General features: G+C 65.0%; 50 protein-coding genes (1 of these 50 running past the window's edge). 21 read left to right on the top strand and 29 right to left on the bottom strand.

Annotated features, from left to right (window positions below; translation table 11 throughout):
- Positions 1–327, bottom strand: the start of a protein-coding gene (yegQ, locus tag B8115_RS13620) for a tRNA 5-hydroxyuridine modification protein YegQ (RefSeq protein WP_010628366.1). The gene continues 1,089 nt to the left of window position 1, outside the view; 327 of the gene's 1,416 nt are visible here — the first part of the coding sequence; the start codon lies at positions 325–327; its stop codon lies off the left edge, out of view.
- Positions 328–662: 335 nt separating this feature from the next.
- On the opposite strand from yegQ, the gene queC reads away from it, so the two are divergent.
- Genes queC through B8115_RS13600 form a run of 4 tightly spaced genes read left to right on the top strand, consistent with a single transcriptional unit; the run spans position 663 to position 3,152 of the window.
- On the top strand, positions 663–1,373 hold the full coding sequence (gene queC, locus B8115_RS13615; RefSeq protein ID WP_010628365.1) for a 7-cyano-7-deazaguanine synthase QueC: 711 nt from the start codon (positions 663–665) through the stop codon (positions 1,371–1,373).
- Entirely contained in the window at positions 1,373–2,017 is a 645-nt protein-coding gene (queE, locus tag B8115_RS13610) for a 7-carboxy-7-deazaguanine synthase (RefSeq protein ID WP_010628364.1), read from the top strand. Before queC ends, queE begins: the two co-directional genes overlap by 1 nt.
- Positions 2,017–2,862 (top strand): 6-carboxytetrahydropterin synthase, encoded by an 846-nt coding sequence (locus tag B8115_RS13605; protein ID WP_010628363.1) that lies wholly within the window; start codon positions 2,017–2,019, stop codon positions 2,860–2,862. Before queE ends, B8115_RS13605 begins: the two co-directional genes overlap by 1 nt.
- Positions 2,859–3,152 carry a YkgJ family cysteine cluster protein gene (locus B8115_RS13600; protein ID WP_051004637.1) on the top strand — a complete coding sequence of 98 codons (294 nt, stop codon included), beginning with the start codon at positions 2,859–2,861 and terminating at the stop codon, positions 3,150–3,152. Before B8115_RS13605 ends, B8115_RS13600 begins: the two co-directional genes overlap by 4 nt.
- Here B8115_RS13600 and B8115_RS13595 read toward each other — a convergent pair.
- From B8115_RS13595 to B8115_RS13585, 3 genes are read right to left on the bottom strand one after another with little or no spacing between them, the layout of a single operon-like run.
- Positions 3,149–7,084, bottom strand: a complete 3,936-nt coding sequence (locus tag B8115_RS13595) for an AAA family ATPase (RefSeq protein WP_010628361.1) — start codon at positions 7,082–7,084, stop codon at positions 3,149–3,151. The genes B8115_RS13600 and B8115_RS13595 overlap by 4 nt on opposite strands.
- A gap of 30 nt (positions 7,085–7,114) precedes the next feature.
- Complete coding sequence (locus B8115_RS13590) at positions 7,115–7,747, bottom strand: tRNA-(ms[2]io[6]A)-hydroxylase (protein ID WP_010628360.1); 633 nt, start codon at positions 7,745–7,747, stop codon at positions 7,115–7,117.
- 3 nt (positions 7,748–7,750) lie between these two features.
- Positions 7,751–8,230, bottom strand: a complete 480-nt coding sequence (locus B8115_RS13585) for a DUF1289 domain-containing protein (protein ID WP_051004636.1) — start codon at positions 8,228–8,230, stop codon at positions 7,751–7,753.
- A gap of 251 nt (positions 8,231–8,481) precedes the next feature.
- Here B8115_RS13585 and acnB point away from each other — a divergent pair, with 251 nt between their 5' ends.
- From acnB to B8115_RS13565, 4 genes are all read left to right on the top strand, one after another.
- On the top strand, positions 8,482–11,085 hold the full coding sequence (acnB, locus tag B8115_RS13580; RefSeq protein WP_010628358.1) for a bifunctional aconitate hydratase 2/2-methylisocitrate dehydratase: 2,604 nt from the start codon (positions 8,482–8,484) through the stop codon (positions 11,083–11,085).
- 304 nt (positions 11,086–11,389) lie between these two features.
- Positions 11,390–12,001: a porin family protein gene (locus tag B8115_RS13575; protein ID WP_010628357.1), complete on the top strand. Its 612-nt coding sequence runs from the start codon at positions 11,390–11,392 to the stop codon at positions 11,999–12,001.
- 121 nt (positions 12,002–12,122) lie between these two features.
- A complete protein-coding gene (gene rraA / locus B8115_RS13570) occupies positions 12,123–12,611 on the top strand; it encodes a ribonuclease E activity regulator RraA (protein WP_010628356.1) in 489 nt (162 codons plus the stop codon).
- 88 nt (positions 12,612–12,699) lie between these two features.
- Positions 12,700–14,571, top strand: coding sequence for a glycerophosphodiester phosphodiesterase family protein (locus B8115_RS13565; RefSeq protein WP_010628355.1), 1,872 nt, complete (start codon positions 12,700–12,702; stop codon positions 14,569–14,571).
- A gap of 31 nt (positions 14,572–14,602) precedes the next feature.
- Here the strand turns inward: B8115_RS13565 and ggt are convergent, their stop codons facing one another.
- Together ggt and ppsA are read right to left on the bottom strand one after the other, a co-directional pair.
- On the bottom strand, positions 14,603–16,429 hold the full coding sequence (gene ggt, locus B8115_RS13560; protein ID WP_010628354.1) for a gamma-glutamyltransferase: 1,827 nt from the start codon (positions 16,427–16,429) through the stop codon (positions 14,603–14,605).
- Between the two features lie 107 nt (positions 16,430–16,536).
- A complete protein-coding gene (gene ppsA, locus B8115_RS13555; protein ID WP_010628353.1) occupies positions 16,537–18,909 on the bottom strand; it encodes a phosphoenolpyruvate synthase in 2,373 nt (790 codons plus the stop codon).
- Between the two features lie 259 nt (positions 18,910–19,168).
- On the opposite strand from ppsA, the gene B8115_RS13550 reads away from it, so the two are divergent.
- Complete coding sequence (locus B8115_RS13550; RefSeq protein ID WP_010628352.1) at positions 19,169–20,002, top strand: pyruvate, water dikinase regulatory protein; 834 nt, start codon at positions 19,169–19,171, stop codon at positions 20,000–20,002.
- A 13-nt stretch (positions 20,003–20,015) separates the two neighbouring features.
- On the top strand, positions 20,016–20,798 hold the full coding sequence (locus B8115_RS13545; protein WP_010628351.1) for a DUF3750 domain-containing protein: 783 nt from the start codon (positions 20,016–20,018) through the stop codon (positions 20,796–20,798).
- Between the two features lie 26 nt (positions 20,799–20,824).
- Here B8115_RS13545 and B8115_RS13540 read toward each other — a convergent pair whose 3' ends face one another.
- The 6 genes from B8115_RS13540 to B8115_RS13515 form a co-directional block, all read right to left on the bottom strand.
- Complete coding sequence (locus tag B8115_RS13540) at positions 20,825–22,030, bottom strand: CaiB/BaiF CoA-transferase family protein (protein ID WP_010628350.1); 1,206 nt, start codon at positions 22,028–22,030, stop codon at positions 20,825–20,827.
- Between the two features lie 22 nt (positions 22,031–22,052).
- Positions 22,053–23,234: an acyl-CoA dehydrogenase gene (locus tag B8115_RS13535; RefSeq protein WP_010628349.1), complete on the bottom strand. Its 1,182-nt coding sequence runs from the start codon at positions 23,232–23,234 to the stop codon at positions 22,053–22,055.
- Positions 23,235–23,319: 85 nt separating this feature from the next.
- Entirely contained in the window at positions 23,320–24,732 is a 1,413-nt protein-coding gene (locus B8115_RS13530) for an MATE family efflux transporter (RefSeq protein ID WP_141638594.1), read from the bottom strand.
- A gap of 86 nt (positions 24,733–24,818) precedes the next feature.
- Complete coding sequence (gene mmsB, locus B8115_RS13525; RefSeq protein ID WP_010628347.1) at positions 24,819–25,715, bottom strand: 3-hydroxyisobutyrate dehydrogenase; 897 nt, start codon at positions 25,713–25,715, stop codon at positions 24,819–24,821.
- Positions 25,716–25,781: 66 nt separating this feature from the next.
- Positions 25,782–26,936 carry an enoyl-CoA hydratase/isomerase family protein gene (locus B8115_RS13520; RefSeq protein ID WP_010628346.1) on the bottom strand — a complete coding sequence of 385 codons (1,155 nt, stop codon included), beginning with the start codon at positions 26,934–26,936 and terminating at the stop codon, positions 25,782–25,784.
- Between the two features lie 16 nt (positions 26,937–26,952).
- Positions 26,953–28,122, bottom strand: a complete 1,170-nt coding sequence (locus tag B8115_RS13515; RefSeq protein WP_010628345.1) for an acyl-CoA dehydrogenase family protein — start codon at positions 28,120–28,122, stop codon at positions 26,953–26,955.
- 220 nt (positions 28,123–28,342) lie between these two features.
- Here B8115_RS13515 and B8115_RS13510 point away from each other — a divergent pair, with 220 nt between their 5' ends.
- Both B8115_RS13510 and B8115_RS13505 read left to right on the top strand, forming a co-directional pair.
- The gene (locus tag B8115_RS13510; protein ID WP_010628344.1) at positions 28,343–28,783 is read left to right on the top strand and encodes a MerR family DNA-binding transcriptional regulator; all 441 of its coding nucleotides are present in this window, start codon (positions 28,343–28,345) and stop codon (positions 28,781–28,783) included.
- 113 nt (positions 28,784–28,896) lie between these two features.
- On the top strand, positions 28,897–30,600 hold the full coding sequence (locus tag B8115_RS13505) for an AMP-binding protein (protein WP_010628343.1): 1,704 nt from the start codon (positions 28,897–28,899) through the stop codon (positions 30,598–30,600).
- Positions 30,601–30,680: 80 nt separating this feature from the next.
- Here B8115_RS13505 and gcvA read toward each other — a convergent pair whose 3' ends face one another.
- Positions 30,681–31,568: a transcriptional regulator GcvA gene (gcvA, locus tag B8115_RS13500; RefSeq protein WP_010628342.1), complete on the bottom strand. Its 888-nt coding sequence runs from the start codon at positions 31,566–31,568 to the stop codon at positions 30,681–30,683.
- A 120-nt stretch (positions 31,569–31,688) separates the two neighbouring features.
- Here gcvA and B8115_RS13495 point away from each other — a divergent pair, with 120 nt between their 5' ends.
- The 3 genes from B8115_RS13495 (at position 31,689) to nhaC (ending at position 36,145) form a co-directional block, all read left to right on the top strand.
- Positions 31,689–33,182, top strand: coding sequence for an aldehyde dehydrogenase family protein (locus tag B8115_RS13495; RefSeq protein WP_010628341.1), 1,494 nt, complete (start codon positions 31,689–31,691; stop codon positions 33,180–33,182).
- A 74-nt stretch (positions 33,183–33,256) separates the two neighbouring features.
- On the top strand, positions 33,257–34,537 hold the full coding sequence (locus B8115_RS13490; RefSeq protein WP_010628340.1) for an FAD-binding oxidoreductase: 1,281 nt from the start codon (positions 33,257–33,259) through the stop codon (positions 34,535–34,537).
- A gap of 84 nt (positions 34,538–34,621) precedes the next feature.
- Positions 34,622–36,145 (top strand): Na+/H+ antiporter NhaC, encoded by a 1,524-nt coding sequence (nhaC, locus tag B8115_RS13485; protein ID WP_010628339.1) that lies wholly within the window; start codon positions 34,622–34,624, stop codon positions 36,143–36,145.
- 70 nt (positions 36,146–36,215) lie between these two features.
- Here nhaC and B8115_RS13480 read toward each other — a convergent pair whose 3' ends face one another.
- Positions 36,216–37,145: a LysR family transcriptional regulator gene (locus B8115_RS13480; protein ID WP_010628338.1), complete on the bottom strand. Its 930-nt coding sequence runs from the start codon at positions 37,143–37,145 to the stop codon at positions 36,216–36,218.
- Between the two features lie 170 nt (positions 37,146–37,315).
- On the opposite strand from B8115_RS13480, the gene B8115_RS13475 reads away from it, so the two are divergent.
- Together B8115_RS13475 and B8115_RS13470 are read left to right on the top strand one after the other, a co-directional pair.
- The gene (locus tag B8115_RS13475; protein ID WP_010628337.1) at positions 37,316–38,656 is read left to right on the top strand and encodes an aspartate aminotransferase family protein; all 1,341 of its coding nucleotides are present in this window, start codon (positions 37,316–37,318) and stop codon (positions 38,654–38,656) included.
- A gap of 11 nt (positions 38,657–38,667) precedes the next feature.
- A complete protein-coding gene (locus tag B8115_RS13470) occupies positions 38,668–40,158 on the top strand; it encodes a CoA-acylating methylmalonate-semialdehyde dehydrogenase (protein WP_010628336.1) in 1,491 nt (496 codons plus the stop codon).
- Between the two features lie 98 nt (positions 40,159–40,256).
- On the opposite strand, the gene B8115_RS13465 is transcribed toward B8115_RS13470, so the two are convergent.
- From B8115_RS13465 to B8115_RS13440, 6 genes are all read right to left on the bottom strand, one after another.
- Positions 40,257–41,615 (bottom strand): VOC family protein, encoded by a 1,359-nt coding sequence (locus tag B8115_RS13465; RefSeq protein ID WP_010628335.1) that lies wholly within the window; start codon positions 41,613–41,615, stop codon positions 40,257–40,259.
- A 1-nt stretch (position 41,616) separates the two neighbouring features.
- Complete coding sequence (locus B8115_RS13460) at positions 41,617–42,894, bottom strand: aspartate aminotransferase family protein (protein WP_010628334.1); 1,278 nt, start codon at positions 42,892–42,894, stop codon at positions 41,617–41,619.
- 199 nt (positions 42,895–43,093) lie between these two features.
- On the bottom strand, positions 43,094–43,672 hold the full coding sequence (locus tag B8115_RS13455; protein ID WP_010628333.1) for a hypoxanthine-guanine phosphoribosyltransferase: 579 nt from the start codon (positions 43,670–43,672) through the stop codon (positions 43,094–43,096).
- Positions 43,673–43,713: 41 nt separating this feature from the next.
- Positions 43,714–44,727: a beta-N-acetylhexosaminidase gene (nagZ, locus tag B8115_RS13450; RefSeq protein ID WP_010628332.1), complete on the bottom strand. Its 1,014-nt coding sequence runs from the start codon at positions 44,725–44,727 to the stop codon at positions 43,714–43,716.
- A 101-nt stretch (positions 44,728–44,828) separates the two neighbouring features.
- On the bottom strand, positions 44,829–45,347 hold the full coding sequence (locus B8115_RS13445; protein WP_010628331.1) for a L,D-transpeptidase: 519 nt from the start codon (positions 45,345–45,347) through the stop codon (positions 44,829–44,831).
- Position 45,348: 1 nt separating this feature from the next.
- The gene (locus B8115_RS13440; protein WP_010628330.1) at positions 45,349–46,017 is read right to left on the bottom strand and encodes a TetR/AcrR family transcriptional regulator; all 669 of its coding nucleotides are present in this window, start codon (positions 46,015–46,017) and stop codon (positions 45,349–45,351) included.
- Positions 46,018–46,214: 197 nt separating this feature from the next.
- On the opposite strand from B8115_RS13440, the gene lexA reads away from it, so the two are divergent.
- Together lexA and dinB are read left to right on the top strand one after the other, a co-directional pair.
- The gene (gene lexA, locus B8115_RS13435; RefSeq protein ID WP_010628329.1) at positions 46,215–46,862 is read left to right on the top strand and encodes a transcriptional repressor LexA; all 648 of its coding nucleotides are present in this window, start codon (positions 46,215–46,217) and stop codon (positions 46,860–46,862) included.
- A gap of 139 nt (positions 46,863–47,001) precedes the next feature.
- Positions 47,002–48,051, top strand: a complete 1,050-nt coding sequence (gene dinB, locus B8115_RS13430; RefSeq protein ID WP_010628328.1) for a DNA polymerase IV — start codon at positions 47,002–47,004, stop codon at positions 48,049–48,051.
- 36 nt (positions 48,052–48,087) lie between these two features.
- Here dinB and B8115_RS13425 read toward each other — a convergent pair whose 3' ends face one another.
- Positions 48,088–48,759, bottom strand: coding sequence for an energy-coupling factor ABC transporter permease (locus B8115_RS13425; protein ID WP_010628327.1), 672 nt, complete (start codon positions 48,757–48,759; stop codon positions 48,088–48,090).
- A gap of 18 nt (positions 48,760–48,777) precedes the next feature.
- Positions 48,778–49,632: a formyltetrahydrofolate deformylase gene (purU, locus tag B8115_RS13420; protein ID WP_026038114.1), complete on the bottom strand. Its 855-nt coding sequence runs from the start codon at positions 49,630–49,632 to the stop codon at positions 48,778–48,780.
- 242 nt (positions 49,633–49,874) lie between these two features.
- Between purU and B8115_RS13415 the strand changes: the two genes are divergently transcribed.
- Complete coding sequence (locus B8115_RS13415) at positions 49,875–51,458, top strand: ribonuclease J (RefSeq protein ID WP_010628325.1); 1,584 nt, start codon at positions 49,875–49,877, stop codon at positions 51,456–51,458.
- A 116-nt stretch (positions 51,459–51,574) separates the two neighbouring features.
- Here B8115_RS13415 and B8115_RS13410 read toward each other — a convergent pair whose 3' ends face one another.
- The 6 genes from B8115_RS13410 to mobA form a co-directional block, all read right to left on the bottom strand.
- Positions 51,575–51,865 (bottom strand): H-NS family nucleoid-associated regulatory protein, encoded by a 291-nt coding sequence (locus tag B8115_RS13410; protein ID WP_010628324.1) that lies wholly within the window; start codon positions 51,863–51,865, stop codon positions 51,575–51,577.
- 153 nt (positions 51,866–52,018) lie between these two features.
- Positions 52,019–53,032, bottom strand: coding sequence for a GTP 3',8-cyclase MoaA (gene moaA, locus B8115_RS13405; protein WP_035591109.1), 1,014 nt, complete (start codon positions 53,030–53,032; stop codon positions 52,019–52,021).
- Complete coding sequence (moaE, locus tag B8115_RS13400; RefSeq protein ID WP_010628322.1) at positions 53,016–53,483, bottom strand: molybdopterin synthase catalytic subunit MoaE; 468 nt, start codon at positions 53,481–53,483, stop codon at positions 53,016–53,018. Before moaE ends, moaA begins: the two co-directional genes overlap by 17 nt.
- 4 nt (positions 53,484–53,487) lie before the next feature.
- Entirely contained in the window at positions 53,488–54,297 is an 810-nt protein-coding gene (moaC, locus tag B8115_RS13395; RefSeq protein WP_010628321.1) for a cyclic pyranopterin monophosphate synthase MoaC, read from the bottom strand.
- Between the two features lie 53 nt (positions 54,298–54,350).
- Positions 54,351–54,932: a molybdopterin-guanine dinucleotide biosynthesis protein B gene (gene mobB / locus B8115_RS13390; protein ID WP_010628320.1), complete on the bottom strand. Its 582-nt coding sequence runs from the start codon at positions 54,930–54,932 to the stop codon at positions 54,351–54,353.
- 5 nt (positions 54,933–54,937) lie between these two features.
- The gene (mobA, locus tag B8115_RS13385; protein ID WP_010628319.1) at positions 54,938–55,561 is read right to left on the bottom strand and encodes a molybdenum cofactor guanylyltransferase MobA; all 624 of its coding nucleotides are present in this window, start codon (positions 55,559–55,561) and stop codon (positions 54,938–54,940) included.
- Between the two features lie 139 nt (positions 55,562–55,700).
- Between mobA and B8115_RS13380 the strand changes: the two genes are divergently transcribed.
- Positions 55,701–56,282, top strand: a complete 582-nt coding sequence (locus tag B8115_RS13380) for a cupin domain-containing protein (protein WP_010628318.1) — start codon at positions 55,701–55,703, stop codon at positions 56,280–56,282.
- Between the two features lie 3 nt (positions 56,283–56,285).
- On the opposite strand, the gene B8115_RS13375 is transcribed toward B8115_RS13380, so the two are convergent.
- Positions 56,286–57,527 carry a uracil-xanthine permease family protein gene (locus tag B8115_RS13375; protein ID WP_010628317.1) on the bottom strand — a complete coding sequence of 414 codons (1,242 nt, stop codon included), beginning with the start codon at positions 57,525–57,527 and terminating at the stop codon, positions 56,286–56,288.
- Positions 57,528–57,671: the final 144 nt, after the last annotated feature.

Here is a 57,671-nt window from a genome sequence, read left to right as displayed (position 1 = left end):
CGGCCAGCGCTCGCGGATCATCATGATCAGGCCCGGGTCGGACATGATCAGAGCATCGGGGCCGGCTTCGATCACCGGCTCCATGTCGCGCAGATAGGTCTTGAGCTTGCTGTTGTGCGGCGCGATGTTGGAGGCCACGTAGAACTGCTTGCCCCGATCGTGGGCGTAGGCGATGCCCTTGTGCAGGTTCTCGACCTTGAAATCGTTGTTACGCACGCGCAGCGAATAGCGCGGCTGGCCGGCATAAACGGCATCGGCGCCATAGGCGAAGGCGTAGCGCATGTTCTTGAACGTCCCCGCCGGGGAGAGCAGTTCGGGAGCTTTCATGTGAGGTCACCGTTTTCAGGACGATGGCGAGTCACTGCCTGAAAACTGGCTGCGCTCGGCCATACGGCGTTAAAAATCGACTCAAGGTACTCATTTACGTTCCGTAAACTCCGTCCTTTCGTCGATGTTTGCCTTGTCTGGCCTTCGCTCGCCGACTTTTCAGACAGCGCCTGGGCGCTGATATGGGGCCGCATTATAACAGCCGGGCACCACGCCAGCACCACCAAGCCACGTGCACTTGTTTTTCCGGTCAAGTAGAATAACGCGCGCCGGACCGGATCCCGGTGCCCTGCCGCAGGCGGGGAGCGACAAATTCTCCGATACAGAGCCTTACCATGACCCAAGCGACCCCACGCTCCACCGTCGTGATCTACTCCGGCGGCATGGACTCCTATACCGTACTTCACCGTGCCCTGCGCGAAGGCCTGAACGTCACGGCCCTCTCCTTCGACTATGGCCAGCGCCACGCCCGTGAGCTGGAGGTGGCGGCACGCGTCTGTGCCGAGCTTGGCGTACCGCATCAGGTGGTCGACATTCGCGCCATTCACGGCCTGATCGACAACTCGGCGTTGACCGATGCCAGCCGCGACATGCCCGAGGGCGACTACGGCGAGGAGAATCTCGCCGCCACGGTGGTGCCCAACCGCAACATGATCCTGCTCTCGCTGGCCATCGCCAAGGCGGTCAACGTCGGCGCCGAGCGTGTCGACTACGGCGCCCACGGTGGCGATCACGTGCTCTATCCCGACTGCCGGCCCGAGTTCGTCGAGGCCATGAACGCGGTGGCCGGTATCGCCAATTTCTCGCCGGTCGAGATTCATGCGCCCTACCTGCGTGCGAGCAAGGCGGAGATCCTGGCCGAGGGCCTGGCCATGGGCCTCGATTACGCCAAGACCTGGACCTGCTACCGTGGCGAAGCCCTGGCCTGCGGGCTCTGCGGCAGCTGCCGCGAACGCCTGGCGGCCTTTGTCGCCAATGGCCAGACGGACCCGCTCGAGTATGCTGTCGATGCGCCACGACCCGACCTTGCCAGGGGAGGCGTCTAATGTATCACGTCAAGGAGGCGTTCTACTCGCTGCAGGGAGAAGGTGCGCGGGCCGGACGCGCGAGCGTGTTCTGTCGCTTCAGCGGCTGCAATCTGTGGTCGGGGCGCGAGCAGGACCGGTCGAGCGCGGCATGCAGTTTCTGCGATACCGACTTCGTCGGCACCGATGGCCAGAACGGCGGACGCTTCGCCAGCGCCGAAGCTCTGGCCAACCACCTGACGGCACTGTGGCCCGAGGCAGGCGGTGTGGCGACCCCCTATGTGGTCTTTACCGGCGGCGAGCCGCTGCTGCAGCTCGATGCGGCCTTGATCGCCGCCATGCATGCCCACGGCTTCGAGGTCGCGGTCGAGACCAACGGCACCCTGCCCGCCCCGGCAGGCATCGACTGGCTATGCGTGAGCCCCAAGGGCGCCACGCCCCTGGCGCTGACGGCGGGTGACGAACTCAAGCTGGTCTACCCCCAGCAGGCGGCGCCGCCCGAACGCTTCGCCGAACTCGCTTTCCGATACCACTTCCTGCAGCCCATGGACACCACGGCGTTGTCTGCCAACGACGAGCATATGAGCGCCACCGTGGCCTACTGCCTGGCCCACCCGCTGTGGCGACTATCGCTACAGACACACAAGATCACGGGGATCGACTGATGACGCTGTTCGTCAACCGCCTGACTCAACTCGACTCCTCGCTGTGGTGCCCGCAGCGGGGCCTGATCGGCGTCAGCTGGTTCGTCGACGCAGAGCTCGACGGTGAACTCGGCGAAGACGGCATGCTGTTCGACTTCGGCCACGTCAAGCCGTGGATCAAGTCGCGTCTGGATGCCAGTGCCGACCATACGCTGCTGGTGCCGATCCGCGCCCCTGGCGTCGAGATCAGCGAGTGCAGCGAAGGTATCTGCGTACGCGCCTCGCTGCCCTATGCCATGGAGGTTCGTGCACCGCGCCAGGCCTTCACCCTGCTGCCATGGCAGCAGATCGAGCCCGAACGGCTTGCCGATCACCTTGCCCGTGAGCTGATGAAGCGTCCTCCGCCGCGTGTCAGCGCCATCCGCCTGCGCCTGCGCCCGGAGGTGATCGAAGGCGCCGCCTATACCTACAGTCATGGCCTCAGGCACCATGGCGGCAACTGCCAGCGCATCGCCCACGGCCATCGCTCACGCTTGCACATCTGGCAGCGCGGCCAGCGCTGTCCGGCGCTGGAGGCCCACTGGGCAGAGCATCTGAACGACCGCTACCTGGTGGACAAGGCCGACATCGTCAATCGACCCGAGCCGGAACTCCGCCGCAGCCTGACCAGCCGCTACCGCGCCGAACAAGGCCGCTTCCAGTTGCGCCTGCCGCTGGAGCGCTGCCTCGTGCTCGACACCCCGACCACCATCGAGCACATCGCCGTCTGGCTGGCTCGGCAGATCGCCGCCGAAACGGGAACCACCACTCGGGTGCAGGCTTTCGAGGGAATCGACAAGGGTGCGATAGCCGAGGCCAAGCCGTGAGCCCAAGGAGCGAAGCCTCAACGGCAAGTCGGGAGGCGGGTTGTCGCCCTGGTTGCGGCGCATGCTGCATCGCGCCTTCGATCAGCTCGCCGATACCCGGCATGCCCCACGGCAAGCCGGCCCAGGTACGCTGCATCCAGCTCGACGAGGGCAACCTGTGTCGCCTGTTCGGCGACCCTCGCCGCCCCAAGGTGTGCGAGAGCTTCGCCTTCGACCGCGAGCTCTGCGGTGAGAGCCGCACTCAGGCGCTGCAGCGCATAGCCCTGCTCGAGTGCGGCACCACCGCCTAACCGTTACCTGCGACCACCCGGTCCTTGACTCCACTCACTTGAGGCAGTGGGCGGTCGAGCAAGGTACGCCAGCGAATCAGTACCGGCGCATCGCTGTGGCTCACGCTATCCAGCAGGATGCGGAACTGCTCGCGCACAGCCTCGTCACGGCAGTCGATGAACGACAGCCATGCCTCCAGCGCACACAGCTCCTGATGGCGATTCTCATGCTGGCGGGCGCACTCCAGCGCCTGTTCGACCAGCAGCCTCACCTCTTCCTTGGGCCGACCCAGCCGGTCGCGTACATGAGCCAGCTGAACCGCCAGTTCGGATACGAACAACGTGCTGCGCTCGCGGGCAATCATCAGGCACTGATCGAGGTAATCCTCGGCGCGGCTGAGCTCGTCGAGAGCCAGGCAGGCATCGCTGTACCACAGATTGGGGCGATGATAGCGGTCGCGCCCGGTGATTTCGCCCAGCTCCTCCTGCGCCAACTCCATCATGGTCAGACCGTCGCGATCGCCCGATAGCGCTCGGCGCCAGCCGAGGATCCCCTGGGCCGACACCTGCCACAGGTGCAGATCGGGCGTCTCGGTCAGCGCGACGGCCTGCTCGGCGCGGCGAGCCGCCAGATGCACGTGACCAAGCTGCCGGTAGAGGGCGGCGGCGAACAGCAGCGCCATGGCCAGTGAGCCGGGATGCCCGATGCGCTCGGCCAGGCGAATCGCCGACTCGACCTGCTGCTCGGCCCGCCTGTAGTCGCCGCGCAGGCAGATGGCCCAACCCTGGAAACAGGCGGCCGCCACCTGGGGGTGTTCGGAGAACGGCAGCCACTCGATCATCATCGGCTGCTCGAGCGGTGCGATTTCGTCGAGATGTTCGAAGGCCTGACGGATGCGTCCGGCCCAGTACTCGCAGTTGGCCCGGGCATAGTCGGCCAGACGCTGATAGCGAGGGTCTTCGAGCTTACCGGCGATCGTTGCCAGGCTGGCGGCGAGCGAGAAGGCGTCGGCATGGGCATGACGCTGGCTGCATCCCACCCACAGCCCCCACTTGACCAGGAAGGCCTGCTCCAGATCCTCCGCGTCCTCAGCGTGACAGCCCTCGTGCTGCACCAGCAGCTCACGGGCACGGACGAAGCTCTCGTGGGCGGTCGGCGAGCCATGCCCTTCGAGGGCAAAGGCGGCCTGACCGCGCACGGTCAACAGGCTGATCTCGCGCTCGGCCTGATTCTCCACGTGACGCAGACTGGCCAGACCGAAATCGGCCATCTTCAGCGCGGTGCGGTTGGCGCTGACCTTGAGCGCTTCCCGCGCCGCCAGTTCGAAGTAGCGAGCACCGCGCGCGTAGTGGCCGCTGCGTCGCAGGTGGGTGGCAAAATCGCCTGGGTGACGGCCGATCCACATCGGGAAACGCTCCTCGATGAGGCTGACCACTTGGCGGTGGATGCGCACCCGCACGTCACGGGGACAGGAGAGGTAGGCGGCCTCCTGCAGCAACTGATGGCTAAACTGGTATTCGCGGCCGCCGCCCTCGCCGCCCGCCGGTTCGATGATCTCCAGCCGGCGCATCTGCTCCAGCGCACGATTGAGCTGGGTCATGTCCCAGCCGCTGCATTCAGCGAGGAAATCGAGCCGGAAGCGACGCCCCAGCACCGCAGCCACATGAGCCACTTCGCGGTCGCCGTCGAGCTGGTCGATGCGCCCGGCGAGCAGCCCCAGCAGACCTCGGGGGAGCTCATCGAGATGCACCATGCGCCCCTCGCGACGATCCATTTCCAGGCGCCGGCAGATTTCCTGCATGTAGAGCGGCACGCCGTCGCAGCGCTCGATGATCTGCCCGCGCAGCCGTGGGCTGAGATGCAGCCGGTAACGTCTGGCCAGCTGCGACAGCAGCCGCGACGACTGCATGGCATCGAGATGTCCCAGGGTGATCTGCTGGTCCCAGTGCAGGCGGGTCGGCAGCGCCTCGCGGCCATGATGGCTGGCCACCAGCAGGAAGGCGCAGTTGATCGGCAAGCGTGCCTGCAACCCTGCCAGCACTCGGAAGGAGGGCTCATCGAGCCACTGCAGGTCGTCGACCATCAGCACCTGGGTGCGCTCGATGGCCTGACGCTCGATGACGCGGCAGAGCAAGGCCACTACCAGATCGGCCGCCTCACCGCTCTTGGCCAGTTGCGCCACCTCAGGCGACTCGCGTACGCCCAGCGCCTCTTCGAGCAGACCCAACTGTTCCGCACTCAGCGACAGATCGACCTGAGCGACCAGCTCCTCGAGTGACGGCTGGTCGAGCTTGCCTTCCAGATGCCAGCGCAGCAGCGTACGCGCCACGCCGTAGGGCTCCAGCACGGAAAGCCGCGTGGTGGGCTGCCAGCAAATGGCAGCATCGCGGCTGAGTTCGAGCTGGCGGAAGCCGACCATCAGGGCCGACTTGCCCATGCCGGAGGCGCCGCGTACCAGCACGCTCTGGCGCAGGCCGATGCCGGCCCGGGCCAGGGCATCGCGCAGCACCCGCAACGACGACTCGCGCCCCACCAGACTTGGTGGCATGGCATCACGTCCGCCCTCGTTATGGCCCAGCACCAGCGCCCGCAGGCGCACCCGACCGTCGCTCGCCACCAGCCGCGACGACAGGCGCGGCTGCAGGTCCAGCGCAGGCGGCATGTGCTGACTCGCCTCCTGAGAGATCACCAGTTCGCTACCCTCGGCAGCGCTCATCAGTTCCAGCGAGCCCTGGGTCACCTGCCCCAGAGGATCGACCAGCTGGCGCTCGGGCAGATAGACCACACGACCGCTGTTCAGGCCGGCGGCAAGCTCGATGCGCGGCGGCTCGTCCTCACCGCTCCAGTGCCGGCTCACCTCGTCGGGCAGCACGCGGCGGCAGTGTTCGTAGAGCGCCACCAGCTCGGCAAGCTGATGGGCCGGGCCATGGGTGCCGAAACAGGCCAGACCCAGCCCACCGGTAGCCCCGGGCAGCCAGAAACCGCCCAGGTGATGACACTGCTGCTCCAGCCAACGCATGAGCTCGATCTGCAGCGCCAGGCAGGCGCGGGTCTCGTCACGGGCGGAAAACTCGCCTTTGACCCGCAGCCGAATGGCCATCACCGACAGCTGGCGCTGTTCGATCTCGTCTTCACGCAGCGGAGAACTTCCGTGGGCCAGGGTGCGCGAGAAGGCCCCCTGGGGCGAAAGGCTCTTCAGATCGGGAGTTCCGTCCGACCAGTAGCGTGCCAATTGAAGAAAGTTGGGCTCAGGCTGCTGGCCGGAGAGCGCCAACAGTTGCAGGTAGGCGTTGTACTGTTCGTGGGCGGCGGCCAGTTGGCCCTGCTCGGCAAGCTGGCGCACCAGCCGCTCATGGAAGGGCCCATAGCCGGAGAAACGGCTGACGAGGGTCTGCAACAGGGGGTCGGGCACTTCATCGTGGCGCTCGAGCACGCCTTCGGCGAAACGGATCACGCGCTGGCGCCACTCGTTGCGCAGCTGGACCAGCCAGCGCTGGAACTCGGTACAGGCCGGCAGTTGCAGCTCCTCCACCAGATCGCCCCGGTAGCGCCGCAGCAGGCATTGGAGCGTCTCCACGTCCTGTTCGCCTTCCAGCAGTTGTTGCAGCTCGCGCAGGTCGAAGCGCCAGCTGTCCGGCCGCCGGAAGGCGATGGTCTGGCGTGACACGACCAGCACGCGCTCCGCTTCCTCGCCCAGGGATTGCCTCAAGCAGTGGAGCGCGTGACGCAGGTTGGTACGACCGGAAGAGAGCCCCTGGTCGGGCCACAGCAGCTCGGCCAGGCTGGCCCGGTTGACCGGCTGATGATGGAGCAGAAGATAGACCAGCAGCGCCTTGACCTTGTCGTAGCTGAACTGGGTCAGTACGTCATCACCCAGTGCCAGCGAGAACTGGCCGAACAACGCCAGGTGATCACACTCACTGTTCTGCACGATATCTGAAGCGTCCTGCATGACGGAACCCTGCATGGCGAAGTGGCGGCGTCAGGCCGGCACGCCACTATGGAAACGAAACGCCGTGTCCGGCGTGACTATTAGTTGTGCTTCGCATTCGGCAAAGAAATCCACCCGCTTGTCAATGGGATCTTTCGCAAGATGCCGGGCCAGCATCAGATAATCCTCGAAATGCCGGCCCTCTGACTTGACCAGCGAGCGATAGAATCGGGCCAGTTCGGTGTCGAGGTGGGGTATCAGCCTGGCGAAACGTTCGCAGCTTCGCGCCTCGATGAATGCCCCGATGATAAGGATATCGACAAGTCGCTCCGGTTCTTGAGGGCGAACGTGGCTACGTAGCGCTTCGGCATAGCGTGACGCACTCAGATGGCGGTATTCGATGCCGCGCGCCTCCATCAGCTTTACCACCTGCTCGAAGTGCAACAGCTCCTCGCGGGCGAGCTGCGACATCTTGGTCAGCAGCAGGGGTTGGTCGACATAGCGGTAAAGCAGGCTCATCGCCGTGGAAGCGGCCTTCTTCTCGCACTGGGCGTGGTCGATGAGCAGCAGATCGGGGTTCTTCAGCGCCCACTCGACCCACGCATCGGGCGTGGGGCAGGCGAGAAAGGCGAGCAGGCTCGGCGGCAGCTCGACGTCATGGGGCGCTTCGAGAGTCTCGGACATGGTTCAGGCTCGGTATTCCTGGTCGTGCGAATCATGGGGAAGCGGCGGGTACTTGCTCGAGGCCTGACGCTCGCCAGCGGCCTCGAGCAGATGCTCGCCCAGGCGGGCATACAGCTCCGCCGCACTGAGTTCGGCGACCCCCTCCAGAGGCTTCAGGCCATAGCGCGACAGATCGCGAATACGATCGCGCCCGACCCGCAGCAGTTCCACCGCCCGCGACAAGGACGGCTGCTCCGGGCGAAAGCGAATGCGGTAGCGGCGCAGCTGCGCCTCCAGCATGGCCTCGTCGATGACCTGCAGGAAGCGCCCGGCCACTCGCTCGCGCAGAGTATCCAGTTGCGCCATGCGCAGGCTGCGCTGCTCGGCCGTTAGGGCCATCCATTCGCCGATCTCGCTATCCGTTCGCTGACAGCCTCGACATATCGGGTCGCCCAGCGTCGTCGAGCAGAGCCCCACACAAGGTGAGGCGATACGCGCGCACATCACCGCTCTCCCTTCATTTATCGGCCCCATGGTAACGCGCCCCGCCGCGAGTGGCACGTTGTAGTTCGACAACATCGCGGCGACCAAAGTCTAGCGCCCGGCTCAGCGGGCCAACTTAACATTGTCGACAGTTTCCCGTAGAATCGCGGCACCCAGTGACTACGGTTGTTTCCCCGCCAAGGCAGGCATTGCGTCGAGGATCATCGACGTATCGGCCTGCCTTGGGCAACACACCAGATGAGGGCCCCAACGTGCTTGAAGCCTATCGCCAACATGTCGAAGAACGCGCCGCCGAGGGCGTCCCGCCGAAGCCCCTGAATGCCGAACAGGCTGCCGCGCTGGTCGAGCTGCTGAAGAACCCGCCTGCTGGCGAAGAGGAGTTCGTCCTCGACCTGCTGACCAACCGCATTCCGCCGGGCGTCGACGAGGCTGCCTATGTCAAGGCCGGTTTCCTGACCGCCATCACCAAGGGCGAGGCGCAGTCTCCGCTGGTCGACAAGGTTCACGCCGTCAAGCTGCTGGGCACCATGCAGGGTGGCTACAACATCGCCACCCTGGTCGAGCTGCTGGACGACGCCGAGCTGGCCAAGGAAGCCGGTGAACAGCTCAAGCACACTCTGCTGATGTTCGATGCCTTCCACGACGTGGAAGAGCGCGCCAAGGCCGGCAATGCGGTGGCCAAGGACGTCATGCAGTCCTGGGCCGAGGCCGAGTGGTTCCTGTCCAAGCCGGCGCTGGCCGAGAAGATCACCCTCACCGTGTTCAAGGTGCCGGGCGAAACCAACACCGACGACCTCTCCCCCGCGCCGGACGCCTGGTCGCGCCCCGACATCCCGCTGCACGCCAACGCCATGCTCAAGAACGAGCGTGAAGGCATCGTGCCTGAAGTGCCCGGCACCACCGGCCCGCTCAAGCAAATCGAAGAGGTGAAGGCCAAGGGCTTCCCGGTCGCCTATGTGGGCGACGTGGTCGGCACCGGCTCCTCGCGCAAGTCCGCCACCAACTCGGTGCTGTGGTTCTTCGGCGACGACATCCCCAACGTGCCCAACAAGCGCGCCGGCGGTTTCTGCTTCGGCGGCAAGATCGCCCCGATCTTCTTCAACACCATGGAAGACGCCGGTGCCCTGCCGGTCGAGATGGACGTCTCCAAGCTCGAGATGGGCGACGTCATCGACGTCTACCCCTATGAAGGCAAGGTGTGCAAGCACGGCACCGACGAAGTGGTTTCGACCTTCGAGCTCAAGACCCAGGTGATCCTCGACGAGGTGCGCGCCGGCGGCCGCATTCCGCTGATCATCGGTCGCGGCCTGACCGGCAAGGCGCGCGAGTCGCTGGGCCTGCCCCAGTCGGACGTGTTCCGCCTGCCCGAGCAGCCCAAGGACACCGGCAAGGGCTTCACCCTGGCCCAGAAGATGGTCGGCAAGGCCTGCGGCATGGAGGGCGTGCGCCCGGGCATGTACTGCGAGCCGAAGATGACCACCGTGGGCTCCCAGGATACCACCGGCCCGATGACCCGCGACGAGCTCAAGGACCTCGCCTGCCTCGGCTTCCAGGCCGACCTGGTCATGCAGTCGTTCTGCCACACCGCGGCCTATCCGAAGCCGGTCGACGTGGAAACCCACCACACCCTGCCCGACTTCATCATGAACCGCGGCGGCGTTTCGCTGCGTCCGGGCGACGGCATCATCCACAGCTGGCTCAACCGCATGCTGCTGCCCGACACCGTGGGCACCGGCGGCGACTCCCACACCCGTTTCCCGCTGGGCATCTCGTTCCCGGCCGGCTCGGGCCTCGTGGCCTTCGCCGCCGCCACCGGCGTGATGCCGCTGGACATGCCGGAATCGGTGCTGGTGCGCTTCAAGGGCAAGCGGCAGCCGGGCGTCACTCTGCGTGACCTGGTCCACGCCATCCCCTACTACGCCATCAAGCAGGGTCTGCTGACCGTGGCCAAGGCGGGCAAGAAGAACGCCTTCTCCGGCCGCGTGCTGGAGATCGAAGGCCTCGAGGACCTTACCGTCGAGCAGGCCTTCGAGCTCTCCGACGCCTCCGCCGAGCGCAGCGCCGCAGGCTGTACCATCACCCTGGGTGAAGCGAGCGTCACCGAGTACCTGAAGTCCAACATCACCCTGCTCAAGTGGATGATCGCCAACGGCTATGGCGACAAGCGCACCATCGAGCGCCGCATCCTGGCCATGGAAGAGTGGCTGGCCAACCCGAGCCTGATGCGCGCCGACAAGGACGCCGAGTACGCCGAGGTCATCGAGATCGACCTGGCCGAGCTCAAGGAGCCGGTACTCTGCGCGCCGAACGATCCGGACGATGCCCGTCTGCTCTCCGAAGTGGCCGGCGAGAAGATCGACGAGGTCTTCATCGGCTCGTGCATGACCAACATCGGCCACTTCCGCGCCGCGGGCAAACTGCTCGAGAAGCAGCCGGCCGGCAGCCTGAAGACCCGTCTGTGGCTGGCACCACCGACCAAGATGGATCAGCACCAGCTCACCGAAGAGGGCTACTACGGCATCTACGGCCGTGCCGGTGCGCGCATGGAAATGCCGGGCTGCTCGCTGTGCATGGGCAACCAGGCACGTGTCGCCGCCAAGAGCACCGTGGTCTCGACCTCTACCCGCAACTTCCCCAACCGTCTGGGCGACGGCGCCAACGTCTACCTGGCATCGGCAGAACTGGCGGCGGTGGCCGCGGTGGAAGGTCGCCTGCCGAGCGTCGAAGAGTACCAGCGTTACATGGGTGAATTCGACGCCATGGCCGGAGAGATCTATCGTTACATGAACTTCCATGAGATCGAGGAGTATCAGAACGCCGCTTCCAACGTGATTCCGGTCGCCCAGGAAGCCTGATACCATCCGGTTCTGATAGAATCAGGTTCGACTCCGATGCTCGCAACATCGATGGCATCAGAAAGCTGATGCCGGAGCCGATGAACGAAGCGCCCTCTCACGAGGGCGCTTTTTTATTGCCGTCTTTCTGGGCTGCGCCTCGCTACGTTTCTTTACCCTCGCTGCCTTGAGCGATGCCATGGGCGTGTCTAACTTTAATAGGTCTGTGTGCAGATCTGTCGGCCAGGAAGCCGGCTCGCACATGAAGACGAGGGATAGAAAGAATGAGGGATGGAAACCACAAGGGACATTCAAGGAGTAGAACATGTCGAATAGAACACTCCTCTGCATAACATTAACGACTGCAACGCTGATCGTCGCCAACGGGGCTCAGGCACAGGCTCACTACGAGCCGCACCAGCAGTATGCCTACCTGGGGCTGGGCACCGGTTTCAGCTCGCTGGAAAACGATCGCGACGAAGTCGACAACTTCATCGAAAGCGGGGGCCGCAACTTCAGCATCGACGACGATGACAACGTGTGGAAAGTCTTCGCCGGCTACCAATTCAACCGCTACCTGGCGGTCGAGGCCTTCTACGCCGACCTGGGGCGCGTGCGCTTGCGCGGTACCGACGGCGCAAGCACCGACCTGGAATCCACCGCCTATGGCGCCAGCGTGGTGGGCCAGCTCCCCATCACCGACTGGTTCACCCCCTTCGCCAAGATCGGTGCGGCCAGTTGGGAAACCGAGGTGCGAGGCAACCTGGGCGATACCGAGCTGAACCTGCAGGACAACGACGGCTTCGACCCGGTCTACGGACTTGGCGCCCAGTTCAACTTCAACCCCATTCTTATCCGCGCCGAGTACGAGCGCTACGACCTCGACAGCGACTACACCATCGACACCTTCACCGCTTCGGTGGGGTGGCGCTTCTAGGGTTCTGGGCTTCGACGCCGGGTTCGCCCGGCGTCGGTCGTCTTGCGACGAATCGATGAAGGCCGGGCAACAGGCGTTATGGCATCATCCCGTGACACATCACTTAGGCAAGGAGCCCTCGATGACCGCCATCATCACGCCCGATATCTGCGATGCCCATCCGGAAGTTCAGGTACTCGACCCCATCTTCGTCAGCTACGGTGGCCGCGAGGCATTCTGCGGTCCGATTCGTACGGTCAAATGCTTCGAAGACAACACGCTGATCAAGCAGGCGGTGAGCGAGCCCGGCGAAGGTGCCGTGCTGGTAGTCGATGCCGGCGGCTCGCACCGCTGCGCCATGCTGGGCGACATGCTGGCCGAACTGGCCGTGGACAACGGCTGGTCCGGTGTCGTGATGTACGGCTGCGTGCGCGATGTCGATGTGCTGGCCGAGACGGACCTGGGCGTGCATGCGCTGGGCGCCCATCCGCGCAGGAGCGAGAAACGCGGCGAGGGCAGCCGCGACATTACGGTCACCTTTGCCGGCGTCACCCTGCGCCCCGGACAGTGGCTGTACGCCGACAACAACGGCATCGTAGTCGCCGAGGAGCGGCTGCCACTGGAGAGCTGAGCCTCACGTCGTGGCACACGGGCTTGCCCTGCCGGCAGTCTCGATGCCACGCTATAGGCATGAGTATTGAGCGGGAGCAGGAGAGCGGATGAAGTCACTCGGCGTGGATGTGCTGCGCAGCCTGCGAGAGCACCTGCGACCGCTGGTGGCGTATCATCTCTTCTTCACCCTGCTGGCCTCCAGCTTGCTGCTGCCCACGGTGGCATGGACACTGACGAGCCTGCTCGGCCGCTTCGACCGACCGGTGATCACCAACGCCGGGCTGCTGGACCTGTTGCTCAGCCCGGCCGGCATGCTGTGGCTGCTGGCCGCCATCGGCCTGACCTTCCTGATCCTCTACCTGCAGCAGGCCGGCATGATCCTGGTGGCGGTAAAGCGCCGCGACAATCACTTCCGGCTCGCTTTCATCGCGCTATGGCAGACGCTACGCCGCCTGCCCACCCTCGCCGGTCTGGTGGTGCTTCAGGTGGGCGCTCACCTGCTGCTTATCCTGCCCGTGGTTCTGCTACTGGGCTGGCTCTACGACGCCATCATAGGGGGGCTCGACCCCTATTACGTGCTGCGCATGCGGCCACCGGCATTCTGGTACTACCTCGGCCTGGCAGTGCCCCTGGCCCTCGTCTGGGCCGTGATTGCGGCATCCGTTTACGTACGCTGGATACTGGCCCTGCCAGCGGCCATGCTGGAAAACCTGACACCGCTGGCGGCACTCAGACGCAGCCGTGATCTGACCCGCGGCCACAGAGCCCAGGTCGCGCTGGTGGTCATTTCGGTGCTGCTGGTCATCGTGGCCCTACCCCTGCTTGCCACCGGCCTGTTCGACCGGGTCTTCACCCCGATGCTGTGGTGGCTGCCCGAGCGCAACGCGGTGCTCATCCCCGCCATGCTGACCTACGTCACCGGCTACGTGCTGGTGACGCTGGCCATTACCTTCCTGGGTATCGCCGCCAATGCGCTGCTGTCGGCCTGCCTCTATCTGCGTCTCGCGCATCGCGAGCCCCGCCCCGCCCCGCCGCCGCCCGATGCCCATCCCGGCCGCCTGGCCTGGGGCGTGGAAGCGGGCGTGCTGGTGTTCGCCCTGTTTCAAGCCTGGTGGATCGTCAACAGCTTCGAGCTACGTGACGACGTCACCGTCATCGCCCATCGCGGCAGCTCCATGGCGGCTCCGGAAAACACCCTCGCCGCCATCGAACGTGCCGTAGAGGACCGCTCCCACTACGTGGAGATCGACGTGAGGCTCAGCGCCGACGGCGAGGTGGTGCTCTACCACGATCGCAGCCTGCAGCGCCTCACCGGCGACCCGCGCAACGTACGTGATCTCACCCTCGAAGAGCTTCGCCAGTTCGATGTCGGCAGCTGGTTCGGCGACGCCTTCGTCGGCGAGCGCATCCCCACCCTGGACGAGGCTTTCGCCGCGGTACGCGGTCGCAGCGCCCTGATGATCGACATGAAGCCCGACCCGGGAACGGAAGAAGCGCTGGTAGAGGCCGTCATCGCCTCGCTGCACCGGGAGAACGAAGCCCGGCGTGAGTGCCTGGCTCAAGCGAGCGCGGCCGAAGCCGCCCGCTGCGGCACTCCGGAGGCCGCAGAGGAGACACGCCTGGCGGTAATGTCGAGCGGCGTGCTGGAAATGGTCAAGGAGCGGGAGCCGGAGCTGCGCGTGACGCTGCTGGCTCAGTTGGTGATGCCGGGAACGCTGGACCGGCGCAGCTTCGACGCCCTGGGCCTGCGCCACAACAGGATCACGCCCAATGAGATTCGCCTGGCGCGGGAGCTGGGCTACGAAGTGCATGCCTGGACGGTCAATGACCGGGCCAGGATGTCGCAGATGATCGATCTCGGCGTCGATGCCATCATCACCGACTACCCGGATCGACTCGTGGAGCTCATGGACGAACGTCGTGAACTCGGCGACGGCGCGATCCTGCTGGTCAAGCTGCGCAACTGGCTGCGGCGCTGAGGGGCGCCCGCGCGGACGCCCCTCAGTGACCTCAGTCGCCCATCACTACGCCTTCACGGCGCGGGTCGGCCCCACCGAAGTAACCGTCCTCGGTACGCTGAATGGCCTGCAGGCCGCTGACCAGCTCGCGCTCGCTGGCCTCATGACCAAGCTCGTTGAGCGCTTCGAGCACCTCGCCGGGGAAGCGCCCCTCTTCGAGGTAGGCCGGCCCACCCAGGGTGATGGCGTGGGGCAGGTTGAGCGCTTCCTGGGCATCGAGCCCCCACTCGAGCATGGCCACCAATGCCTTAGCGGTGTAGTGAATGATCGCAGCACCGCCGGGCGAGCCCAGGCTCGCCACCAGTTCGTCGGTTTCACGGTCGAATACCAGCGTGGGGCTCATGCTGGAGCGCGGCCGCTTGCCCGGTTCGACCCGGTTGGCGATGGGGGTGCCATCGGCCCCCAGCGGACGAAACGAAAAGTCGGTCAGTTCGTTGTTGAGCAGGTAGCCGCCCGCCAGGCCAGTACCGCCGTCCGCCAGAATGCGCGAGCCGAAGGCGGCCTCGATGGTGGTGGTCATGGCCAGGGCATTACCCTCTTCATCGACGATGCTGATGTGGCTGGTGCCGTACTCCGGCTGAGGGAGCTGCATGGACCAGGCCATTTCCACCTCGCCCGGGTTGCCGGCTTCGGCGCCGTCGGGGCCTACGCTGCGCTCACCGATCAGTTCGGCGCGCTTGGCCAGGTACTCGGAGTCGAGCATGCTGTTCCAGTCGCCGCCGGGGGCGTTGACGAAATCCGGATCGCCAATGAACTTGCCGCGATCGGCAAAGGCCAGCCGTGAGGCCTCGAGGAAGCGATGCAGCCACTCCGTGCTGGGACGATCCTCCTCCATCGGCTCCTCGATGTCAGGCAGCTGCTTCATGACGCCCAGGATCTGCATGATGGTCAGGTGGCCGGAGGAAGGCGGCGGAAAGCCGCACACCCGGTAGGCCTGCCAATCGGTACACAGCGGCTCGCGCTCCTTGGCCACGTAGGTCGCCATATCCTCCAGGCTGATCGCCCCGGGGCGGCCAGGATGCCCCTGAACCCGGGAAACGAGGTCTTCGGCAATCGGGCCGGTATGCAGCGCCTTGCTACCCTCTTCGGCTATCTTGCGCAGGATCTCCGCCAAGGCGGGGTTCTGCAGGCGATGCCCCTGAGGCAAGGGCTCGCCCTCTTCCGTATAGTAGAAGGCGGCGCCGAGAGGATCGTCGCGCAGCCGCTCCTCCGCGGCCAGGCTGGTATGCAGCCGGGGGCTGACCTCGAAACCCTCCTCTGCCAGGGTGATGGCCGGGCCGAACAGCTCCGCCCAGGGCAGCTTGCCATGGCGTTCATGCGCCTTCTCCAGCATGCGCACGGTGCCCGGCACGCCGACCGAGAGCCCACTGGCTGCCGCCTCCATGAACTCGAGCGGCTCGCCTTCGCCATTCAGGAACAGCGACTCGCTGGCCGCCCGCGGGGCTGTCTCGCGACCGTCGTAGGCCTTTACCTCGCTACCATCGTAGTGCATCAGGAAGGCTCCGCCGCCGATGCCGCTCGACTGTGGCTCGACCAGGGTCAGTACCATCTGCACGGCGATGGCGGCATCCACTGCCGAGCCACCCGCCCTGAGGACCTGATAGCCGGCGTCGGTGGCCAGAGGGTTGGCTGCCGCCACGGCAAAACGCTCGGTGGCCCAGCCGGGCTTCTCGCTGTAGCCGGACGCCGACTCCGGCGCGATGGCGGGTGCCTCGTACTGAAACGCCGTCTCGGCGGATGCCAGCAACGGCAGGCCCAGCGCGCACGATGAAACGACGCAGGCCAACCAGCGTCGGGGGAAGACAGAGCGCATATCCATGAAAAATAGCCCCTCGGTAACTCCATGTAAGAGGTGTAAGCATAGGCGAAAAAAGACCCGATTGAGAGAGCTCAATCGGGTCAGTTTGTAACCTAAGTACGCTTTGCCTAGGCCAGCGTTTCCCCCGCCAGCATGAACCAGGTTTCCAGCACAGCATCGGGGTTCAGGGACACCGAATCGATGCCCTGTTCCATCAGCCATTTGGCCAGATCGGGGTGATCGGAGGGGCCCTGACCGCAGATGCCGACGTACTTGCCCTGGGCCTTGCAGGCCTGGATAGCCATGGCCAGCAGTCGCTTGACCGCCGGGTTTCGCTCGTCGAACAGATGAGCCACGATGCCGGAGTCGCGATCCAGACCGAGGGTGAGCTGAGTCAGGTCGTTGGAACCGATCGAGAAGCCATCGAAGTGCTCGAGGAACTCCTCCGCCAGCAGCGCGTTGGCCGGCAGCTCGCACATCATGATCACCTTGAGCCCATTGTCGCCGCGCTTGAGCCCGTTGGCGGCCATCAGCTCGACGACCTCACGGGCCTCTTCGGTGGTACGCACGAAGGGCACCATGATCTCGATGTTGTCGAGCCCCATCTCGTCACGCACGTACTTGAGGGCTTTGCACTCGAGCTCGAAGCACGGACGGAAGGCATCGGAAACGTAGCGCGAGGCGCCGCGGAACCCGAGCATGGGATTCTCTTCGCCCGGCTCGTAGAGCTTGCCGCCGATCAGGTTCTCGTATTCGTTCGACTTGAAGTCGGAAAGACGCACGATCACCCGCTGCGGATGGAACGCCGCCGCCAGGGTCGAGATGCCTTCGACCAGCTTGTCGACGTAGAAGTCCACGGGGCTGGCATAGCCGGCGGTGCGCAGGTTGATGGTCTGCTGCAGGTCCAGCGGCAGTGTGTCGTATTCGAGCAGCGCCTTGGGGTGCACGCCGATCATGCGATTGATGATGAACTCCAGGCGCGCCAGGCCGACGCCGGCATGGGGCAGGCTGGCGAAGCTGAAGGCGCGGTCCGGATTGCCCACGTTCATCATGATCTTGAACGGGATCTCGGGCATCGCGTCGACGCTGGTGACGCGGCGGTCGTAGTCCAGCAGGCCTTCGTAGACGTGGCCGGTATCGCCCTCGGCGCAGGAGACCGTGACGTCGCGGCCGTCTGCCAGCACTTCGGTGGCATCGCCACAGCCGACCACGGCGGGGATGCCGAGCTCACGGGCGATGATCGCCGCGTGGCAGGTACGGCCGCCGCGGTTGGTGACGATGGCCGAGGCGCGCTTCATGATCGGCTCCCAGTCGGGATCGGTCATGTCGGTGACCAACACGTCGCCGGCGTTGACCTTGTCCATCTCCTCCGGGGTAAACACGATCTTGACCGTGCCACGGCCGATGCGCTGGCCGATGGCACGACCGTCGACCAGGGTGCGCCCCTTTTCCTTGAGGTGGAAGCGCTCGAGCTTGCCGCCCTCCTGCTGGGAGACCACGGTCTCCGGACGCGCCTGGACGATGTAGAGCTCGCCGTCGTCGCCGTCCAGCGCCCACTCGATGTCCATCGGACGCTGGTAATGCTCCTCGATGGTGACCGCCTGACGCGCCAGGGCCATCACCTGGTCGTCACTGATACAGAAGCGGGCACGATCCTTGAGCGGCACGTCCACGGTGGAGACCGATTTGCCGGCGCTGGCGTCCTCACCGTATACCATCTTGATCAGCTTGGAGCCGAGATTGCGACGCAGCACCGCCGGCCGGCCGGCCGCCAGAGTGGACTTGTGCACGTAGAATTCGTCGGGGTTGACCGAGCCCTGCACCACCGTCTCGCCCAGCCCCCAGGAGGCGGTGACGAACACCGCATCGCGATAGCCCGACTCGGTATCGAGGGTGAACATGACGCCGGAAGCGCCGGTCTCGGAGCGCACCATCTTCTGGATACCGGCCGACAGCGCCACGTTCTCGTGGGCATAGCCGCGATGCACGCGGTAAGAGATGGCGCGGTCGTTGAACAGCGAGGCGAACACCTCGTGCACGGCGCGCTTGACGTTGTCGAAGCCTTCGATGTTGAGGAAGGTTTCCTGCTGACCGGCGAAGGAGGCATCGGGCAGGTCCTCGGCGGTAGCCGAGCTGCGCACCGCCACCTTGAGGTTGGGATGCTGACTGGCCAGCTTGTCGTAGGCCGTACGCAGATGCGTCTCGAAGGTGGGCGGCAGCGGGGTGTCGATCACCCACTGACGGATCTCGGCGCCGACCCGGGCCAGCTCGTTGACGTCGTCGACGTCGAGCCGCGCCAGGGCCTGGTTGATACGCTCATTGAGCCCTTCGTTGGCCAGGAATTCGCGGTAAGCATGTGCAGTGGTGGCAAAGCCTCCCGGGACAGTGACACCGGCCCCCGACAGGTTCGAGATCATCTCGCCCAACGAGGCGTTCTTGCCGCCCACACGTTCGACGTCGTCCATGCCGAGCTGATCGAACCACAGGATGTAATCTTCCACGTAACCCCCTTGAATCTTCGTTGCCAAGGCTTTCGCACCCGCTGTTCAGGCGAAAAGCGCAATGCTGCCCACCTTAAACGCAAGCGGCCATATTCGCCATTGGTCTAACATCGAAGTCACTGGAGGTTTTTTACAACAACGGCTCGATTTGGCCGATTCCTGTAGTCAAGCTGCACCCTGAGCCGCTAAGCGACACCTTGCCGCCACGCTCGGTAGCCCGGACAATGGAGCTTCCTACACAACGAATAGCGCCGACGACATGCCTCGCACCGCCTTCTTCATTTCCGACGGCACCGGCATCACCGCCGAGAGCCTGGGCCGTAGCCTGCTGGCACAGTTCGAGAACGTCGAGCTGCGCATGCTGACCAAGCCCTATATCGACTCCCTCGACAAGGCCCGCACCCTGGTCGATATCATCGAGGCCACGGCGGTACGCGACGGTGAGGAGCCGATCATCATCGACACCATCGTCGACGAGTCTATCCGCGAGGTGATTCGCCGCGCCCCGGGCTTCAAGGTGGATATCTTCTCGACCTTCCTCAAACCGCTTGAGCAGGAACTCGGCACCCACTCGAGCTACACCGTGGGGCGCACCCACTCCATCGGCAAGGACGAGGTCTACATGGACCGCATCCACTCGGTTCACTTCGCCCTGGACAACGACGACGGTGCCCGCACCCACCAGTACGATCAGGCCGACGTGATCCTGGTCGGCGTGTCGCGCTGCGGCAAGACGCCTACATCGCTCTACCTGGCGCTGCAGTTCGGCATTCGTGCCGCCAACTACCCCCTCACGGAGGACGACCAGGACGAGGACGGCAACCTCAAGCTGCCTCCCGCCCTCGCCAAGCACCGCCACAAGCTGTTCGGGCTGACCATCGACCCGCGCCGGCTGGCCGCCATTCGCCATGAGCGGCGGCCCAACAGCCGCTACAGCTCGCTTGACCAGTGCGTACAGGAAGTGGAGCAGGCGGAAGGACTCTACCGTCAGATGCACATTCCCTTCATCGACACCACACGCTTCTCGGTAGAGGAGATTTCCACCCGCATGATCGCCGAGACGGGACTCACTCGGCGCTTCTCGCCGCGCTGAGACCCGACGCACCATGCGCAATCTGTCTCTGGGGCTGCTGCTCCTGATGTTGCTGCTGATCGGTGGGCCACTCTACATGTGGCAGTTCGGTGGCATCGATACCCGCGGTGACTGGCGCAGCGCCGACCGCACCATCGCAGGACTGGCCCCAGTACCAAGCGAGACCCCCGCTGCCGTGGTGCAGGTCTACTCGGCCCGCGCCTTCAACTGGCGCGGCATCTTCGCCGTGCACGCCTGGGTGGCCACCAAACCGGAGAACGCCGACAGCTACACCCTGCACCAAGTGACCGGCTGGGGCCGCCCCGCCCTCGCCTCGCGCGCCGGCACGCCCGACCGCGCCTGGTTTGGCAGCCAGCCGACTCTGCACGCCACTCTGTGCGGCAGCGAGGCCGAAAGCGCCATCGCGCGAATCGAAGCGTTGCTGCCCGAGTATCCCTATCGTGAGCACTATCGCGCCTGGCCGGGCCCCAACAGCAACACCTTCGTGGCCTGGCTGATTCGCGAAGTACCGGAGCTGGACGTGGCGCTGCCCTCCAGCGCCATCGGCAAGGACTACCTGGGCGGGAGCGTACTGGCAGCGACCCCCAGCGGTACCGGCGTGCAGCTGTCGCTGGCCGGCGTGCTCGGTGCCGCGGCGGGGCTGAGAGAAGGATTGGAGCTCAACATCGGCGGACTGGTGCTAGGCATCGATCCGGCAGCGCTCGGGGTCAAGCTGCCCGGCGTCGGCACCCTGGGATTGCGCGATGGCGGCCGGTCGCGGGGCGACTGCGCCCCGCTGCCTGCCGACCGATCCTGATACTGCCATTCTCCTGAAACTGCCGCTCAGCGCACGATGCCTTCGCGCCGCAGGCGGGCGATGTCCTCGACGGTCAGGCCCATCTCGGCGAGTATCGCGTCGCTGTCCTGGCCCAGCCTAGGCGGCGCGACCTCGCTCAGTGCGGGCTCATTGTCGAAGCGCAGCGGACAGGCGACTTGAGGCACCTCGAGATCGCCGCGTTGGAGCGTGCGCTGCATGCCACGGTGCTTCACCTGGGGGTCGTCGAACACCTCGGCAATGGTGTTGATCGGCCCGGCGGGAATGCCCCGTTTCTCCAGCTCGGCCAGCCACTCGTCGCGCCTACGGGTGAGGAAGATCGCCTGGATCAGCGGTACCAGCTCCGCGCGGCTGCCCACCCGGGCGGCATTGGTGGCATAGGCCGGATCCAGAGCCCATTCGGGGTGGCCCAGCAGCTCGGCCAGGCGTGAGAACTGGGCGTCGTTACCCACGGTGAGCACCAGATGCCCATCGGCACAGGCAAAGGCCTGGTAAGGCACGATGTTGGGGTGGGCGTTGCCGTGGCGCTCGGGCGAGACCCCGCCGACCAGGGCATTGAGCGCCTGGTTGGCGAGCGCCGCCACCTGCACGTCGAGCAGCGCCACGTCCACGTGCCGCCCCTGCCCGGTTCGCTCGCGCTCGTGCAGGGCGGAAAGCACGCCGATGGTGGCGTAGAGCCCGGTCATCACGTCGGTGATCGCCACGCCGGTCTTCATCGGCATGCCGTCGGGCTCGCCGCCGATGCTCATCAAGCCGCCCATGGCCTGAATCATGAAGTCGTAGCCGGCGCGGTGCGCATAAGGGCCATCCTGGCCGAAGCCAGTGATGGAGCAGCCGATCAGGCGCGGATTGAGCGCCTTCAGGCTGGCGTAGTCGAGGCCGTACTTGGCCAGGCCGCCAACCTTGAAATTCTCCAGCATGACGTCGGCGCCGGCGGCGAGCTGGCGGATCAGCGCCTGGCCCCGCTCACTGGCGACGTCCACCGCCAGCGACTGCTTGCCGCGGTTGGCGCACAGGAAATAGGCCGCCACCCGCTCGGTCTCGTCATCCTCGGCCAGCCACGGCGGCCCCCAGCCGCGGGTGTCGTCGCCGCGCTCGGGATGCTCGATCTTGATCACCCTAGCCCCGAGGTCGGCGAGCAACTGACCGGCCCAGGGGCCGGCCAGCACCCGCGACATGTCAAGCACCGTGATGCCTTCCAGCGGTCGACTCATGCTTGCACTCCTTGACACCAGCTCAATTTACGAAGGCTTGGATGCCGGTCTGTGCACGGCCGAGAATCAGCGCGTGAACGTCGTGAGTGCCTTCGTAGGTGTTCACTGCCTCGAGGTTCATCATGTGGCGAATCACGTGGTACTCGTCGGCGATGCCGTTGCCACCGTGCATGTCACGCGCCACCCGGGCGATGTCCAGCGCCTTGCCACAGTTGTTGCGCTTGATCAGCGAGATCGCCTCCGGCACCAGCTGGCCCGCGTCGATCATGCGGCCGACGCGCAGCGCCGCCTGCAAGCCCAGTGCGATCTCGGTCTGCATGTCGGCGAGCTTCTTCTGGATCAGCTGGTTGGCGGCCAGCGGGCGACCGAACTGCTTGCGATCCAATGTGTACTGACGAGCGGCGTGCCAGCACGCCTCGGCGGCTCCCATGCTGCCCCAGGCGATGCCGAAGCGGGCGCGGTTCAAACACGAGAACGGGCCCTTGAGGCCGGTCACGCCCGGCAGGCGCTGGTCGTCCGACACCTCGACATCTTGCATGGCGATCTGGCCGGTGATTGAGGCACGCAGGCTGAACTTGCCCTCGATCTTGGGTGCCGAGAGCCCCTGCATGCCCTTCTCGAGGATGAAGCCGTTGATCACGCCCTCGTCATCCTTGGCCCACACCACGAACACGTCGGCGATGGGCGAGTTGGTGATCCAGCTCTTGGTGCCATTGAGCCGCCAGCCGTTCTCGGTGCGGGTGGCACGGGTGGACATGCCGCCCGGGTCGGAGCCGTGATCCGGCTCGGTGAGACCGAAGCATCCCACCCACTCGCCGGTGGCCAGCTTGGGCAGGTACTTATCGCGCTGGGCTTCACTGCCGAAGGCGTGAATGGGGTACATCACCAGGCTCGACTGCACGCTCATGGCGCTGCGGTAGCCGGAGTCGACGCGCTCCACTTCACGGGCGATCAGGCCGTAGCTGACGTAGTTCATGCCGGCACAGCCGTAGCCGTCGATGGTGGCGCCGAGCAGGCCCAGCTCGCCCATCTCGTTCATGATCTCGCGGTCGAAGCGCTCGTGGCGGTTGGCCTCGAGCACCCGCGGCATCAGCTTGTCCTGGCAGTAGTCGTGGGCGGTCTGATGGACCATGCGCTCGTCTTCATCGAGCTGGTCGATCAGGCGGAAGGGGTCTTCCCAGGTCACGGGGGTGATCTTGCTCATGGCGGCTCTCCTGACGAAATATCTACATTTTCATCGAATGTAGAGCAAAGCAACCGGAAAGCCAAGTCCCTTTTCACTCTATTCCTTACACTTTTGGCCGCACCGAGCCGGCATCCTGCGGCGCAACGGTCATAGTGGCGAGACGTCGACACAGCGCACCCCAAGCCACCAGCCCCACCGCCACGTTGGCGAGGAATAACCCGATGAAGATGCCCTCGACACCGCCCAGCACGCCGCCCAGCCACGCCAGCGGCACCGTCAGCAGGAACAGCCGAACCACTGAGAGTCGCATGGCCCGGGCCGGCTCGTGCAGCGCATTGAACGACGACACCGCCAGGATCACGACGCCTTGGGCGCCCAGGCCCAGCGGCACCCACCACAGAAAGCTTCTCAGCACCTCGCTCATCTCGCCGCCCGGGGAATAGCTGGCGACGAGCCAGGGCGCCAGCAGCTGCAGCAACAGCCAGATGCCCAACTGCCACACCAGGACGAAGACGAAGCAGCCGAAGATGGCCCGCCGTACGCGCTCGTGCTGCCCTGCCCCGGCATTCTGGCTGACCAGTGGCGGCAGCGTCATCGAAAGCGCCAGCACGCCGATCTGGGCGATGGCCTCGATACGTGTGCCCACGCCGTAGCCCGCTACCGCATGGTGGCCATGACCGGCGACGATGCGCGTCACCAGCGCCAGGGCCAGCGGCGTAAACACGCTGGTGATCGCCGCCGGCACGGCAATGCGGCCCAGCTCGCGCCACGATTCCATCAGCCCGCTCGGCGTGAGATGGCGCAGGTCGAGACACTCGCGCAGCTCGCGCTGCCAGAACAGCGCTGCGGTCATGGCGCACCAGCTCAGCACCGTGGCCAGGGCTGCGCCCTGCACACCGAGCGCCGGCAGCGGCCCCACGCCGAAGATCAGCAGCCAGTCGAGCAAGCCGTTGAGCAGTGCCGCCAAGGCCATCATCAGCCCGGGTATCAGGGTGTTGCCCTGAGCACGCAGCACGCTGTTGAGCACCCGCGGCACGATCAGCGCCGCTGCGCCCAGGTACCAGATGCCCATGTAGTCATGGATATGCGGCATGAGTGCGGCGTCGGCGCCAAGCAAGCGGAATAGCGGCTCGAGGGTGGCCAGCCCCAGCACGCTCAGCAGCACACCGACCGCCAGTGCCAGCAGCGCGGCATCGGTGGCCCTGCGCCGCACCGTGTCGTGAGCGCCCCGCCCCAGCAGTCGCGCCACCACTGCCGAGGTGCCGATACCCAGGCCGATGGCGAGACTGATCACCGCGAACACCACCGGGAAGGTGAACGACACCGCCGCCAGCGGCTCCGCTCCCAGCCGTGCGATGAACCAGGTGTCCACCAGGTTGAAGCTCATCATAGCAAGCATGCCGCCCACCACCGGCAGACACTTGCGCAGCAGGGTCAGGGCAATGGGACCTTCGAGCAGCTCACGGCGCATGGGGCGGCGTTCGCCGGAGCCGGAACGTGGGGAAGTGGATGTCATGAAGCCTCGGAAACCAGAAGCGGGCACAAGATTGTGCCCGCTTCCAGGGTCGGTGCCAAAGCGAAGTAGAAGCTATTCGCCAGACCCTATTCGCCCGCGCGGTAAAGCTTCTGAATACTGGAAAAGTCGAGACCGCCGTTGCCTTGGGCCGCATGCAGCGCGAACAGGTTGCGCGCCTGGGAGCCCATTGGCACCGTGGCCTTGCAGCCCAGTGCCAGCTCCCACGCCAGCCCGAGATCCTTGGCCATCAGATCGGTGAGGAAGCCGCCCTGGTAGTCGCGCGAGGCGGCGGAGCCTTGCATCACGCCGGGCCACGGATTGTAGACGTTGAGCGCCCAGTTGCCGCCGCTGCTCTGCTTCATGATCTCGGAGAGCACGGCCGGGTCGAGGCCGTTCTTGACCCCCAGCGCCAGCGCTTCGGCGGTACCGCTCATGAGAATGCCGAGCAGCATGTTGTTGCAGATCTTGGCGACCTGGCCGGCACCCACTTCACCGGCATGGAAGATGTTCTTGCCCATCGCTTCCAGCACCGGCCTGGCCTGCTCGAAGCCGGCCTGGCTGCCACCGACGATGAAGGTCAGAGTGCCGGCCTGAGCGCCGCCCACACCGCCGGAAACCGGCGCATCGAGGTAGGTCAGGCCACGCTGTTCGGCACCCGCGCCCACCGCACGGGCATCTTCCGGCGAGATGGTGGAGGCGTCGATGATCAGTGGCTTGCCCTCCAGGGCATCGAACAGGCCCGGAGAGTCGTCACGGCCGAGATAGAGACGACGCACGTGCTGGCCGGCTGGCAGCATGGAGATCACGACCTCGGCCCCGCTGGCCGCGCTCTGTGCGCTGGCGCAGGCACGCGCCCCGGCACTCTCCAGATGCTTCATGGCGACATCGACGAGGTCGAAGACACTGACCTCATGGCCGGCCTTGACCAGGTTGTGGGCCATCGGGGCACCCATGTTGCCCAGGCCGATGAAGGCGATTTTCATGCGAGCTGCTCCTGATTGTCGTTATGGCGTAATTGCGTCATGTCGTGGTGAGAGTACGGGTATCGGTCAGCGTACCCGCTCGCCGCTGTCGAGATCGCGCAGCGGATGCTCCTCTATGCTCCACAGCGGCTCGAGCAGCGCCAGAAGGTCCGCTTCGGGAACGTCGTCGACGTTGGCGTGCTGCCACTTGGGGTTCCTGTCCTTGTCGATCAGCAGCGCGCGAACGCCTTCGGCGACGTCTCCACGGCGACAGCACTGCACCGAGAGGTTCAACTCGTCACGGAAGGCGTCGGCCAGGCTGGTATGCCGGTGGCGTTCCAGCATGCGCCACACCAGATGAGCGCTCAGCGGACTGCCCGCTTCCAGTCGCTTGCGGTTGGCCGCAAGCCAGGCGTCGTCACGGGCGTCCGCGAGGATGCGACGCACGGCCGCTGGCGCATCGATCTGGGCCGTCAATGCCTGAACGTGATCGAGCAGCGGCCACACCTGAGCGGCAGGCGCCTGCTGGCGCGCCTCGAACTCGTCGAGCACACCCTGCACGCCGGCCTGCAGGTCGCGCCGGCTGCGCGTGCCGTAGTCGGCCGCCCCCAGCGCCTCGAGCAATTCGCTACGCCGCTCCCGCGGCACGAAGTGATCGGCCAGGCCCAGGTCGAGCGCATCGCGGGCGTTGAGCTGAGCGCCGGTGAGGCCGAGATAGGCCCCCACGCCCGGCGGCATGCGGTTGAGAAACCAGCTTGCGCCGATGTCCGGATAGAGGCCGATGGTGATCTCGGGCATGGCGATCAGCGTGGTCTCGGTCACCAGACGACGAGCAGCGCCGGCCATGAGCCCCAGGCCGCCGCCCATGACGATGCCGTCGCCCCACACCAGGATCGGCTTGGGGTAGCGATGGATGCGGTAGTCGAGGCGATATTCCGTGGTGAAGTAGGTTTCGGCAAAGAGGCTGTCGCGGCCGGCACCGCGATTTTCCCCCTCTTCGGTCATCGAGCGGTACAGTGCCACCACGTCGCCACCGGCACAGAACGCCTTCTCGCCGCTGCCCTCGAGCCATACCGCCACGATGCTGCGATCCACCGCCCAAGCCTGCAGCTTGGCATCCAGCTGGCGGGCCATATCCAGCGACAGGGCATTGAGCGACTTCGGTGCATTGAGGGTAGCGATGCCGACTCTTCCTCCATCCCGGGTCGGCAGCTCATCGAAGATGACCGCAAGGTCCGTCATGCCTGCTTTCTCCTTGTCATTGCTGAAGCGCTTCGATCGTGCCGTCCGTCAGCAGACGACGGGCCACGATGACACGCATGATCTCGTTGGTACCCTCGAGGATCTGATGCACGCGGGTGTCGCGCACCATGCGCTCCAGGGGGAACTCTCTCAGGTAACCATATCCGCCATGCAGCTGCAGCGCTTCGTTGCAGACGTTGAAGCCCATGTCGGTGGCAAAGCGCTTGGCCATGGCGCAGTACGCGGTGGCCTCCGGATCGCCCTGATCGAGCCGCCAGGCGGCATGTCGCACCATCAACCGGGCCGCCGTCAGCTCGGTGGCCATGTCGGCCAGCTTGAACTGCAGCGCCTGGAAGTGGGCCAGCTCGCGGCCGAACTGCTTGCGCTCCTGCAGGTAGTTGCGCGCCAGGGTCAAGGCGTGCTGCGCGGCCCCCAGCGAACAGCTGGCAATATTGAGCCGACCGCCGTCAAGCCCCTTCATGGCCAACTTGAAGCCCTGGCCTTCCTCGCCCAGCAGGTTGCCGACCGGCACGCGCACGCCGTCGAAGCTGATCAGCCGGGTGGGCTGGCTCTTCCAGCCCATCTTCTCTTCGTTCTTGCCGTATTCGATACCCGCAGCGTCCGCCGGCACCAGAATCGCCGACACGCCACCGGCACCGCTGTCGGGCGCGCCCGTGCGCGCCATGACCACCAGCATGTCGTTGGCGCCGGCGCCGGAGATGAACATCTTGGAGCCGGAGATCACATACTCATCGCCCTCGCGCACGGCCTTGGTACGCAGGCTGGCGGCATCCGACCCGGAACCCGGCTCGGTCAGGCAGTAGCAACCCAGGCACTCGCCGCTGATCAGGCGCTCGACCCAGGTTTCCCGAAGTTCGTCGCTGCCCCAGCTGGCCACCATCCAGGCCACCATGTTGTGAATGGTAAGATAGGCGGTGGTGGCGATGCAGCCCTGGGAGAGCTGCTCGAAGATCAGCGAGGCATCCAGGCGCGACAAACCAAGCCCGCCGCGCTCTTCGGGGATGTAGATGCCGAGGAAACCCGCCTCGCCGGCCCGGCGTATGACGTCGACAGGAAAATGCGAGGTAGCGTCCCATTCGGCGGCGTGGTCGGCCAGCTCTGCCTGCGAAAAATCGGCGGCGGCCTGGACCAGCGCCCTCTGATCGTCGGTTAGGGAGAATTCCATTGCGGTTCCTCAAGATATTTGGCGTAGCGCACTTCCAGCAGCAGCTGGCTTGCACGGCCTTCAAGGCCGAGCTTATGCCAACCAACCTAGCACTTGCTAGGTTTTATCGCATACATCCCTTGGTCGACAACCACTTTACGTTAACGTCAACGTCGTCTAGTGTTGCGGTTATGTGGAGGGACACTGCAAGACGGCCCGCCCAACTCATAGGAAAACAACGATGAACATATCCAAAGCGGAAGTCAGTTCCCCGGCCAACGGCAGCCTGACGCGACAGCGTCGTACCTATTCCATCGGCGAGCTGGCCCGGATGTTCGAGGTGACGCCGCGCACCATCCGTTTCTATGAGCAGGAAGGGTTGCTGGCGCCGGAGCGTCGCGGCCAGACCCGTATCTACCACGAGAAGGACCGCGTTCGTCTCAAGCTCACCCTACGCGGCAAGCGCCTGGGCTTCTCGCTGGCCGAGATTCGCGAAGTCATCGAGATGTACGACGCCATGCCCGACGGCAACGCCAGGCAGCTCAAGCGGCTGCTGGAGATCCTCGCCGACAAGCGCAGCAACATGGAGCGCCAGCTCGAGGACATCCGCCTGATGCAGCGTGAACTCGACGACGTCGAGATGCGGGCCAGGGAAGTGCTGGAACGCCTCGACCAGAGCTAGCACGCCCGACTGCCCTCTTGCGCCCAAGCCACGTCGAATTCAGGGCGGGCTGACATGTCAGTACCCGCCCATCGTCAACCGACTCCAACTGCCACAACAAGACGGGTAACACGATGACACGCCAAGCACTTCAACAACGCGCCCCGAACAGCTACGTCAGCGGCATCAGCGATACCCCGCTGAAAGGCGAGACCATTGGCGACTGCTTCGACGCAACGGTGGCACGCTTCCCCGACGGCGAGGCCCTGCTGAGCCTGCATCAGGGGCTGCGCTACACCTGGAAGGAGCTGCAGCAGGCGGTGAATCAGGCGGCACGAGCCATGCTCGCGCTGGGCGTGAAGAAAGGCGACCGGGTCGGCATCTGGTCGCCCAACTGTGCCGAGTGGACCATTACCCAGTTCGCCACGGCCAAGATCGGCGCCATTCTGGTCAACATCAACCCCAGCTATCGCACCCATGAGCTGGAATACGCGCTCAAGCAGTCCGGCGCCTCGACGCTGATCCTGCAGGGCAAGTTCAAGACCTCCGACTACGTGGCCACGCTGGCAGAGCTGGCGCCCGAGCTGCGAGAAGGCGCCCCGTCAACCTTCTCGGCCGCCAAGCTGCCCGAACTCAAGCGTGTGGTGTGCCTCGACGCCGACCGCGCCCTGACCGGCATGTTCAGCTGGCAGAGCATGCTGGCCCATGCCGACGAGGTTTCGGACGAGCACCTGGCCGAGATCCAGGCCACGCTGCAGTTCGACGAGCCGATCAACATCCAGTACACCTCGGGTACCACCGGAGCACCCAAGGGCGCCACCCTCTCTCACCACAACATCCTCAACAACGGCTTCTTCGTTGCCCGCACCATGGGCTTTTCCGAGAAGGACCGCCTGGTGATCCCGGTACCGCTCTACCACTGCTTCGGCATGGTGATGGGCAACCTGGGCTGCGTGACCCACGGCGCCACCATGATCTACCCGGGCGACGGCTTCGACCCGGAAGCCACGCTCAAGGCGGTGTCCGACGAAAAGGCCACGGCGCTCTACGGTGTGCCGACCATGTTCATAGCCGAGCTGGAGCACCCCAACTTCGCCCAGTACGACCTCTCCACCCTGCGCACCGGCATCATGGCCGGTTCGATCTGCCCCATCGAAGTGATGCGCAAGGTCATCGACAAGATGCACATGGAGGACGTCACCATCTGCTATGGCATGACCGAAACCAGCCCGGTCAGCACCCAGACCAAGACCGACGCCCCGCTGGAGAAGCGCGTGACCACGGTGGGCACCATCCATCCCCATCTGGAGGTCAAGCTGGTCAGCCCCGAAACCGGCGCAGTGGTGCCGCGCGGCGAGACCGGCGAGCTGTGCACCCGCGGCTACAGCGTGATGCTGGGTTACTGGAACAACGAGGAAGCTACTGCCAAGTCCATCGACAGCGCCGGCTGGATGCACACCGGCGACCTGGCGACCATGGACGAGGAGGGCTACATCGCCATCGTCGGCCGCATCAAGGACATGATCATTCGCGGCGGTGAGAACATCTACCCGCGGGAGATCGAGGACTTCCTCTACACCCACCCGGCCATCTCCGACGTGCAGGTGATCGGCGTGCCCGACGAGAAGTACGGCGAGGAGGTGATGGCCTGGGTCAAGCTCGGTGAAGGCCAGAAGCTCAACGCCGACGAGCTCAAGGAGTTCTGCAAGGGCAAGATCGCCCACTACAAGATCCCGCGCTACGTGAAGTTCGTCGACGAGTTCCCGATGACCGTCACCGGCAAGATCCAGAAGTTCAAGATGCGCGAGGAAGCCACCCACGAGCTGGGTCTGGCCTGATCTCTCGTCAGTCAACGTCGTGACGACAACAGCACCCCTGCCCCGGCAGGGGTGCTTGCGTTGGTGCCGACGCTTCCGGCTCAGTCGATGCGCTCGCGTATCCAGTCGATGAAGGCGCGCACCTTGTAGAGCTCGGCCATGTGCTCCGGGTAGGCCATGTAATAGGCATCCCGGCTCTTCAGGCTGAACGACCAGGGCACCACCAGCTTGCCCTCGTCGATCTCCTCGTCGACCAGGAAGCGCGGCACCAGCGCCACGCCGCAGCCGGCCTGCGCCGCCCGCAGTGCCATGTAGAAGGTGTCGAAACGCGGCCCATGATAACTGTGTTCGGTGTACTGGCCCTGGGCATCGAACCAGTCGTGCCATGCCTCGGGTCGGGTGGCACTCTGCAGCAGTACCAGCCGCGTCAGCGCCAGCGGCTCCTCCACCTTCTTGCCCGCCAGTGCCTGGGGTGAGCAGACCGGCACCATCTCCTCCTCGAGCAACTTGATGCACTCGGCCTTGGGCCAGGCCCCGTGGCCGAAGAAGAACGCCACCTCCACCCGCTCCTGCTGCATGTCGAACGGCTCGACACGATTGCTGATGTTGAGGTTGATGTTGGGGTGGCGAAAGCGGAAACCGTTGAGCCTCGGGATCAGCCAACGCGCCCCGAAGGTGGGCAGGGTCGCCACGTTGAGCACGTCCGCCTCCCCACCGTAGGACTGCATGTAGCGCGTCGACATCTCCAACTGGGCCAGGATCTTGCGTGCCTCGCCCAAGTAGATCGCACCCTCGGGGGTAAGGTGCAGGCGCCGACGGATGCGCCGGAACAGCGGGTGCTCCAGGATCGACTCCAGTTGAGCGACCTGCTTGCTCACAGCACTCTGGGTCAGGCTCAGCTCGTCCGCCGCACGGGTGAAACTCAGGTGGCGGGCCGCTGCCTCGAAGCATTGCAGCCCGGCCAGAGAGGGAAGGTGTCGACGACTCATTCAGCCCGCCTGCATGAAATTAAGGAATGACGTGTGTCGTAATCGTCGCTTGTTGCCGCTCGACAGCGGTAGCGATACTGGATGCCACGACATTCTCGTATGATAACGATAGGAGAAAGAATGATCGACTCCCTGATGCAGCGCCTCGGCGTGGCGCCTGAGCAGTACCGGAACGGCGATATCGCGGTCGCCACCCCCATCGACGGTAGCGAGATCGGCCGTGTGCGAACGGCCACCCCGGCGGAGGTCGACACGGCCATCGCCAACGCGCAGCGCGCTTTCGAAGCCTGGCGCCAGGTACCCGCCCCGCGTCGCGGCGAACTGGTGCGCCTGTTCGGCGATCAGCTGCGCCGCCACAAGGAGGACCTGGGCGCACTGGTCACCTGGGAGTGCGGCAAGATCCTCCAGGAAGGGCTCGGTGAAGTGCAGGAGATGATCGACATCTGCGATCTCGCCGTTGGGCAATCCCGCCAGCTCTATGGCCTGACCATCGCCTCCGAGCGCCCCGGGCACCACATGCGCGAGAGCTGGCACCCGCTCGGCCCGGTCGGGTTGATCACCGCCTTCAACTTTCCGGTCGCCCCCTGGGCCTGGAATGCGGCGCTGGCCCTGGTGTGCGGCGACAGCCTGCTGTGGAAGCCCTCCGAGAAGACCCCTCTCACCGCCCTGGCCTGCCAGGCGCTGCTCGAACGCGCCATGGCCGAGTTCGGCGATGACGCGCCTCAGCACCTCAGCCAGGTGATCATCGGCGAGCGTGCCGCCGGCGAGCAGCTGACCGACGACCCCAGGGTTCCCCTGATCAGCGCCACAGGCAGCACGCGCATGGGCCGCGAAGTGGGGCCGCGCGTGGCCGCCCGCTTCGGTCGCAGCATCCTCGAACTGGGCGGCAACAATGCCATGATCCTAACGCCCAGCGCAGATCTGGACATGGCCGTGCGCGCCATCCTGTTCTCGGCGGTGGGCACCGCCGGCCAGCGCTGCACCACGCTGCGCCGCCTGGTCGTGCATCGCTCCATCAAGACAGAGGTCGTCGCCCGGCTCAAGCAGGCCTATGCCGGCATCAGTATCGGCGACCCGCTCGCCGGCAACCTGATCGGCCCGCTGATCGATCGTCAGGCCTTCGACACCATGCAGGCGGTGCTGACCGAAGCCCGCGAACAGGGTGCCGAGGTATACGGCGGCCAGCGCCAGCTTGCCGAGCAGTATCCCGAGGGTTACTACGTGGCGCCGGCCATCGTCGAGGTCGCAGGTCAGAACGACCTGGTACGCCACGAAACCTTCGCCCCGATCCTCTACGTGATCGGCTACGAAACCCTCGACGAGGCCATCGCGCTCAACAACGACGTACCCCAGGGCCTCTCCTCCTGCATCTTCACCACCGACGTGCGCGAGGCGGAAACCTTCGTCTCCGCGGTGGGCAGCGACTGCGGCATCGCCAACGTCAACATCGGGCCCAGCGGCGCCGAGATCGGCGGTGCCTTCGGCGGCGAGAAGGAGACCGGCGGCGGTCGCGAGTCGGGTTCCGACGTATGGAAGAGCTACATGCGCCGCCAGACCAACACCGTGAACTACTCCAGGGAGCTGCCGCTCGCCCAGGGCATCAAGTTCGACTGACCGGCAGGGCATCCTCGGCCTCGGCGCAGCGGTTTGCCGAGGCCTTCCCCACCCCTCCATGTACGGGAGGCACAATGAAGGAACGCTGTCTCTGGCACGACACCTCTCCGGAGCCGCCCCTGGAGCTGACCATGCTGCAGGACGATCACCGTACCGATGTGCTGGTGATCGGTGGCGGGATCACCGGTCTCAGCACCGCCCTGCACCTGGCCGAGGCTGGCGTCGACGTGACCCTGATCGAAGCGGGCGACGTCCCCAGCGGCGCTTCGGGACGCAACGTCGGGCTCGTCAATGCGGGGATGTGGATTCCGCCGGATGATATCCGTGAGGTACTTGGCGAGGAGGTCGGCGAGCGCGCCAACACGATTCTCGGTGGCGCCCCTGCGGTCGTCTTCTCGCTGATCGAGCGGCACGGCATCGCGTGCCAGGCGACCCGTACCGGCACTCTGCACCTGGCACACAACGGCAGCGGCGCGCAGGAACTGGCGCGGCGAGCGGAGCAGCTGCAACGACGTGGAGCTCCCGTGGAGCTGCTCGAGGCAGCGGCCTGCCAGGAACACGTGGGCACCCGGCGCATCCACCGCGCCCTGCTCGACCACCGTGCCGGAACCCTGAACCCCAGCGCCTATACCCGCGGCCTGGCACGTGCCGCACAGAGGGCCGGCGCACACCTGCATACCCACAGCGCTGCCACCGGCGTCGCACGGGCGGGAGACGGCTGGCGGGTCACCACCGCTCACGGCAGCGTCCAGGCCCAGCGCCTGGTGCTTGCCACCAATGCCTATACCGAGGATCGCTGGAACGAGGTCCGCCGCCATTTCTTCGTCGGCCACTTCTACCAGGTCGCCTCCCGGCCGCTGTCCGGCGAGGCTGCCGATGAGATCCTGCCGGGGCGTCAGGGCGCCTGGGATACCCGCATGGTGCTGAGCAGCATCCGCCGCGATGCAGAAGGCCGGCTGATTCTCGGCAGTCTCGGCAAGGGGGAAGGCAAGCCCGCCGCCTTCCTGCGCTGCTGGGCCAACCGCATCCAGCGCCACTATTTCCCCCAGTTGGGCAGCGTCGAGTGGGAATGCAGCTGGACGGGACGCATCGGCTTCACGCCCGATCACACGCTGCGCCTCTTCGAACTCGCCCCAGGCGTACTCGGCGTCTCCGGCTACAACGGACGCGGCATCACCACCGGCACCGTGGTGGGCAAGGGCTTTGCTCGATACCTGATCAGCGGTGAAGACGACGCCCTGCCCCTGCCGATTCGCACACCCCGGCCGATACGGGCCAGAGCGCTGCGCAGCTCCGGCTACGAAAGCGGCTTCACGCTCTACCACACAGGGCAATGCCTGAGAGTGCTGAGCTGAAACGCTGACGGCTGAAAGCAGGAATGGGCTCGATCGCCCAAGCAAACCAAAAACAATGCACTCAAGTCCCAAGGGTAAACCAAGATGAAAAGTTCAACGCCCAGCCAGTACCAGCAGCCAAGTCTGCCGCTGGCACTGACTCCCGTCGTCCTGACACTGCTGGTATTGGCAGTGCAGCTGTTCTATTTCGGTGATTTCACTCCCCATATTCCGCTGGCGATCGGCCTGGCCATCACGGCGCTGGTGGGGGTCAAACTTGGATTCCGCTGGAAGCAGATCGAAGAGGGAATCTTCCACGTCATTCACGTGTCGCTGCCCTCCGTTTCGGTACTGATCTGCGTCGGCATGATCATCGGCGTATGGATCGCCAGCGGCACGGTGCCGACTCTGATCTACTATGGCCTGACGATCCTCTCTCCGACCATCTTCCTGGCCGCGGCCATGTTGCTGTGCTCGATCGTCTCGCTGGCCCTGGGCACCTCCTGGGGCACCGTCGGCACGGTGGGCCTGGCCCTGATGGGCATCGGCGCCGGCTTCGACATCCCGATGTACTGGACCGCCGGCGCGGTGGTCTCCGGTGCCTTCTTCGGCGACAAGGTCTCACCGCTGTCGGATACCACCAATCTCGCCCCGGCGGTTACCGGTACGGACGTCTTCTCGCACATCAAGAACATGATGCCGACCACCGTTCCGGCGATGCTCATCGCCTTCGTCATCTATTTGATTGCGGGCTTCACCCTGATCGACGACAGCACGGCTTCCTTCGCCAGGATCGATGCCATCACCACCGCCCTGCAGGCGAACTTCACCATCTCCGCCTGGCTGCTGCTGCCGGCGGTCTTGGTGATCGCGCTTGCGGTCAAGCGCATGCCGCCCATCCCGACGCTGTTCGCCGGTGCTCTGGCCGGTGCGGTCACGGCCATGTTGGTGCAGGGCGTCGGCGTGCACGACGTGCTGACCTATGCCAACAACGGGTATTCCATCGATACCGGTATCGCCGCCATGGACAGCCTGCTCAACCGCGGCGGCATCCAGTCGATGATGTGGACCATCTCGCTGGTACTCATCGCGCTGGGCTTCGGTGGCGCGCTGGAAAAGACCGGCTGCCTGGAGACGATCATTCGCGCGATCATGACCAAGGTGCGCAGCTTCGCCGGCCTGCAGACGTCGGCGGTGATGACCTCGATGTCCACCAACCTGGTCGCCGGCGACCCGTACCTCTCCATCGCCCTGCCCGGCCGCATGTATGCCCCCACCTACCGCGGCATGGGCTATTCGACTCTGAACCTGTCGCGCGCCGTCGAGGAAGGCGGCACCCTGGTCTCCCCCCTGATTCCGTGGAATGCCGGCGGCGCCTTCGTGATCAGCGCCCTGGCGCTCGGCATCGCCGAGGGTAACATCGAGAACCTGCTGTACATCCCGCTGGCCTTCGCCTGCTGGCTGTCGCCGGTGATCGGCCTGATCTATGCGCAGACCGGGATGTTCTCGCCGCGCGCCAGCGAAGAAGAGCGCCAGCTGTGGGCGGAACAGGGCGAGACCATCGCCACCGACCTCGGCGCCGCCGGTGAGGCTTCCGTGGACACCGCCCCGGCAACGCGAACCGGCTGACCCTGCCCCTCTGCTTCCAGGCAGGGCCACATCACCACCCAGCAGGCTTGGCCTGCTGGGTGGTGATCATTCACCGCTCATGCGCTGCAGCTCTTCGATCCAGCTCTTCGAGATAGGTCTCCAGCACCAGGTTGGGCGGAGCGCCCTTGCGGGTAATGGCACTGTAGTGGGTGAGATAGTGCCAGCGCTCGGGATTCAGCGCGCGCATCCGGCCGCCAGCCACCCAACGCTCGGCGTAGTGGGTCGGCAGGTAGCCGATATAGCGGTCGGAGAGAATCAGAAAGGCAATGCCTTCCCGATCGGTTGCCGAGGCCGACGCCCTGAGCGGCTCATGCAGCGCCTTGACCTCCGGCGTCTGAGCGTAGGCCGGCACCACCGAGTCGCACTCACCGAGATGCTGCTCGGTCACCTCATCCACCTCGAACAGAGGATGGCCCGAGGCGCAGTACAGCTGCGAGGCTTCCGCATAGAGCGGGCGGTAGTGCAAGCCGGGAAGGGTCTTCAGCGCCGGTATCACACCGGTATGCAGGCGGCCGTCGAGCACCGCCAGCTCGATCTCGTTGGGCGGAATCATGCGAATGTTGATGCGTACTTCCGGCCCACGCTCCTTGAGCGCGCTGAGAGCGTTGGTGATCTGCATCTGTGGCATGGTCACCAGGTTGTCGGTAATGCCGATGTTCAGCTCGCCCTTGAGCCAGGCATGCAGGCCGTTGACCCGGGTGCGGAACCCTTCCACGGCGGCCAGCAGTTGCAGGGTCGCCTGGTAGACTTCCGCACCATCGTCGGTCAGCGCGAAGCCGCTACGACCGCGCTGACACAGGCGCAGGCCTAGACGTGTCTCGAGATCGTTCATCGCCATGCTGATGGCGGCACGGCTGATGTTCAGCTCCACCTCGGCAGCGGAGAAGCCGCCGCACTCGACCACCTTGCGATAGATCTTCAGCAGGCGCAGATCGGCATCGCCGGGCTGGGCCGAAAGAGCTTCCTTACGGCGCGACATGGCCTGATCCCTCGTTCAAGACTCTCGGCTACGAGGATATGCCGGCCCATGCACAAAGTTAAGCATTGGCTTACGTGAACTTAAAAATATCTGGATTTAATTTATTTTCATCTCGACCTAGCCTGCTACAAAGGCCGTCGACCGCGGCCATGCCAACAGAGGGTGCTGAGATGTCGGTTCATCAATCACTGCACGGCGGCCTGAGTCAGGAGCAACTGGACGCCTACTGGATGCCCTATACCGGCAATCGCCAGTTCAAGCGCGACCCGCGCATCATCGTGGGCGCCGAGGGCAGCTACTTCACCGACGCCGACGGTCGGCGCATTTTCGACGGCCTCTCGGGGCTGTGGACCTGCGGTGCCGGCCACTGTCGGCCGGAGATCACCGAGGCCGTGACGCGTCAGCTCCAGCAACTGGACTACTCACCGGCGTTCCAGTTCGGCCACCCCAAGGCCTTCGAGCTGGCCCACCGGATTCGCGGCCTGATGCCTCAGGGGCTCGATCACGTATTCTTCACCGGCTCCGGCTCGGAGAGTGCGGACACGGCGCTGAAGATCGCCCGCGCCTACTGGCGCAAGAAGGGCAAGCCGACCAAGACCAAGCTGATCGGTCGCGCCAAGGGCTATCACGGGGTCAACTTCGGCGGCATCAGCCTGGGCGGCATCGGCGCCAACCGCGTACTGTTCGGCCAGGGTATCGATGCCGACCACCTGCCCCACACCCTGCTCAAGGAGAACGCCTTCACCAGGGGCATGCCCGAGCGCGGTGCCGAGCGGGCCGAGGAGCTGCTGGAGCTGATTGCCCTGCACGACGCCTCCAACATCGCCGCGGTGATCGTCGAGCCGCTGGCCGGCTCGGCCGGGGTGATTCCGCCGCCCAAGGGCTACCTGCAGCGGCTGCGCGAGATCTGCGATCAGCACGACATCCTGCTGATCTTCGACGAGGTCATCACCGGTTTCGGCCGCATGGGCTCCATGACCGGCGCCGAGGAGTTCGGCGTGGTGCCGGACATCCTCAACGTGGCCAAGCAGCTCACCAACGGCGCGATACCCATGGGCGCGGTGGTCGTGCAGAGCGAGATCTATCACACCTTCATGGAACAGGGCGGCCCGGACTACATGCTCGAACTGCCCCACGGCTACACCTACTCCGGGCATCCGGTGGCCTGCGCCGCGGCGCTGGCGGCACTCGACGTGCTCGAGAACGACCGCCTGATCCAACGCGTGCGCGAGATGAGTCCGGTCTTCGAAGAGGCCCTGCATGGACTCAAGGGAACCCGCTACATCAGCGACATCCGCAATTACGGCCTCGCCGGGGCGCTGCAGATCGAGCCCCACCCCGGCGAGCCGGCCCGCCGCCCCTTCGAGATCGCCATGAAGTGCTGGGACAAGGGCTTCTACGTGCGCTACGGCGGCGACACCATTCAGCTCGGCCTGCCCTTCATCATCGAGCGCGACGAGATCGACCGCCTCGTCAACGTGCTGGGCGAAACCATCGGCGAATTGGATTGAGAGAAGACGCAATGACCACATTAGGCCACCTGATCGACGGCGCACGCGTCGCCGGCGAAGGGCGTACTCAGGACATCTTCAACCCCTCTACCGGCGAGGTAAGCGGCCAGGTGAGCCTGGCCGGCAAGGCCACCGTCGAGCAGGCCATCGCCGCTGCCCAGGCCGCCTTCCCGACCTGGCGCAACACACCGCCGGCCAAGCGCGCCCGGGTCATGTTCCGCTTCAAGCAACTGCTCGAAGAGCATGCCGACGAGATCTGCCGGCTGATCGGCCAGGAGCACGGCAAGATCGTCCACGACGCCAAGGGTGAACTGCAGCGCGGCATCGAGAACGTGGAGTATGCCTGCGGCGTGCCGGAAATGCTCAAGGGCGAGTACAGCAAGAACGTCGGCCCCGGCATCGACTCCTGGAGCGAGTTCCAGCCGCTGGGCGTGGTGGCCGGCATCACGCCGTTCAACTTCCCCGCCATGGTGCCGCTGTGGATGTACCCGATGGCCATCGCCTGCGGCAACACTTTCGTGCTCAAGCCCTCCGAGCGCGACCCGACCTCGACCCTGTTCATCGCCGAACTGGCGCTGGAAGCGGGCCTGCCCGCCGGCGTGCTCAACGTGGTCAACGGTGACAAGGAGGCCGTCGATACCCTGCTCGACGACCCTCGCGTCCAGGCCGTCAGCTTCGTCGGCTCCACGCCGATCGCCGAGTACATCTATGGCCGCGCCAGCGCCAACGGCAAGCGCTGCCAGGCGCTTGGCGGCGCCAAGAACCACGCCATCGTGATGCCCGACGCCGACATGGACAACGTGGTCGATTCGCTCACCGGCGCCGCCTTCGGCTCCTCCGGCGAACGCTGCATGGCCCTCTCCGTGGCAGTGGCCGTGGGCGACGCCGCCGCCGACGCCCTGGTTGCCAAGATGCGGGAGCGGATGACGTCGCTCAAGGTCGGCTCCTTCGCCGACGCTGGCAATGACTTCGGCCCGGTGATCACCCAGGCCCACCAGGAGAAAGTGTGCGGCTACATCGACAGCGCCGAGGCCCAGGGTGCCGAGATCGTGGTCGACGGCCGCGGGGTGCAGGTACCGGGCTTCGAAAGCGGCTTCTATGTGGGTGGCACCCTGATCGACCGGGTGACCCCTGAAATGACCTGCTACCAGGAGGAGATCTTCGGGCCGGTGCTGCTGGTGGTTCGCGCCGGCTCCATGGAAGAAGCCATGAAGCTGATCGACGACCACGAGTACGGCAACGGTACCTGCATCTACACCCGTGACGGCGAAGCGGCCCGTTACTTCAGCGACAATATCCAGGTGGGCATGGTCGGCATCAACGTGCCGTTGCCGGTGCCGGTTTCCTACCACAGCTTCGGTGGCTGGAAGCGCTCGTTGTTCGGCGACCTGGCCGCCTACGGGCCGGATGCCGTGCGCTTCTACACCAAGCGCAAGACCGTCACCCAGCGCTGGCCGTCAGCCGGGGTCCGCGAGGGCGCGCAGTTCTCCTTCCCCTCCTGACACCAGGCGTTAGCATGGCAAAGCCGAACCAGACACCTGGTTCGGCTTTGCCATTTTCGCCATTCTCACGGCTTGAGCGTTCGAGTGACAGGCGCTGCTCAGCGCCCCAAGGCTTGCAGCACCGCCTCGCGGGAGGCTCGCTCACGCTCGGCATAGAGCGCGAGCTCATCGCAGACCGGCGCCCCCAAGGCCTGCTCGAAGGCCTCGCGATTGGCATTGCCGGCATAGGCCCCGTTCTGCCCACCTCCCAGGTTCGACTGGAAGATGCCTGCCGCACTGACCGGCAGAAAGTCTTCGTAGGTAAGCGGCAGCGCTTCCACCAGGCCCTGGTCGATCAGCGTCTCCAGGCTGGCACCCTCTACACGACCCGCCGCCTCTCCGGCCCCGGTCAGGCGATAGTGGAAGAAGGCCAACCCCTCGCGCCGCAGCACGGTCTCGTCATCGGGGAAGTCGGCGAAGACCTCGGCGAGCACGCGCTGATGCGCCTCGTTGTCGAGCCCGGCGGTGCGGCGCCGTGCTTCGCCAAGCAGGCTGTCGTAACGCTCACGTCCCCTGGCGGTCAGTGCCATGCCGCGCTGCTCGATTTCACCGAAGCGGGCGGTATGGGTTCCCTGCCGCTCACCGGCAAAGTGGATGCCCTCTTCCAGCGCCTTGAAACTGGTCTGGCGCAGCAGGATGGGGCACGCGCGACGAGGCGGCCCCTCGATCACCGCCTTGGGCTGCATGCCGGCGGCGGGCATGCGCCGTTGCACTTCGTCGATGTCCAGCGTGCGCGGCGTGAGGTGATTGATGTGCGGGCCGCGGAAGCAGACCACGTCGGCGATCAACCGGTGCTCGGCATGCAGCGCCTGGTAGGTCTCCAGATCTACCGTGGCGTCGCGATGCCAGCGGAACGTCTCCAGAGCCTCACCGATGAAGCGCTCGGCCTGCTCTTCATCGAGCCCGCCCTGCGCTTCATGGAGTTCGATCAGCTGGCGACAACCCTGGGTGAAGATGTCGCGGCCGGCAAGAATGGCTGCCGCCTGCTCACGCAGCGTCGGGTTCTCGATCAGCTCGAGGCGCAGCAGCGAGGTGAAGATGCGGAAAGGGTTGCGCGCCAGCGCCGCGTCATCCACCGGGCGGAAGGCCGTGGAGTGTACCGGCACGCCGGCTTCGGAGAGGTCGTAGTAGCCCACCGGATGCATGCCCATGACGGCGAACAGGCGACGCAGCATGGCCAGCTCCTGGGCCGTGCCCACGCGGATGGCGCCATGGCGTTCGGCGTCCAGGCGCTCCAGTTCGCCATGGCTGGCAAGGCGCCCGGCCAGGGCGGGATCGGCCTCCAGGACTTGCCGGTTCACACGCTGGACCAGATCGAGCAGCGCCCCGTACTGCGGTACTTCAGCCTGATACATCGCCGACATGGCCCGGGAAAAGCGATCGCGGATCTCATCGGAAGTAAGATAGTGGGCAGACAATTCAGGCCTCCACGGTATGGGTATTGGGTTGAACGAGCGACTCCAGGGCGCGCTCGATGCGCCTGAGTCCTTCTTGCAGGGTGTCGGGCTCGGCGGTCAGCGGAGCCAGCAAACGCAGCACGTTGCGCCGTCGGCCGCTGGGCATCAGCAGCACACCGGCCTCGCGCGCCGCCGTCAGCAGCGCAGCCAGGTGATCGGCAGCGCCGGTGCGGTCGGTATCCTCGAACACGATCCCGCGCATGGCCCCCACGCCGGTGAGGTCTCCCAGCATTGGGAAGCGCCCACTGGCCTGCCAGCGTTGATGGGCCTCGACGATCAGCGCCTCCTGACGCGCGCCCCAGCTCGCCAGGGCCTCTTCGCTCATCAGGGCCATCACCGCACGCGCCGCGGCGCAGGCCAGGGCGTTGCCCGAATAGGTGCCGCCCAGCCCACCCTTGGGCACGGCGTCCATCAACTCCGTCCTACCCGCCACCGCCGCCAATGGCAGCCCCGCCGCCATGCTCTTGCCCATCAGCAGCAGATCGGGCTCGACACCCAGCCGGGAGAAGGCGAAGCGGGCCCCGGTGCGTCCGAACCCCGACTGGATCTCGTCGAAGATCAGCACGATGCCGTGCCTGTCGCACAGGGCGCGCAGCCGCTTGGCGAAGTCGGCACACAGCACGCGGAAACCGCCCTCGCCCTGGACCGGTTCGACGATGATGCACGCCACTTCGTCGGCAGGCGTTTCGACCTCGAAGAGCCGCTCCAGGGCTGCCATGGCCTGATCGGCATCGACACCGCTTTCACCGCTGGGGAAAGGCACGTGGTACACCGGCCCCGGCAAGGCGCCCAAGCGGCTCTTGTAGGGCTTCACCTTGCCGTTGAGATTCAGTGCCGCCAGCGTGCGCCCATGGAAGCCGTCGTCGAAGGCGATGACCGCCTGGCGACCGGTCGCCGCACGCGCCACCTTCAAGGCGTTCTCGGTGGCTTCGGCACCGCTGTTGGTGAGCATGCAGGAGAGCGGGTAGGAAACGGGCACGAAGGCATCCAACGCCTTGGCGACTTCCAGGTAGCCGCGGTGCGGTACGGCATTGAACGCCGAATGCATCAGCGTATCGACCTGCGACTTCACGGCCGTGACGATCTCGGGATGTGAATGCCCCAGGTTGAGGACGCCGATACCGCCGATGAAGTCGATGTAATGCGTGCCACGCTCGTCCCATACCTCGGCATTACGCCCCCGCTCGATACAGATGGGGTGCACGATACCCAGGCCCTGGCTGACGTGAGGAAAGTCCATGAAAAACGTCTCGCAACCGTGAGAGATCGCTCCATGAGAGCAGATGGCCGAGGGCATGCTCAAACGAAAAAAAGACGCCAATTCATTCCATAAAGTCATGAAATCTGGCGTCTTATATATTTTTCACAAAACTTTCATCAATCTACATGCGCGGCTTGCGATGACATTCCTAAATCTATCGCGAATGAGATATACCGAGCTACAGACCCTTGGGCGCGAAAATCCCCGGCGCATTGCGCCAGTACCCCTTGTAATCCATGCCGAAGCCGAACACGTAGCGGTCGACCACTTCGAGGCTGCAGTAGTCGGCCTTGAGACCCGGCACCGCCTTGCGGTCATGACGCTTGTCCACCAGCACGGCGGTGGAGATGCTCTCCGCGCCGGCTTCCTGGCAATAGTCGAGGATGGCGGCCAGGGTCGCGCCTTCGTCGAGGATGTCGTCGACGATCACCACATGGCGACCGGCCATGGGGATCTCCGGCGACACACGCCAGAACAGCTCGCCGCCGCGAATGCCGCCGCGGTAACGGGTGGCATGCAGGTAGTCGACTTCCAACGGGAAACCGAGCCGGGTGAGCAGGTGCCCCGTGGTGATCAGGCCACCGTTCATCACGCAGTAGAAGACCGGCAGCTTGTCGCCCAGATCGGCCGTGATCTGCTCGGCCATGCGGTCCAGCGCGCGCTCGACCTCTTCATGACTGATCAGGCAGTCGGCGTTGTCCATGACGTCGCGCATGGTGGCCAGGGATTGATGAAAGTCGGCTTCGAGTTTGGGCATGTATGACTCGTTTCAACGAAGGTAAACGGGAAGAGAAAGAGTTACAGCGAGGCCATGGCCTCGAGACGGGCATGCACCCGGCGCCAGCGCCCCAGCGCTGCCAATGAATCGATGTCGGGACGTGCACGACCGTAGCGCAGACGCGAGCCCAGCCGTACGCTCCGGCCCTGGCAGGCATCCAGCACTTCGAGCGCGGCGGCGCGATCGTTGCAGACCAGCACCATGTCGCAGCCGGCATCCAGCGCGGCCAAGGCGCGTTCGCCCGGCGAACCGGCGTAACCGGCACCTGCCATGCCGAGGTCGTCAGAGAAGATGGTGCCCTTGAACCCCAGCGACTCGCGCAGCAGACCCAGCCAGCTCGCCGAGAAACCGGCCGGACGCGCATCGAAGGCGGAGTAGACGACATGTGCCGGCATGACGCCATCCAGCCGCGAGCTCAGCTCGGCGAAAGGAATCAAATCATGTTGGCGCAGCTGCTCCAGCGGACGGTCGTCGACGGGCAGCTCCAGGTGGGAATCGGCCGCCACGCTGCCGTGCCCAGGGAAGTGCTTGCCCACCGCCGCCATGCCGGCTTCGTGCAGGCCGCCGATGAAGGCCCCCGCCATGGCCGCCACGGCATGGGGATCGGAAGAGAAACTGCGATCGCCGATGACACTGGAAATGCCGGTATCGACATCGAGCACCGGGGCGAAGCTGAGGTCGAGTCCGCAGGCGGCCATTTCCATGCCCAGCAGCCAGCCGGCATCTAGGCACAGGCGCAGCGTAACCTCGGGATTCGCTTCGTAGTCACGACCGATCCTGCCCATGGCGGGCAGACGCGTCACGCCGTCACGCAGGCGCTGGACGCGCCCCCCTTCCTGATCGATGGCCAGCAGCAGCCCAGGGCGAACGCTGCGAATGGCATTGCACAGCTCGCGCACTTGTCGCGCATGCTCGACGTTGCGCGCGAACAGGATGACACCCCCGACCTCCTGGCGCATGAGCATTTCGCGCTCTTCGCTACGCAACTCGGTCCCTTCCAGGTCGAGCATCACCGGACCTAGGGTCTGGGTCATGAGCGGAGTCCTTTGGCCATGAAAGGGAGCTGATTCTAGACGAAAGCCGTGCCAGGCGACAGCCACCCCCTAGCACGATCCGGTGCGACTGAATCCGCGCTCTATTCGTGGAGCCAGACCGGCGTTCCGGGCGGCGCCAGCGCGAAGACCGCGAGCAGATCCGCATCGCGCATGCGAATGCAGCCATGCGAACGCGGCACCCCCATCGGCTGATCGGGCGGCGTACCATGCAGGTAAATGTAGCGTCTTTGGGAGTCGACGGCGCCCCCGCGGTTGAACCCCCGCTCGAGCCCGCACAGCCAGAGGATGCGCGTCAGTATCCAATCGCGTTCCGGATGGGCCTCGGCCAGCGATTGGCTGAACGTCTCACCGGTATGACGCCGACCGCGAAACACGCTACCGGGGGGCAAGCCATCGCCAATGGCGGCCCGCACGTAATGCCAGCCGAGCGGTGTACGGCCGCTGCCTTCACGTTGGCCGGTACCGGCAAGCCCGGTGGAAACGGACCACTCTTCCTGCCGCTGCTCGCCCTGCCAGTGCACGAGGCACTGGCGGCCGATGTCGACCTCGAGCCATACCCCTTCACTGGGAGGCAACGCATCGAGCCTCGGCGTTTGCATCTCAGCTCGCCTTGGCCGGCTGCACGGCGGGCGGCGGCGGCAGCGGCGCATTCATGGCGGCGACCACGACCGGCCGCAGACGGCGTATCAGGTCACGCACCGACACGTGCTCGTGATAGTCCTTCTCGGCGATGTCTCGTAGCGCATCGAGACCGGACAGCGTGAAGATCACCGTGCCCAGCACGAAGTGCAGACGCCAGAAGCGTTCGGCATCCGGCAGCTCGGGGGTGGCGCGACGCACCAGGTCGGTGAAGCGGGTGAAGACGCTGCCGTACTCCTCCTGGATGTGCCGCCGCAGATGCCCCTGGGCCTGGCTGTAGGCCAACCCCAGCAGCTTCATGAACACCTTGAGGCTGTGCTTCTCCGCCGGCACCTCGAGCACGGTGCGCGCCATGGTCTCGAGCAGCTCTTCCAACGGAATGACGCCACCGGCATGCTGCGCCTCGAGTTCATCGAGGGCATGATGGAAACGCACCGTGAAAGGGTCAAGGTAGCGTGAGAATACCGCCTGGATCAGCGCCTTCTTGGAGCCGAAGTGATAGTTCACTGCCGCTAGATTGACGCGCGCCTTGCTGGTAATGGTGCGCAGTGAGGTCTCGGCAAAACCGCGTTCGGCAAAAAGCACCTCGGCGGTATCGAGAATGCGCGTGACGGTATCGGTCTGGGCCATGATCAATTCCCGCTGGAAACGCCTGTTTTAAACATTACAAAAGTCTACGTCATTCGCTGCCTTCTCACAACGTATAGCGTTGCATCAGCGTTTTAAACGACACCGCGGAATACAGCTCGGCTGAACTTCACTTTTACTGGATAGACTTCCATGCTGTATACTTGCACAATAGAGCAAGACAGCCATCGGAGTTCGCCATGAGCCGCCCCCTCACCTCGCGCCAGCAGAACGTGTACGACTTCATCGTCAAGACCATGCACGAGCTCGGCTATCCTCCCACTCGGGCCGAGATCGCCCGGGCCCTGGGTTTCCGCTCGCCGAACGCCGCCGAGGAGCACCTGCGTGCGCTGGAGCGCAAGGGCGTGATCCGGGTGATACGCGGCACTTCGCGCGGCATACGCCTGCCGGCACAGGACAACGATACCAGCGCCCTGGAGCCCAACAGCGAGGGGTTGCCGGTGATCGGTGAGGTCGCCGCCGGTAGCCCGATCCTCGCCGCCGAGCATATCGATCGCTACTGCCCACTGCCGCCGGACTACTTCACGCCCCGCGCCGACTACCTGCTCAAGGTTCGCGGCCTGTCGATGAAGGATATCGGCATCCTCGAAGGCGACCTGCTGGCGGTGCATCGCACCGAGCGTGTGCGCGACGGCCAGATCGTGGTGGCGCGTCTCGAAGACGAGGTGACGGTCAAGCGCTTCCATCGCCAGGGCCATCGGGTCGTGCTGGAGGCGGAGAACGCGGAGTTCGCTCCCATCGAGGTCGACCTGCGCCATCAGGAGCTGGAGATCGAAGGAATCGGAGTGGGGGTCATACGTGGCGGCAACGGCCAAGCTTTGGGTTGATCGCTTCCTGAACTCGACCATACGGCGTTGGAGCTCTCCTCGGAATGCTCATTGACTACAGTCAACTCCGCTTCCTCGTCGAGCTCCGCCTAGTCTGGTCATCGCTCAGAAAGCGCTCCAACTGAGCGGAACGACACTGATGAGTCGCAAGATTCTGCATGCCGACTGCGACTGTTTCTATGCCGCAGTGGAAATGCGCGACAACCCGGCGCTGCGCGAGGTGCCGCTGGCCATCGGTGGCAGCGCCGAGGGCCGCGGGGTGATCGCTACCTGCAACTATCCGGCGCGGGCCTACGGCATCCGCTCCGCCATGCCGACCGCCAGGGCTCTGCGCCTGTGCCCCCACCTCACCCTGCTCAAGGGTGACTTCGACCGCTACCGCGAAGCCTCGCAGCAGTTGCTGGCCATCTTCCACGAGCTGACGCCGCTGGTGGAGCCGCTCTCGCTGGATGAAGCCTTTCTCGACGTCACCGACGTCACGCGCTTTTCGGGCAGCGCCACCTGGATGGCGCGCTGGTTGAAGGAAGAGTGCTTCAAACGCGTCGGGATCACCGTCTCGGTTGGCGCGGCCCCGGCGAAATTCCTGGCCAAGATCGCCAGCGACTGGGAGAAGCCGGACGGCCTCACCGTCATCGCCCCGGACCAGGTCGATGCGTTCCTGCGCCAGTTGCCCGTAACCAAGCTGCACGGCGTCGGCCCGGCCACGGCCAAGCGTCTCGAGACGCTCGAAATTGCCACCTGCGAAGATCTGCAGCAGGTTCCTCTGGAACGCCTGCTGCAGGAATTCGGCAAGTTCGGCCGCCGCCTGTTCGAACTGTCGCGGGGCATCGACGAGCGGCCGGTGCGCATCGAGCGCGAGCGCAAGTCGGTGAGCGTGGAGACCACCTTTGCCAGCGACCTGCCCGACCTGGCCCAGTGCTACGAACAGTTGAACCCGCTCTGCGAACGCCTGGAGGCGCGTCTGGCTCGCCACGGCCACCCGCCCGTGTCGGGGGCCTTCGTGAAGGTACGCTTCGACGACTTTTCGCTGACCACGCTGGACTCCCGAGGCGCTTCGCCCAGCGCCGAGACCTTCGCCTCGCTGATGGAGCAGGCCTGGGCCAGGCAAGGACGCCCGGTGCGCCTGCTCGGCGTGGGCGTGAGGCTGGTGTCGGACGATGCCAGACGCCAGCTCAGCCTGCCCTTCTGATTCCTCGCCGCCTGCCACTCAACTACCGCCTCCCGATCACTTGGTATCGATATAGCGGTGGCTGTCGAAGGTGGCGACCCAGTGGGGGTGGTAGACCATTAGAATGCTGAGCAGCATCCCGGTGATGAAGGCTTCGGGCGGCATCAGCAGTGGCAGGAACAGTGCATACTCCCTGGCCAGGTACACCGCCTCCGGATCGCCGGCCGCCAGCATGACCAGCCCCAGCCCAGCGCCCCCAGCTCCCAGCGCTGCCAGCGCCGCACCGAAGAAGCCGCATACGAATATGAGCACGAACAGGTTGTCGGGCAGATAGCGGTCCACGATGCGCCAGATCGACACCGTGATCATCATGGGAATCACCCCGTTGACCAGCACGTTGACGCCCAGCAAGGGCCAGCCGACCTTGCCCAGCAGCACCAGGGAGAGATTGGCGATCAGATTGGTCATGAGCGCCAATGGCGCCTTGAAGATCAGCGTCAGCAATGCCGTGAGCATCAAGTGCAGGCTCAGCCAGTCCACCGACTGCGCCCTGAGCTGCCACATCAGCACGACCGCCACGCTTGCCGCCAGCCAGCGGTGCTGCAGAGCCCGGTCGCTCAGCAGCACCTGCCAGGAGTGATGCACCACCGACAGCCCCAGCACCGACAACGATACCGCTGCGCAGGCAAGCAGTATCCATGTCGGTAGTATCAGCTCGGATATGGTCATGCCGAACTCCCTTCGGGTTCAGGCAAAGACGACCGTCTTGTTGCCGTGGATCAGCACCCGATCTTCCAGATGCCAGCGCAACCCGCGGGCCAATACCGCCTTCTCCACGTCGCGGCCGAAACGCACCAGGTCCTGCGGCGTATGGCAGTGACTCACCCGGTGTATGTCCTGTTCGATGATCGGCCCGGCGTCCAGTTCCTCGGTGACGTAGTGACAGGTGGCGCCGATCAGCTTCACGCCCCGGGAGTGAGCCTGATGATAGGGACGCGCACCGGCAAAGGAGGGCAGGAAGCTGTGATGGATGTTGATCACCCGACCGGCATAGCGCTGGCACAGTCGCGGCGGCAGGATCTGCATGTAGCGGGCCAGTACCACGACGTCGGCCTCCAGGGCCTCGACCTGGCGCTCTACTTCGGCAAAGGCTGCCTCCTTGTCGTCGGCCTGCACGGGAACATGGAAATACGGCAGGTCGTGCCACTCCACCAGGCCGCGCATGTCGTCGTGATTGGAGATGACACCGACGATCTCGCAATCGAGCTCCCCTGCCGTCCAGCGGTAAAGCAGATCCACCAGACAGTGGGACTCGCGGGAGACCATGATCACCACCTTGGGACGACGGCGGGTATCGCGCAGAGCCCACTCCATGTCGAATTCACGGGCCACGGGATCGAAGGCCTCGGTCAACTCGCTTGCGCTCATGCCGATGGAGTCGGCGAGAATTTCGTAGCGCATGAAGAAGCGTCCGGCCTCCAGATCGGAGTGCTGGCTCGCTTCGGTGATGGAGCCCTCATGGCCCGCAATGAACCCGGAAACGCGAGCCACGATGCCGCGACGATCGGGACAGGAGACGACGAGTCGATAGTAGTGAGACATGAAAAACCCGCTGCTGAACGGAATCAGGAAGCCGGCATTGTAGCGAAATCGACATACCCACGACACGCCCAACCGCAGCCGCCCGCGGGCATTGCATTGTGAAGGGTCGCGACGATCCCGTATAGTGAAGACTCAATTGCCTGGTCCCTGTCTTGCCGATGTCTTCTACTCGCGTCACCATTCGTCCCCGCCGTCGCTGCCCGCTTCACTTCCTGCCGCTGGGGGGCTGTGGTGAGATCGGCATGAACATGACGCTGTATGGGTACGAAGAGACATGGATCGCGGTCGATTGCGGCATGATGATCCGTCAGGATCTGCCCGACTCACCGCTGCAGGTTCCCAGCCTGGAAACACCCGAGGCCCTCGGCATTCGCCCCCAGGCGCTGCTCATCACCCACGGTCATGAAGACCACATCGGTGCAGCCGCCTGGCTGTGGCCCAAGTGGCAATGCCCGATCTATGCCACCCCGTTGGCGGCCGGCCTGCTGCGCGCCAAATTCCACGAGCGCGGTCTCGCCACCGATGCCATTCAGGTGATCGAGCCGGGCGAAGCCCTGGAAAGCGGCCCCTTCACCCTGCGCTATCTGCCGTTGACCCACTCGATACCGGAGAGCTGCGCGCTGCTGATCGTCGTCGGCGATTACCGGGTGCTGCACACCGGCGACTGGAAGCTCGACCCCGAACCGCTCATCGGCCCGCCAGTGAAAGGCGCGACCTTTCGCGCCCTGGCACCGCTCGACCTGCTGGTGGGAGACTCCACCAATGCTCCCATGCCGGGCCACTCGCGCAGCGAAGGCGAAGTCGCCAGGGCCCTGGAGCAGCGCCTTGCCCAGTGCACGGGCCGGGTCGTGGTGACCTGCTTTGCCAGTAACCTGGCCCGGGTGCTGGCCGTGGCCAGAGCCGCCGAGCGCTGCGGACGCCGGGTAAGCCTGATGGGTCGCGCCATGGAACGCATGGTAGCCGTGGCCCGGGGGCTGGGTTACCTGGAGGACATGCCGGCGCTTGTCCCGGTCAGCGACCTGGGTTATCTGCCAGCGGAAGAGGTGCTGGTGATCGCCACGGGCAGCCAGGGGGAACCGCGGGCAGCATTGAGCCGCCTCGCCCATGGCCGACACCACAGCTTCGAGCTGATGGCAGGCGACACCGTGCTGTTCTCGGCCAAGGCGATTCCCGGCAACGAGTATCAGATCGAGCGCCTCAAACAGGCACTCAAACGCCTCGACGTGACGATCTGGGACGAATTCAACCATCCAGAGCTGCACGCCTCGGGGCATCCTGCCCAAGAGGAGCTACGCACCTTCTACGGCTGGGTACGACCGCATCATCTGCTGCCGGTGCATGGCGAACCACGCCACCAGCAGGCCCATCAGGAGCTGGCGCACTCGATGGGCATCCAGTCGCCCCTCTTACCGGTCAATGGCGATCTGATCCGGCTGGATGCGGAAGGCCTGAACGTCGAATCTCGCCATCCGCAGCGCCCCTGCATCGTCAGCCAGAACGCCGTCGCTCCCCTGCCCGGCCTTGCAGCGGAACAGGGCTCATCGCGTCACGGCATTCTCTATCTGGCCCTTTCGGTGGCCTACACGGGCACGGGCTGGACCCGCATTGGCAGGCTGATGATGGACGCCCACCGCGTCAGCGCCATGGACGAAGACAGTTTCACCGAATGGCTGGATGAAAGGTTGGAAGAGATCGATGTGTCGACGCTGGCCGAACTACGCTCAGCCCTGCAGCCTCAAATCACCTACTGGCTCGGTCAACATCTGCGCCAGTTGCCCGACATTCATCTGCAGCTCTTTGCCGTGGAAACACCGGCCTTTCGCTGAATTCTTCTCATGGCGACACAAGTGAACCGCTCCTGACATGAACAGCAGAAGGGAGCAAGGCCCCCGCCTTGCTCCCTTCTGTGGCACTACTAGCAGACGACTCGTTCCCTGCCGGGTCACGAACCGCTGGCATTCTTGGGTGGCCGACCGCGCCGACGGCGAGGTTGCTCACCCACGAGATCTTCCACGGAGAGACCAGCATCGCTCATGGCCTCACGGATCTCAGCCAGTTTTCTTTCCTTGTCCGCTTCTTCCTGTTTGCGGAGCTTCTCTTCCTCATTTTTCTGTTCGATGACCTCGCCGATAACATCGGAGAGCTTGTGCAGCTGCTCCATGCTCAACTGGCGAGCTGCGGCCCGAGCCACGTTCTTGTTACGGGCGATGCGCTCCAGGGTTTCGCTGGACATTGGCCTCCTCCATGCAAGAAAACGACGAGTCAGCCACAAAGGCCCACTCGTCGAAAGTATATGCCGATTTGCCATTTTGGCAAGAAAAGGGCCCACCAACGATGCACGGAATAGCGTCAAAGAGTTCCGACTTATGTCGGCATCTTCCCTCTCTTATCCCCCCGTCATGTTCATGAAGCGAACGATCTGAACATCGCCATCGGTGGTGAAATGGTGGCGCTCGGGCTTCAGAGGAAGTGCCTTGACGATGGCATGCTTGAGGGCATCGAGATCCCCCGGGTGCTGGCGCAGTACGGCACGCAGATCGACCGAATGCTCATTGCCAAGGCAGAGCAGAAGCCGCCCTTCCGCCGTCACACGGACCCGATTGCAGCTGGAGCAGAAGTTGTGGCTATGAGGGGAAATGAAGCCGATACGGCTGTCGCTGTCGCTCATGCGGTAGTAGCGCGAGGGCCCCAGCGTCGATTCGGTAGTCGGAATCAGTTCGTGACGCCGCTCGATTGCCGCCTTCACCTCGTCGCTGGAGCAAAAGGTCTCGGCCCGCGAATGATCGGAGACATCGCCGAGGGGCATCTCCTCGATGAAGCTGAGATCGACTCGCTCGGAGCGGGCGAACTCGACAAGATCGAGCACTTCATCGTCGTTGCGACCCTTGAGGATCACGGCATTGAGCTTGATGCGCTCGAAGCCGGCTTCGCGTGCGGCACGCAAGCCCTCCAGCACACGAGACAAATCGCCGGTACGGGTCAGCTTACGAAAGCGCTCGGGATCCAGGGTATCCAGGCTGATGTTGAGCCTTCCCAGCCCAGCTTCACGCAAGCGATGTGCATGCTTGACCAGCCCTGCCCCATTGGTGGTCATGGCCAGATCGCGCAGTCCCGGCAGCGCACTCGTTGCCTCGATGAGCTGATCGATGCCGCGCCGCACCAGGGGTTCTCCACCGGTCAGCCGGATCTTCTCGACCCCCATCTCGACGAACGCTCGCGCCACCAGAGTCAACTCTTCCAGCGTCAATATCTGCGCCCGAGGAAGGAAGGTCATCTCCTCGCTCATGCAGTAGACGCAGCGGAAATCGCAGCGATCCGTCACGGAGATCCGCACGTAGCGGACACGCCTGCCGAAGTCGTCGATCAACTCGGAAGGCAATGGCTCAGGGGATTTTGTCATTCTCGCTCTCCCAGCGGCTGGCATCACGGTAATCCGACTCACGCTCGGCAACCCAGTAGTCACCCGTGATGCTGTGTTCCTTTTTCCAGAAAGGGGCTCGGGTCTTGAGATAGTCCATGATGAAGTCACAGGCTTCGAAAGCGGCGCGCCGATGCGCACTGGCCACCACCACCAGTACGATAGGGTCTCCCGGGGTCAGTCGTCCAACCCGGTGAATGACCCGCACCCCCTGCAGCGACCAGCGAGCCTCGGCTTGATTGACGATCTCACCCAGCGCCGCCTCGGTCATGCCCGGATAATGCTCGAGGGTCAGTGCCGTGACATCGGGCCGTTCGTTGAAGTCGCGCACCAATCCGGTGAAGCTCACCACGGCGCCGATGTCGGAACGGTCGGCAAGCAGCCGCTGCTGTTCAACGCCGGCATCGAAAGGCGCTTCCTGAACCCGAATCATCGCCTCAACCTCCCGTCACCGGCGGAAAGAACGCCACTTCATCGTCGTTGGTGATGGGAGTCGCATCCAACGCCATGACCTGATTGACGGCACACAGCACCCGACCCTCGCTGAGATGGGCAAAGCGAGGATCGCGCTTCACCAGGACACTTTTCAAGCCGCCGACATCGGTACTCGGCAGGCTGTCCAATAGCAGAGTGAGATCGCTGACGCCCAAGCGCTCGCGCAATTCGGCCAGAAACTTCACCCGCACACAGGGGGAATCGATGTCACAGCGGCTGCCCACCGAGACCTGCCCGGCCGCACCCTCACCCGTCACGATGGGGGCCGTTGCCGGCTCCACTTGGCGCCGATAATCTCCCGACTTGCCGCCCTGTTTGGCATCCAGGTGGATGGCGCCGATCTCCATGTCCTTATCGACTGCCTTGCACATGTCATAGAGCGTCAGACAGGCCACCGAGACGGCCGTCAGCGCCTCCATTTCCACACCGGTGCGCCCATTGAGGCGACACGTGGCGACGACCTCGACGCGGCTGTTCTGCTCATCCAGATGAAAGTCCACCGCCACCTTCGAGAGCGCCAAGGCATGGCACAGCGGGATCAGCTCGTGGGTGCGCTTGGCCGCCTGAATGCCGGCGATACGCGCCGTGGCCAACACATCCCCTTTGGGCAGCCCACCCTCGCTCAGTAGCGCCAGGGTCTCGGGCTTCATCTGGATATGGCCTGAAGCGGTCGCCTCGCGGCGGCTTTCCGGCTTGTCAGCGACATCGACCATATGGGCTTCGCCGCGCGTATTGAGATGGGTCAGACTCATGGGGTGCAGCCTCGGGATCGGTTGGGCAGTTGTCGGTTCAATGATGAAGCGCGTCAGCGGATGGCATCGCGAGGCGCGCACTCGGCCGGCCAGCGTGCCGGCCAGGCCGCCACCCAGGCGGCAATGGCGTTCAGGTCGTCGAGGTCGAGCCATTCGACCCCCGGCGGTAGCGCCACCCGGGGCTGGCTCGCCACGGCCTTGATCCACGGGTCTTCGGCCACTCGCAGCGTCTTGCCGACGGCCTCGCGGTAGAGTTCCAGCTTCGGCAAGGGCCAGGCCTTGAAGCCCTCTACCAGCACCAGGTCGGGCCGCTGGCTGCGCACGACGTCGATCAGTTGCGCAAGATCGGCCTCCTCACTCTCGGGCGTTTCCATCATCATGGCCCACCTGGCCCGTGACGCAACCAGCATCGGGGCCGCTCCCGCCTGCCGCAGGCGATGACTGTCCTTGCCCGGCTGGTCGACATCGAATTCATGATGCGCATGCTTGATCACGGCGGTACGCAGGCCACGCGCGGCAAGGCGCGGCAGCAACGCTTCCAGCAGCGTGGTCTTGCCGGTACCGCTCCAGGCGGCAATCCCCAGCAGCGGCAGTGCATCGTCGAAGCCAAGCGCGGCTGGCTGCGTTCGAGACATCAGGGTCAACTCTCCTCGTTCGGGCGCATCTCCAGGCGCCGCTTGTCATCTTCGCTGTTCAGGTTGATGAAGGCGTCCGGACAGTCACTGAAATCAATGGCGATCCAGGCATGGCGCTCGACCCAGCGACCGACCTTGCGCTCTCCTGCCTGCAGGGCGACATGCAGGTCGTCGGCCAGCGAGCGCTCGAGCAGCATGACCACGGGGTGCAGGCGTTCACCGTCATGGGCCACGGCGATGCGATGCTCGCCGATGCCGGCGACCATTCTCGCCACCAGATCGTCCGGCAGCGCCGGCGTGTCGCAGGGTACCACCAGCACCCAGGGCGTACCGGCAGCGAGCAGGCCGCTGTAGATACCCATCAGCGGCCCCTGGAAGCCCCCCAAGGCATCGGGCACCACCCGCCCGGCCAGCCGGCGATAGTCGTCGAGGTGCCGATTGGCACTGATCAGCACCTCGGCTACCCTGCCGGCGAATCGCGCCTGCACGTGACTTACCAGCGCGACGCCACGAAGCGGCTCGAGCCCCTTGTCTCGCCCGCCCATCCGTCGACCCTCACCGCCGGCCAGGATCAGGCCGGTCACGTCGGTAAGAGGGTTGGGTATCGCGTTTTCTGATCGATCGGTCATACCCCATCATGCCTCAGCCCGCGCGCCGCTTCCACGGCGCCGTACCGAACATGGGCATTGCCATGATCAAGGTCATCTTATCCAAGGCGCAGCTAACGGGTATCATGTGTCAAACAAATCGAACGTTCTGGACCTGACAATGGAAGGATTTGATGTAGGGACACGTCTGCGCGAATTGCGCAAGACACGCAAGCTGTCCCAGCGTGAACTGGCCAAGCGAGCCGGGGTTACCAACAGCACCATTTCGCTGATCGAGCAGAACAGCGTCAGCCCCTCGGTGAGCTCGCTGAAAAAGATTCTCGATGCCCTGCCGGTATCGATCAGCGCGTTCTTTGCCGGCGACGAGCCCTCACCGCCGCGCGCTTTCTATCCCGCCGAGGAGCTCACCGAGATCGGCGACGGCCATCTCTCATGGCGGCTGGTGGCGGCACGCCGCCCGGATCGCAGCATGTCGATCATTCATGAGCGCTACCCTCCTGGAGCGGATACCGGCGGGGACATGCTTGAGCACGATGGCGAGGAGGGCGGCGTGATCGTCGCCGGCGAGATCGAGCTCACCGTAGCCGGCGAAACTCGCCTGCTGCGCGCCGGCGACGCCTACTACTTCGATTCGCGCCTGCCCCACCGCTTCCGCAATGTGGGCGATGCGGAGTGCGTGATCGTCAGCGCCAACTCCCCGCCCACCTTTTCCGAAGGCGGCAAGGAGTTGCACCATACGTGAGGATCACTCCTCGTCGGCGGTGGGCAGCACCCAGTTCAACACGATGCCCACCAGCGCGGCGAGGCTCACGCCCTGCAGGGTGAACTGGCCACCACCGAACTGCATGCCGCCGATGCCGAACACCAGGATCAGCGATACCACCACCAGGTTGCGCGGCGCGGTAAGAGAGTGCCCGGCGCGCACCAGGGTGTTCATGCCGACCACGGCAATGGAGCCGAACAGCAGGGTCATGATACCGCCCATCACCGGGCCGGGGATGGTCTGCAGCAGTGCGCCCAGCTTGGCCACGAAAGCCAGCGCGATGGCGATGCAGGCGGCTACCACCATGATCCTGGGGTTGAAGGCACGGGTCAGGGTCACCGCACCGGTCACTTCGGAATAGGTGGTGTTGGGCGGACCGCCGAACAGCGCCGCAGTGGTGGTCGCCAGACCGTCACCCAGCAGGGTACGGTGCAGGCCGGGCTTTTCCAGGTAGTTCTTGCGCGTGACCGAGCCGATGGCAATCATGTCGCCGATATGCTCGACCGCAGGCGCGATGGCCACGGGGATCATGAACAGGATTGCCGCCCAGTGGAAGCTTGGCGCCGTGAAAGCAGGCATGGCCAGCCAGGCCGCGTCCTGCACCGGCGTGAAGTCGACGACGCCCATCAGCAGGGCCAGGACGTAGCCGGTGACGATGCCGCCCATGATCGGCACCAGCCGCAGCAGGCCGCGACCGAAGACGGCCAGTACCAGAGTCACCAGCAGACTCACCATGGAGAGAAAGATCGCCGGCCCATAGCCGATGTTGTCGCTGGTCTCGCCGGTGGCCATGCTCACCGCCACCGGCGCCAGGGCCAGACCGATCACCATGATCACCGGCCCCACCACCACGGGTGGCAGCAGGCGATGCAGCCAGGCCGTGCCCTTCAGGCGTACCGCCTGTGAGATCGCCACGTAGACCAGCCCCGCCGCCATCAGTCCGCCCATGGTGGCCGGCACGCCGAAATTGACCACCGAGCCCTGGATCGGGGCGATGAAGGCGAACGACGAAGCCAGGAAGACCGGCACGGTCACCTTGGTCACGCCGTGGAACACCAGGGTACCCACCCCGGCGGTGAACAGCGCCACGCTGGGGTCGAGTCCGGTCAAGAGCGGCACCAGCACCAGCGCGCCGAAGGCGACGAAGAGCATCTGCGCCCCGGTCAGCAGGACCCTGGGCAGGGATTCGGCAGGCGCCTGCGCAGCCGCCACATGTTCGTTCATGGGGTGTTTTCCTTCTTTTGTCGTGTCGTTGGGTCGAAGGCGTCCTGCCCAGAAAAACGCCCCTGGATCGCGATCTCAGGGGCGTGTACTCCATTTCTTCGACCTAGGGAAGCGCTGAACAAATCGACGAGCGAGATGAAGCGC

The organism is Halomonas sp. KM-1 (assembly GCF_000246875.1).
GTDB classification, from domain to species: domain Bacteria; phylum Pseudomonadota; class Gammaproteobacteria; order Pseudomonadales; family Halomonadaceae; genus Halomonas; species Halomonas aerodenitrificans.
The sequence above is the reverse complement of the archived record's forward strand: the minus strand, read 5'-3'. Positions and strand labels throughout refer to the sequence as shown.

Coding starts and splice junctions, on each gene's coding strand:
- B8115_RS13520 (WP_010628346.1), bottom strand. CDS start 26,936: ATGACGGACCTTGCGGTCATCTTCGATGAGCTGCCGACCCGGGATGGA.
- mobB (WP_010628320.1), bottom strand. CDS start 54,932: ATGTCTCGAACGCAGCCAGCCGCGCTTGGCTTCGACGATGCACTGCCG.
- B8115_RS13530 (WP_141638594.1), bottom strand. CDS start 24,732: ATGACATCCACTTCCCCACGTTCCGGCTCCGGCGAACGCCGCCCCATG.
- B8115_RS13380 (WP_010628318.1), top strand. CDS start 55,701: ATGGAAGGATTTGATGTAGGGACACGTCTGCGCGAATTGCGCAAGACA.
- B8115_RS13415 (WP_010628325.1), top strand. CDS start 49,875: ATGAACATGACGCTGTATGGGTACGAAGAGACATGGATCGCGGTCGAT.
- B8115_RS13490 (WP_010628340.1), top strand. CDS start 33,257: ATGAAGGAACGCTGTCTCTGGCACGACACCTCTCCGGAGCCGCCCCTG.
- B8115_RS13575 (WP_010628357.1), top strand. CDS start 11,390: ATGTCGAATAGAACACTCCTCTGCATAACATTAACGACTGCAACGCTG.
- B8115_RS13515 (WP_010628345.1), bottom strand. CDS start 28,122: ATGGAATTCTCCCTAACCGACGATCAGAGGGCGCTGGTCCAGGCCGCC.
- moaA (WP_035591109.1), bottom strand. CDS start 53,032: ATGACAAAATCCCCTGAGCCATTGCCTTCCGAGTTGATCGACGACTTC.
- queE (WP_010628364.1), top strand. CDS start 1,373: ATGTATCACGTCAAGGAGGCGTTCTACTCGCTGCAGGGAGAAGGTGCG.
- ggt (WP_010628354.1), bottom strand. CDS start 16,429: ATGGATATGCGCTCTGTCTTCCCCCGACGCTGGTTGGCCTGCGTCGTT.
- lexA (WP_010628329.1), top strand. CDS start 46,215: ATGAGCCGCCCCCTCACCTCGCGCCAGCAGAACGTGTACGACTTCATC.
- nagZ (WP_010628332.1), bottom strand. CDS start 44,727: ATGACCCAGACCCTAGGTCCGGTGATGCTCGACCTGGAAGGGACCGAG.
- moaC (WP_010628321.1), bottom strand. CDS start 54,297: ATGAGTCTGACCCATCTCAATACGCGCGGCGAAGCCCATATGGTCGAT.
- B8115_RS13425 (WP_010628327.1), bottom strand. CDS start 48,759: ATGACCATATCCGAGCTGATACTACCGACATGGATACTGCTTGCCTGC.
- B8115_RS13565 (WP_010628355.1), top strand. CDS start 12,700: ATGAAGTCACTCGGCGTGGATGTGCTGCGCAGCCTGCGAGAGCACCTG.
- moaE (WP_010628322.1), bottom strand. CDS start 53,483: ATGATTCGGGTTCAGGAAGCGCCTTTCGATGCCGGCGTTGAACAGCAG.
- gcvA (WP_010628342.1), bottom strand. CDS start 31,568: ATGAGTCGTCGACACCTTCCCTCTCTGGCCGGGCTGCAATGCTTCGAG.
- B8115_RS13480 (WP_010628338.1), bottom strand. CDS start 37,145: ATGTCGCGCCGTAAGGAAGCTCTTTCGGCCCAGCCCGGCGATGCCGAT.
- B8115_RS13590 (WP_010628360.1), bottom strand. CDS start 7,747: ATGTCCGAGACTCTCGAAGCGCCCCATGACGTCGAGCTGCCGCCGAGC.
- B8115_RS13550 (WP_010628352.1), top strand. CDS start 19,169: ATGCCTCGCACCGCCTTCTTCATTTCCGACGGCACCGGCATCACCGCC.
- B8115_RS13535 (WP_010628349.1), bottom strand. CDS start 23,234: ATGAGCAAGATCACCCCCGTGACCTGGGAAGACCCCTTCCGCCTGATC.
- purU (WP_026038114.1), bottom strand. CDS start 49,632: ATGTCTCACTACTATCGACTCGTCGTCTCCTGTCCCGATCGTCGCGGC.
- B8115_RS13510 (WP_010628344.1), top strand. CDS start 28,343: ATGAACATATCCAAAGCGGAAGTCAGTTCCCCGGCCAACGGCAGCCTG.
- B8115_RS13540 (WP_010628350.1), bottom strand. CDS start 22,030: ATGAGTCGACCGCTGGAAGGCATCACGGTGCTTGACATGTCGCGGGTG.
- B8115_RS13445 (WP_010628331.1), bottom strand. CDS start 45,347: ATGCAAACGCCGAGGCTCGATGCGTTGCCTCCCAGTGAAGGGGTATGG.
- B8115_RS13455 (WP_010628333.1), bottom strand. CDS start 43,672: ATGCCCAAACTCGAAGCCGACTTTCATCAATCCCTGGCCACCATGCGC.
- dinB (WP_010628328.1), top strand. CDS start 47,002: ATGAGTCGCAAGATTCTGCATGCCGACTGCGACTGTTTCTATGCCGCA.
- B8115_RS13495 (WP_010628341.1), top strand. CDS start 31,689: ATGATCGACTCCCTGATGCAGCGCCTCGGCGTGGCGCCTGAGCAGTAC.
- B8115_RS13475 (WP_010628337.1), top strand. CDS start 37,316: ATGTCGGTTCATCAATCACTGCACGGCGGCCTGAGTCAGGAGCAACTG.
- mmsB (WP_010628347.1), bottom strand. CDS start 25,715: ATGAAAATCGCCTTCATCGGCCTGGGCAACATGGGTGCCCCGATGGCC.
- B8115_RS13410 (WP_010628324.1), bottom strand. CDS start 51,865: ATGTCCAGCGAAACCCTGGAGCGCATCGCCCGTAACAAGAACGTGGCT.
- B8115_RS13505 (WP_010628343.1), top strand. CDS start 28,897: ATGACACGCCAAGCACTTCAACAACGCGCCCCGAACAGCTACGTCAGC.
- B8115_RS13375 (WP_010628317.1), bottom strand. CDS start 57,527: ATGAACGAACATGTGGCGGCTGCGCAGGCGCCTGCCGAATCCCTGCCC.
- B8115_RS13470 (WP_010628336.1), top strand. CDS start 38,668: ATGACCACATTAGGCCACCTGATCGACGGCGCACGCGTCGCCGGCGAA.
- B8115_RS13545 (WP_010628351.1), top strand. CDS start 20,016: ATGCGCAATCTGTCTCTGGGGCTGCTGCTCCTGATGTTGCTGCTGATC.
- mobA (WP_010628319.1), bottom strand. CDS start 55,561: ATGACCGATCGATCAGAAAACGCGATACCCAACCCTCTTACCGACGTG.
- B8115_RS13440 (WP_010628330.1), bottom strand. CDS start 46,017: ATGGCCCAGACCGATACCGTCACGCGCATTCTCGATACCGCCGAGGTG.
- nhaC (WP_010628339.1), top strand. CDS start 34,622: ATGAAAAGTTCAACGCCCAGCCAGTACCAGCAGCCAAGTCTGCCGCTG.
- B8115_RS13585 (WP_051004636.1), bottom strand. CDS start 8,230: ATGTGCGCGCGTATCGCCTCACCTTGTGTGGGGCTCTGCTCGACGACG.
- B8115_RS13595 (WP_010628361.1), bottom strand. CDS start 7,084: ATGCAGGACGCTTCAGATATCGTGCAGAACAGTGAGTGTGATCACCTG.
- B8115_RS13605 (WP_010628363.1), top strand. CDS start 2,017: ATGACGCTGTTCGTCAACCGCCTGACTCAACTCGACTCCTCGCTGTGG.
- rraA (WP_010628356.1), top strand. CDS start 12,123: ATGACCGCCATCATCACGCCCGATATCTGCGATGCCCATCCGGAAGTT.
- queC (WP_010628365.1), top strand. CDS start 663: ATGACCCAAGCGACCCCACGCTCCACCGTCGTGATCTACTCCGGCGGC.
- B8115_RS13460 (WP_010628334.1), bottom strand. CDS start 42,894: ATGGACTTTCCTCACGTCAGCCAGGGCCTGGGTATCGTGCACCCCATC.